Below are 55,859 nucleotides of genomic sequence, written 5' to 3'. Positions count from 1 at the left end.
GGGTCCCCCGCATGACGGCGAGCACCTCCAGCGCGGTCAGATGAGGTTCCAGCCGGTCGGCCACCATCGCCTCGAAGTACGCCCAGTACGCCGCCAGGTCCTCGGGCATCTCCCGCTCCGGCACCCGCAGGATCGCGCCGAGCCGCCGCGCCTCTTCGTACAGCGTGCGTTCCTGCTCCCGCGTGTACGGCGTGCCGAAGTAGCGGTTGAGCGTGATGAAACGCTCGAACAGCGACAGGTGCACCCAGGCCCACGCCTCGCCGTTGAGCGCGTGATAGGCCCTGCCCTGCTCGTCCACGCCGCTGATCGGCCTGTGCAGTTCGCGTAGCCGCACCCCCTCGGCATCCCCGGCCGCTCCGCCGTACACCCATTTCTGGATCGAGGAGAGTGTGCGGTTGAGCCGCCCCCACGGATCCTGCTGGTAGGTGGAGTGCTCGGCGACGGCCGCGCCGACGGCGGGGTGCATGGTCTGGATGACCAGCGCGCTCCCTGCCACCAGCAGGTTGCGGTATTCGCCGGCCGACTCCCAGTGCATCGAGCCTGGGCCGAACGGTTCAACGTCCATGACGACGCCTCCCGGGTGATACAACTTCGTCTCTTTTGTATCACCCGGGAGGCGCGGAAGTAACCCTTCACTTATCCGGCAGTAAAAACGATCTTGCCGAACAGCTCGCCCTCGTGCATGGCGGCGAACCCGTCGCGCGCCTCGGTCAGCGGCATCGTCCGGTCGATGGCCGGCCGCACCCCCGTCTGCTCCAGGAAGACGGCCAGGCGCTGCAGCTGGTCACGGGTGCCCATCGTGGAGCCGACGACCGAGAGCTGGAGGAAGAAGACCCGGGTGAGGTCGGCCGGCGGCACCGCGCCGCTGGTGGCACCGGACACCACGACGCGCCCGCCGGGCTTGAGCGACTTGAGCGAGTGGTCCCAGGTGGCCTGGCCGACCGTCTCCATGACCGCATCGACCCGCTCGGGCAGCCGCGCGCCCGTCTCGAAGACCTGGTCGGCGCCGAGCTTGAGCGCCCGTTCGCGCTTGCCCGCCGACCGGCTGGTCGCCCAGACCCGGTAGCCGCCCGCCCGGCCGAGCGCGATCAACGCGGTCGCGACCCCGCCACCGGCGCCCTGGACGAGCACGGTCGCGCCAGGCTGCAGACCGGCCTTGTCGAACAGCATCCGGTAGGCGGTCAGCCAGGCCGTGGGCAGGCAGGCGGCCTGCTCGAAGGTCAGCGCGGCCGGCTTGGGCACCAGGTTGCGGCGCGGCACGGCGACCCGCTCGGCGAACGTGCCGTCATGCGTCTCGGACAGCAGCGTGCGCTTGGGATCGAGCGTCTCGTCGGCGCCGCTGCCGATCACCGAGTGCACGATGACCTCGTTGCCGTCCTCGTCGACGCCCGCGGCGTCGCAGCCGAGCACGATGGGCAGCCGGTCCTGCCTGATGCCGACACCCTTGAGGGTCCAGAGGTCGTGGTGGTTGAGTGCGGCCGCCCGCACCGAGACGGTCGTCCAGCCGTCAGGGACCTGCGGCTCCGGGTGCTCGCCGAGCGTCAGCCCGGCGAGAGGGTTGTCGGGATCGGTCTGTGTGGCGGTTACGGCGAACATGGCCGCACCTTACTTCAGCGTGATCCGGATCCCCTTGACGGCCTGCTGCACGAACGACGGCGAGCCCGCGGCGGTGATCCGCACGTCGCCCCGGCACACGCTCTGGGACGGCCGGCCGCGCCACTCCAACCGGGTCGGCGCCTTCGCCGCCTTGGCGCAGCCGGGCGTCGGGGTGAACAGCACCGTGTCGCCGATGACACCGCCGAACCAGAGCTGCGGCCCGACCGGATCGCCCCGCACGGTCTCGCCGGGCTTGGCCAGCCGGACCGACCCGTCGCCTGTCAGCACGAGGTAGCCGTCCTTGGTGAGCCTGCCGCGCAACCCCTCGGCCGTGGCCATCCGCTGCTCGAAGGTCAGCCCGTCCGGCTGGTCATAGAGCGCCAGCCGCCATTTTCCGAAGGAGAACAGCAACACCTGCCCGTACGAACCGCTGCCCGGCTGGCGCGGCCACAACCAGACGTTGGAGGTGAGCTCCCTGATCGGCTCGCCCCCCTTGGACACCTCGACCTCGCCGCCGTAGGGCGCCAGAAGCCGGCGGTACTGTCCGTCGATCCAGGCTCCCTGGAACGGGCGGGCCCCCAGCTCGTCGAGCGCGAGCCGGGCGGGGTAGCGGATCTCGGCCCGGACACCGTGCGGGAAGACCACCTGGATGATCTCGTCATGGCCCCTGGGCTGGGACTTCGCGTAGAGAACGTTGGGGGTGCCGTTGCGCACCGTACGCAGCGACTGGATGGGGTCGGGCACGGCCTCCAGCCCCGTGTCCGGCCGAGGGGCGGGATCGCGGCTGGCGAGCAGGCCGGCGACCGGGATCGCCAGGAGCGCCAGCAGAACCACGAACCCGAGCCACCTGCGGCGGCCGCGCTCGCCCACCTCGATGACATCGAACTGATCGGCCACGACGATCCTTGCCGAGTGTGCCTGGCGCTTGCGCCCTGGCCTTCAGTTCAGTTGAGCGGCGACCGGCAGCGCAACCCCTCGAACCGGGTGAAGTCCTTGTCACAGGTCACGAATTCACAACCGTGCTCGATGGCCAGCGCGGCCAGGTAGGCATCGGGCACCAGGTTGCCCGTGTCCCCGATTTGACGGCAGAGACGCGTGAAGATCTCCCAGTGCCGCGGACCAGGAGCGATGATGACGGCGTGCGGCTGATGGCGGACGGTGTCGGAGAACTCTCTCGCGGTTTCGAAGGTGGTCGCCCCTGGGATGCGGCGATTGGTCACGATGCGCATGAAGCCGTTGATGACGAAGTCGCTCACGGCGTAGGCCTCGTCACCGTGGATCAGCTCCTTGAGCGTGGAGTGGCAGGGCTCGTGGTGCTCCATGTCTCGCCTCTGGGCATTGACGAGCACGTTGACGTCAAGCATCCGCATGCTGCGGCCCCCCGAGGTAACGCTCGAGGTCCTCGAGCTCGAGAATCGCCTCGATCTCGGCCCACGTCAGCTTGGGCCCGGTCTCGGCACCGGAGACGGGAAGACTGACGTGGGGACGCTCGGCCGCATCGGCGGAGCGGTTGAGTAGTTGCCGCAAGGCATCCTCCATCACTGAGGTGAGACTGCGTCCATTGCGTGCCGCGTACGCCTTCGCCTCGTTGAGGAGTGCTTCGTCGATCCGCACCGTGGTCCTCCGCATGGCACCAGCATCCGCGCCTGACATAAAAATGTCAACAACGGATAGTAGTCACTCGCTCACGACTTTGCACATTCTTTCGACCTACCAGTGCGCCACATTGACCTTGCCGTCGGAGGTCAGCGTCACCGGCTGCCCGACCAGCTCGCGGGACTCGGCGTCGGCCAGCAGATCGGGCTGCGACACGAGGGCATGGGCCCGGCCGCCGCCCGGCAGGTCCACGATGACGATCCCCTTCTCGGCCGCGCCGTCGCGCCCGTGCGCCACCGTGTATCCGGCGACGACGGCCGGACCGTCGTACAAGGGGACGATCTTCACCGGTTCGGCCGTGTGGACGGGCGCCGGGTCACCCAGAACCCCGCCGGGCTCACTCGACCAGACGGCGTAGGTGTGCTTGGTCAGGTGCATGCCGACGCCGGTGACCAGGCCGTGGCCCGACTGAGCGCGCAGCAGCCCGGCCATCGTCGCGGTCGAGTGCAGGACGTAGCCGCTGGCCGGCCCGCCCGCGTACGGCAGGCCGCCGGTGACGGTGAGCCCGCGCGAGTCCATCGGGTCGAGCTTGATCGCGTCGCAGGCCTGGCGGAGCGCGATCGCGAAGCAGCTGTAGACGTCGAGCGCGTTCAGGTCGTCGAGCCCGAGCCCGGCCCGCTCGAAGGCGGCCTCGGCGGCCCGCGCGATGGCCCGCGACGAGCCGAGGGCGGGCCGCGCCGCCACCTCCCAGGTGTCCTCCGCGTACGCCCAGCCGCGCAGGTAGACCCGCTGGTCGGCCGGGACGCCGAGCCGGTCGGCCAACTCGGCGCTGACCAGGACGACGGCCGCCGCCTGGTCGACCTCCAGGACCGCCACGGTGTCACGGGTGTACGGCCAGCCGACGAACCGGCTGCCGGTCACCAGCTCCTCCGGGGTGCGCACGGTCCGCCGCCACGCGTAGGGGTTGGCGGCGGCCACCTCCGTCATGGGCGCCATCATCCGCCCCCGGTCGGCCATCTCCTCGGCCACCGTCAAGCCCAGCGCGGCCCGCCGGGCCGTCTCCATGATCGCGTAGGTGTGCACCGGGAGGAACAGCTCGTGGGCCAGCTCGGCCGGGTGCGGAGGGCGTTCCCAGCCGTAGGGCGGCTTGGGGTCGGCCGGATGGCTCCACGGCACGCGCTCGCCGGCCTTCCGGTAGAAGCGGCGGGTGGCCAGCGCCTCGGCCCCGGCGACCAGGGCCGAGTCGAGCTCGCCGGCCGCGATCCTGGCCGCGGCCTCGCCGATGAGCAGCTGCGGCGCCGTGCCGCTGACGCGGGAGTAGGCCCGGTGGCGCGGGGCGGCGCCGAGCCGCTGGGCGAGCCGGTCGACCGGGGAGTCGTACTGCCAGGAGTCGGTGTAGACGAGCTGGATCGAGTCGAGGCGCTCGGCGGGCAGCCGCGCGTCGCGGGCCGCCTGGCGGGCGACGTCCTCCCACAGGTCGAGTGGCTCGGGACCGGGCTGGTCGCGGACGGTGCGCTGGGCCGCGCCGACGAGGCAGGGGGTGCGTGGGTCCATGCCGCCATCTAACCAGAACAAGATTCGGTTGATAAGTAGTGGCGACTGATAATCAGTGTTACCCATGGTGCCTGATGCGCCTGGATCCGCAGAGTTGCCATTGATGCGAGATGGCACTTAAGGCCGCCCTGACCTGCTGAAATGCCTTTCATGAATACATGCGAATCAGTTATCTCTATAACGGAACGGAACCGGGCCATGCTTTTTCACGTCGTTTCCTGGCTACCGCCTTGCGCCATTCATTAACGTTCTGATCGTTTTCCTGGCCCACCGGGGCGCCGTACCCCGCTCTGGGCCGCCGAGAACCGAGAGGAGCTCCATGTATTCCCGAGCAAGGCGCATCGCGGCTCCGTTCGCCGGCCTGCTGGCCGTCGGACTGGCCGCCGGCACGGTCAGCGCGACCGCGCACGCGACGGCACCCTCAGACGTCGTCTCCAAGAACGCGGCGACGCCCGCCGCCCAGGCCGTGCAGTTCTGGACCCCCGACCGGATCAAGCAGGCCACCGACTACGACCACGCCCTCGACGCGACCTCCAGGGGCGTCAAGGGCACCAACTCCACCCCCGACGGCCCGCCCGGCTCCGTCCCCCCGATGGGCGAGGAGAAGACCAAGACCGTCAAGAGCAAGCAGGTCAACCTGCCCAACACGGTCGGCCGCGTGTTCTTCACGCTGCCGGGGGCCAACCCGAGGGACCCGAAGAGCTGGAGGTACTGCTCGGCGAGCTCCGTCCAGGGCAAGTACCGCAACCTGGTGGCCACCTCGGGCCACTGTGTCTACGACATCAAGACGAACCGCTTCTACGACAACTGGATCTTCATCCCGTCCTACTGGGACGGCAAGAACGTCTGGGACGGCAAGGCCCCCTACGGCATCTACGCCGCCAAGACATTCAACGCGCACGACGACTTCGTGGTGAAGGAGGACTACGACTTCGACTACGCCTTCGTCAACGTCTACAACGGCATCAAGGTCAAGTGGACGAAGGTCGGCGACACGTGGCGCCCGGTGAAGCAGAACGTCGGCCGCCTCGGTGACAACGTCGGCGGCCAGGGCTTCACCTGGAACCGCAGCACCAAGGCGAACGTCTTCTCCTTCGGCTACCCGGCCGGCGAGCACCCCGACGGCGACAAGCCGTTCACGGGCCGCACGATGAAGTGGTGCTACGGCAAGACGACGGCGATGCCCGCCGCGCCGAAGTACAACCTGCAGGAGCACGTCGGCTTCAGGTGCGCCTTCACGGCCGGGGCCAGTGGTGGACCGTTCCTCTACAACTACAAGAACGCCACGCGCACCGGCTACCTGATCGGCGTCAACAGCGTGGCGTGGGACACCGACGGCAACGACCGGTACGACCACATCTCGTCGCCGTACTTCAACGGCGACACGTACAAGGTCTACAAGGCCGCCGCCAACCGGTGGACGGGCAACATGCCGTAACCCGCTCCTCCTCCCGGGTCCCGGCTCTGCCGTAGGGCCGGGACCCCTGGCACGAGGAAGACGGAGCGCCCAATAATGATCAAGAAAGGTGGCTGAATGCCCTACGGGAATGGCCGCCGAGTGCCCGCCGACAGCAGTCTGACCTGCGGCGATGGCGGTTACCTAAGACCGGCGGGAGCTAACCGGATGGATGCCTTCACGCCGTCCTTATGGGACGGAAGTCACTCTTGATCCGATAACAAAACCCTATCCCGGCTGCAATACAGTGTGACGATCTGCAAAAATCCAGCCTTACACCCCAAAGAAAGGCATTTGATGATCCCCCGGGCCAGGCACCTGGTAGCGGTCGCGCTCTGCGCGCTGCTCGTGCTGCCCGCCTTCGGGGGGAGTGCCTCGGCGGCCAGCCAGGTCTACTCGGTCGCTCTGGCCAAGACCGCGGCCGACGTGCAGCGGGTGGCCGCCTACTGGAAGCCCGACCGGCTCAAGGCGGCCGACAGTTACAGCCCGGCGACGCCGGGATCGCAGTCCACCTCCTCCTCAGGCTCCTCAGGCTCCGCGGGCGGCGCCGGCGGCCAGACCTTCGCGATCAAGAAGTCCAGGACGGCGCTCACCGTGCCCGCCGTCGTGCCGCGCCAGGCCGCGGCCGCCCGGACCATGGGCAAGGTCTTCTTCCGGTTCGGCGCCAAGGAGTACTGGTGCTCCGCCAGCGCGGTCGCGGCCAAGAACCGCAGCGTCGTGGCCACGGCCGCGCACTGCGCCTACGACTCCCGGCAGGCCAAGGCCGCCGAATACTGGATCTTCGTCCCCAACCCGGGCCCCAACGGCGAGACGCCCGACGGGATCTACGTCGGCGCCGCGATCAGCATGCACGAGCACTGGCCGGGCAAGGGCGACTACGACTACGACTACGCGTTCGTGACCGTGCACCGGGGCTTCACCTGGGCGACGAAGAGCGGCCGGCTGGCCATGCAGGACGTGGGCAGGCTCCAGGACAAGGTCGGCGGCCAGGGCCTCGCCCTCTCCAAGGGGGTCGGCAACCGGATCACCGCCTTCGGCTACCCGGCGGGCCCCCAGCCCGACGGCAGCCGCCCGTTCAACGGCCGGACCCTGCAGTCGTGCACCGGCGGCACCCGCTGGACCGTCGCCCCCAGCCTCGACCTGCAGTACGGCGTGCAGCTCCAGCCGTGCAACTTCAGCGCGGGGGCCAGCGGCGGCGCCTGGCTGATCGGCTACCAGGCCGCCAGGGGCATCGGCAGTCTCAGCGGGGTCAACAGCCTGACCTGGAACCGCGACGCCAAGGGCGCCTACGACGCGGTCTCCTCACCCAACTTCACGGCGGCCACGGGCGAGGTCTACAAGCACGCCGCCTCCCTCACCACCCCGGGAAATGTGACGTAAGTTACACGCAGCGTCGTGCCGTCTTCCATGATCAGCACCGATCACATCTCGGGCCGATCACGACCGCGTTTCCGGCGACCGGCGCGCTCCCGGCGAAATTCACGAGATCACAGACCTGCCTGTAGGTTCCGGCTGACCATTCGCTGACCATGAACGTCACCTCAGCACTAGGCGAAGCCTGGAGTTACCTTGAAGCGCATCACCCTCCCGGCCGGTGGCGCCGTCCTCGCGACCGGCCTGCTGGCGACCGGTCTCGCGGGCGTCGTGCAGGCGCGCGACGACGTCACCACCGACCCGATGGCCCGCGGCACCGCGCAGGCCTCCTCGGTCGCGACATTCTGGGCCGCGTCCAACGGCGCCGCCCTCCGCGCCGCCTCGGCCTACACGTGGGACGCCAAGGACGTACGGAAGGTCGTCTCCAAGGGCGGCGTCAGCCCCGACGGCAGTCCAGGCAGCGCCCCGCCGATCGGTGACGAGCGCAAGCCCGTCGCCAAGGTGCAGAACGTCAACCTGCCGAAGACCATCGGCAAGGTCTTCTTCGTCGACGGCTCCGGCAGGCAGCGCTGGTGCTCGGCCACGTCCATCCAGTCGCACTACCGCAACCTGGTCGCCACCGCCGCCCACTGCGTGTACGACACCGACAGCGACCGGGACGTCCTGGCCAACTGGATCTTCGTGCCCGGCTACTACCAGGGCAAGGCCCCGTGGGGCATCTACGTCGGCAAGCAGGCGTTCACCCACCACGACTTCGACGTGTACGAGGACTACGACCGCGACTACGCGTTCGTCACCGTCTACAACGGCATCGCCTTCGACGGCGCCAAGCAGGTGGGCCGCGAGGAGTACCAACGCTTCAGCGGCCCGAAGCGCAGCTGGGGCAAGCGCTACTACATCCTGCCCGCCAGGGACGTGGGCCGCCTCGGCGACAACGTCGGCGGCCAGGGCGTGGCCTGGAACCAGCCCACGGGCAGGTACGTCCGCACCTTCGGCTACCCGGCCGCTCCCCAGCCCGACGGCAGCAAGCCGTACAGCGGCGTGACGCCGAAGTGGTGCTACGGCAGGACCACCGGCAAGGCCGTGGGCGCGCCGTGGCTGAAGATCCAGGAGCACGTCGCCCTCAAGTGCGCCGTGACCCCTGGCTACGGCGGCGGCCCCTGGCTGAGCGACTACAACAACAACAGGCGCCTCGGCTACGTCAACGGCGTCACCAGCACCTTCGCCGACCAGGACGGCAACGACCGGATCGACCTCATCACCTCGCCGTACTTCGACGGCGAGACGGCCGCGATCTACAAGGCGGCCAGGAACGTGTGGTCCGGCAAGGTCGTCGGCCCCAACGGGGAGCTGTACAAGTAGGAGCGAGCACGACGTGAGCGCAGGGGGTCCGGCTTCGGCAGGGCCCCCTTTTTCGCGCGCCTGTTTGGGTACGGCATCACGCGGTAAGGGCTGCGAACCCCTTCCGGAACGGCAGTTTCAAGATCGATAGCGCCGAGAGGCGAAGTTAGACGGATCGAGAACCTGTTTTGGTTCCTGTGATCTAAGTCACATTCAGCTGTTCGCTCTGGGTAGCCCGCCGGCTACGTCACCTTTGCGCCCTCGACCGCACTCCCGACCTGCCCAGCGGAAACGCAGCGGAACGATCACCGTCCGCGAAGATCTCTGACTGATAACGGAATGGTCACGGCGGTTGGGGCTCCATGCGGATCTCGCAAACCGGCTTTTACCTGCAAAGATCGCCGCGCTATGTTCCTTGCTATCCCTTTACTGACGCATGGGGCGCAAGTTGCGACCCACGACAGACCAAGGAGCAGTTCCCTTGAAGCGCATCCTCATCCCCGCCGGTGGCGCCATCCTGGCTACCGGCCTTCTGGCTGCCGGCCTGGCCGGCACCGCCACGGCCGCCAGCGACGTCGCCTCCGACCCGATGGCGAAGAGCGCGGCCGACGCCAAGGCCATCGCCCAGTTCTGGGCCGACTCCAACGGTGCGGCCCTCAAGGCTGCCAAGCAGTCCAACATCTGGGACAACAAGGACGTCGCCAAGCTCAAGAGCAAGGGCGGCTACAGCGCCGACACCAAGCCGGGCTCGGCCTCGCCGATCGGCCAGGAGAAGAAGGCGTCCACCAAGGTCCAGAACGTCAACATGCCGAAGACCATCGGCAAGGTGTTCTTCGTCAACGGCAAGGGCGAGAAGCGGTGGTGCTCCGCCACTTCGATCCAGTCGAAGTACCGCAACCTGGTCGCCACCGCCGCCCACTGTGTGTACGACACGCAGTCCAACGCCGACACCATGAGCAAGTGGGTCTTCGTGCCCGGCTACTACCAGGGCAAGACCCCCTGGGGCATCTACGTCGGTAAGCAGGCCTTCACGCACTACGACTTCGACGTGTACGAGGACTACGACCGCGACTACGCGTTCGTCACCGTCTACAACGGCATCCACCTGGGCGGCGGCAAGGCCAAGCAGGTCTCCAAGTCCGAGTTCGAGAAGTACCAGGGCGTCAAGGAAGCCAAGGACGTCGAGATCACCCGGGCCGAGTTCCGCAAGTGCAAGCTCGACCCGACGTCGATCCAGGCGTGCTGGGCCAAGCGCGGCACCAACGCGGAGCCGACCGGCCCCGACTTCCCGGGCGCCGAGGTCACCAAGGTCGAGGTGTCCGCCGAGAAGTACAAGGCGGCCAGGGTCGGCAAGGGCAACGGGTTCAAGTTCGGCGAGCCGGTCACCGAGATCGTGACGCACTCCGACGCCGCCAAGTACCTGAAGCTGCAGAAGGAGAACCCCGCCAAGTACCCGGCGACCGTCAAGCAGGACGCCCGCGGCAACTGGACGATCACCCACTACTACACGCAGCAGTGGTACAAGCCGGGCACCGCCACCAAGTTCTTCAAGACCGTCTTCTACATCGTCGAGGGCTACGCCAAGGACGCGGGCCGGCTCGGTGACAACGTCGGCGGTCAGGGCGTGGCCTGGAACCAGCCCACGGGCAAGTACGTCCGCGTGTTCGGCTACCCGGCCGCTCCGCACCCCGACGGCCACAAGAACTACACCGGCATCACGCCGAAGTGGTGCTACGGCAAGACCACGAAGAAGCTGGTCGGTTCGGCCGCCAAGAAGATCGAGGAGCACATCGCGCTCAAGTGCGCGATGACCGAGGGCGCCGACGGTGGCCCCTGGCTGTACAAGTACAGCAACTCCAAGCGGCTCGGTTACGTGAACGGTGTCACCAGCACCTTCAACGACCAGGACGGCAACGACCGGGTCGACTACATCTCCTCGCCGTACTTCGACGGTGAGACCGCGGCGATCTACAAGGCCGCCCAGAACGTGTGGTCCGGCAAGATCCTCTGAGTCAAGATCCTCTAGGTGACGCACAGCGATCGGCCTGAGCCGATCGGGTGAGCGTTTCGCGCGAAGGGCCCGGCATCGCCGGGCCCTTCGTCGTGTCCGGGAACGCGCCCGGCGGAATGTGAGGCGTTTGGACGCACGCCGCCCGGATCCGGTGCCATCAAGCAGGTGTGATCTGCATCACATCATGACGCCCGACGCCCGACGGGCACCGCTGTCGTCACGGCAGTCACACTGACAACTTCCTTATGTTGATCTGCGAAAACGGGCGCGTCAGGCAGTTCCGGCAAGTCACCAGCAATGGCTACTTAAACATCACGGAACCATAACGCCCCACGAGCCGCCGCTTTTCCTTCCAAACCAGCTACCGAACCCCAAGATCCACCCTGTAAGTTCCTGGCTATCCCTTTACTGACGCATGGGACGCAAGAAGCGTTCCACGACAGACCAAGGAGTTACCTTGAAGCGCATCCTCCTCCCCGCCGGTGGTGCCATTCTGGCCACCGGTCTCCTGGCCGCCGGCCTCGCCGGTACGGCTCAGGCCCAGAGCGACGTCGCCAGCGACCCGCTCGCCAAGACGGCCGCTCAGGCTGCTGAGACGCTGGACTTCTGGTCCAAGTCGAACTACGCCGCCCTGAAGCAGGCTGTCGCCTTCAACCCCGACGCCCTCGAGGTCAAGAAGATCAAGAGCGGCGGCGGGTATAGCTCCGACACCAAGCCGGGTGCTGTTCTCCCGATCGGTGAGGAGAAGAAGGTCACCGTCAAGACCCAGAACGTGAACCTGCCGAAGACCATCGGCAAGGTCTTCTTCGAGGGCCGTGACGGCAAGCTGTACTGGTGCTCCGGCACCTCCATCCAGTCGCAGTACCGCAACCTGGTCGCCACGGCCGGTCACTGCGTCTACGACATCGCCGGCAACGACGAGGTCGTGTCGCGCTGGGTGTTCGTCCCGGGCTACTACCAGGGCAAGGCTCCTTGGGGCCTCTACATCGGCAAGCAGGCGTTCACGCACTACGACTTCGATGTGTACGAGGACTTCGACCGCGACTACGCGTTCGTCACCGTGTACAACGGCATCGGCGGCACGCTGAACAAGCCGAAGCAGGTCACCAAGGCCGAGTTCGAGGCGTACAAGGGCGAGAAGTTCGCCAAGGACGTCGAGGTCTCCCGCGAGGAGTACCGCAAGGGCCGTCTCGACCCGAAGACCACCGACTCCTACTGGCGTCAGAAGGGCTCGAAGGCTGAGCTTGCTGGCCCTGACTACCCGGGCGCCGAGGTCACCAAGTACGAGGTGACCGAGAAGCAGTACAAGGCGGCTCCGGTTGGCAAGGCCAACGGCGCCAAGTTCGGCGAGCCTGTCGTCGAGCACGTGACGTACAAGGAAGCCCTCGCATACAAGGGCCCGGGTACCGTCAAGCTGGACCAGAACACCAACTCCACCATCACCCACTACTACGTGCAGATGTGGTACAAGCCGGGCGCGGACAAGAAGTTCTTCCGCACCGACTTCTTCACCGTCGTGCACGAGGTCAAGGACGTCGGTCGCCTGGGCGACAACGTCGGCGGCCAGGGTGTCGCGTGGAACCAGCCGACCGGTAAGTACGTCCGTACCTTCGGCTACCCCGCGGGCCCGCACCCCGACGGCAACAAGCCCTACACCGGCGTTACGCCGAAGTGGTGCTACGGCAAGACCCAGAGCAAGGTGCTGCAGGTCCCGGCCCGCAAGGTCGAGGAGCACCAGAGCTTCCGTTGCGCCGTGACCGCCGGTTACGACGGTGGCCCGTGGCTGTACAAGTACAGCAACGCCAAGCGTCTCGGCTACGTCACCGGTGTCACCAGCCTCATCGTGGACACCGACGGCAACAGCCGTTACGACACCATCACCTCGGCGCTGTTCGACGGTGAGACCTCCGCGATCTACAAGGCCGCTGCGGCCTCGTGGTCCGGCAAGCTCATCCCGTAGTTCGCTGCGGACCGAACGACGGCCTAGGTCGAAGTTCACCTGCTTCACCCGAAGGGCCCGGCTTCTGCCGGGCCCTTCGGCCGTTATTGGAGTGGAATTCCAAAAAGCCTTACCCGCGTGATCACTACGCCGATAGGGTCTTTACGCCAGACTTGTCCCCCTTGTGGAGTCCTCCCGTGAAGCGCCTGCTCATCCCCCTCGCCGCACTCGGCCTGAGCGCCGCCACCCTTTCCCTCCCCGCCGCCGCGGCCCCCACCTGGGTCAGCGACCCGCTGGCCCCCAAGGCCGCCGACGCCTACAGCAACGCCTCCTTCTGGCTCGACGCCAACGGCGCGGCGCTGAAGAAGGCGACCCAGTACCGTCTGGACGCCAAGGACGTGCCCAAGCTGGTCCGTCCGCAGACGCAGACCGCCGACGGCAAGCCGGGCATGACCGCCCCCACCGGCGACAAGCCCGTCGCCACCAGAACCAAGAACGTCAACCTGCCGAAGACCATCGGTAAGGTCTTCTTCCTCGACCGCAAGGGCGACTACCGCTACTGCTCGGCGACCTCCATCCAGTCCACTCACCGCAACCTGGTCGCCACCGCCGGCCACTGCGTCTACGAGCACGGTGAGGACGTCTTCGCCAAGTGGGTGTTCGTCCCCGGCTACCACCAGGGCAAGGCCCCCTACGGCGTCTACGCGGGCGCCTACGCCTTCACCGCCTACGATCTCGACACCTACGACGACTACGACGGCGACTTCGCCTTCGTCGCGGTGCACAACGGCTTCCGCCTCGCGGGCGAGAAGAAGGTGACGTTCCGCGAGTTCAAGGCGTGGCAGGGCGACAAGTGGGTCAAGCCGCACGAGATCACCGCCGCCGAGTACGCCAAGTGCGAGCTGGACCTGGGTGGCTGCTGGTCCGAGGGCAAGGACACGCCCGCCGACAAGGTCGGCCCCGACTACCCCGGCGCGGTCCTGGAGAAGGAGGAGGTCGACGCCAAGACGTACAAGGACGCCAAGGTCGGCAAGGGCAACGGCTTCAAGCTGGGCGAGCCGGTCACCGTGCCGGTCACGAAGGCCGAGCACGACGCGTACAAGGGTCTCGGCACCAAGGCCGTGGACAAGCGCGGCAACCACACGATCACCACGTACTACGTCCAGAAGTGGGTCAAGCCCGGCACGTCCCGCAAGTACTACCTGCCGGAGTACGTCATCGGCCTGGCCAAGGACGCCGGGCGGCTCGGTGACGTGGTCGGCGGCCAGGGCATCGCCTGGAACCAGCCGATGAACCAGCAGGTCATGGCCTTCGGCTACCCGTCGGCGCCGCACCCCGACGGTGACCGCCCCTTCACCGGCACCACGGCCAAGTGGTGCTCGGGCAAGACCGGCACCAAGACGTACCAGGTCAACACGTTCAAGGTCGAGACGCACCAGGTGCTCAAGTGCTCGATGACCGGCGGCGCCGACGGCGGCCCCTGGTTGCTCAAGTACGACAACAACAAGCGCACCGGCTACGTCAACGGTGTGACGAGCCTGTTCCACGACCAGGACGGCAACGACCGGATCGACTTCATCAGCTCCGCGTACTTCGACGGCGAGGTCGCCGACGTCTACAACAAGGCGAACTACACGGCGACCAAGAGCGTGGTCGGCCCCAACGGCGAACTGCCCAGCTGAGCCGGCTTCGGTTGAAGCCCGCCCTCCCCGGGGGCGGGCTTCGTCATGCCAGGGCGAGCTCCCGGGTGCGCTGCTGCAGCGCCACCACCGCCGGCTCCCGTTTGTACGGCTCCAGCCGCCTGCGCAGGTCGGCCGCGTAGGACCGCGACCTGGCCGACTGGAGCTCGCCGGCCAGGCTGAACGCGGTCGAGGCGACCTTGCACGCCTCGTCGAGCTCGCCGCACTGCAGCAGCCCGGCCGCCAGCAGCGACAGGTTGAACATCCGGCCCCGCACGAAGCGCCCGTCCATGTCGAGCGAACGACGCGCCTGGCGCACCACCCTCGGGCCGTCGCCGAGGTCGCGGAAGCAGTGGGCGAACTTGGCCGCCAGGTAGGCCTCGTCGAAGTAGCTCAGCCAGGGCGGCTCCTGACCGGCCACCCGCCGGTCGAAGGTCGTCTCGGCCAGGTGGAGGCTGGCCGCGCAGGAACGGGCGTCACCGAGCCCGGCGTGCGCGTGCGCCTCCAGCACCTGGCTGGACGACAGCAGCGTCGGGATGCCCGCCTGGCGGGCCGAGGCCTGGGCCGCCCGGGCGAGATCGAGCGCGTGGCCCGGCTGGCCCAGGTAGACGGCCTGGTGGGCCATGCCCGCCAGGATCTCGCCGCCCAGGGCGTGGTCGTCGGCTCCCCTGGCCAGGCGCAGCGCCTGGATCAGGTAGCGCTGGGCCAGGCCGTGTTGCTCCAGGTCGTAAGCCATCCACCCGGCCAGCCTGGTCAGCTCGGCGGCGGCCGCGGCTAACTCCTTGCCGGTCGCGTCGTCGTACGAGCCGTCCTTGAGGAGCGGCGAGACGGCGGAGTCGAGGTATCTGATCACCGACGAGCGGACCCGGCCGCCGCCGAACCGGTTGTCGAGCTCGCCGAACGAGCGGGTCACCTCGTGGATCGCGGCGATGTCGGCCCTGCCCACCCGCCGCGAGCCGCCACTGGCGACCCGGCTCTCCGCGGGCGCCGTCAGCCAGCGCACCGCGCCTACGGAACCCGCTCCTATCGCGAAGGTCGAGTCGATCAGGAATCTGCGTCTCTCGACATCGGCCCGCCACAGTGCAGTCACGGTCGCGATCCCCTCCTGCCACGTGTGCGTGAAGTGTTGCCCGAGATCGAGGGGCGTGATGATGGCCGGCATGCCCAGGTCCTCGGCGGACACCGGCCTGCCGAGTCTGAGCGCGAAAATCTCGGTGAGGAGGGACGGCACGGGGCCTCTCGGCCGCTGGCCCGCGATCCACCGCAGCACGGAACTGTGGTCGTACTTCAGCCCGGGTGTGCCGCGCGCGGCCCCCAGATCATTGAGACGTCTGGCCAGACCCTTGTGGGAGAAGCCCGCCTCCGCGATGAGCTGCTGTAGCAGTCGGTTGGATTCGCGTACCATCGCTTTCCTCGTCACAGGAGCCGGCGCCCGCATCCATACAGAGAGTTCCTGTTATAGCACGCTGAGTAAAGGAATCTTTGCCGCTTGCTTAAACTCAGCCGAACTCTCGCGGAAACGGGGCACCGGCTCCTGCGCGAGGAGAAGGCACGCGGGTGACGGGGCTACCGGCGGGCCACCCCGTCCTTCCTGGCCTGCTCGGCCACGGCGGCGATCACGGCGGGGGCGACCCGCTCGTCGAACGGGCTGGGGATGACGTAGTCGGCCGAGAGGTCGTCGCCCACGACCGCGGCGAGCGCGCCCGCGGCGGCGACCTTCATGTTCTCGGTGATCGCGGTCGCCCGCACGTCGAGCGCGCCGCGGAAGACGCCGGGGAAGGCCAGCACGTTGTTGATCTGGTTGGGGAAGTCGGACCGCCCGGTCGCCACGACCCTGGCGTGCCTGGCGGCCACGGACGGCTCGATCTCGGGCATCGGGTTGGACAGCGCGAACACGATCGCGTCGGCGGCCATGGAGGCGATGGCCGCCTCCGGCACGGTCGAGCCCGACAGGCCCACGAACACGTCGGCGCCGGCCAGGGCCTCCTCGGTGGAGCCCATGTGACCGGCCTTGTTGGTGTCGCGGGCCAGTGCCTCCTTGACGGGGTTGAGGCCCTCCCTGCCGCTGTAGATCATGCCCTTGGAGTCGGCCACCGCGATGTCGCCGATGCCGGCCTCCAGCAGGATCCGGGCCACGGCCACGCCCGACGCGCCGGCGCCGGCCACGACCACGCGCAGGTCGCCGAGGGAGCGGCCGGTGAGGCGGGCGGCGTTGGTCAGGGCGGCGAGCACCACGATGGCGGTGCCGTGCTGGTCGTCGTGGAAGACCGGGATGTCGAGCAGCTCGCGCAGGCGGTCCTCGACCTCGAAGCAGCGCGGCGCGCTGATGTCCTCCAGGTTGATGCCGCCGAACGAGGGGGCGAGCCGGACGACGGTCTCCACGAGGGCGTCGACGTCGGTGCAGTCGAGGCAGATCGGGACCGCGTCGACGCCGCCGAACTCCTTGAACAGCAGCGCCTTGCCCTCCATCACGGGCATCGCCGCGGCGGGGCCGATGTCGCCGAGGCCGAGCACGGCGGTGCCGTCGGAGACCACGGCGACCACGTTGGAGACCCAGGTGTAGTCGTCGACCAGCGACGGCGTGTCGGCGATGGCGCTGCACACGCGGGCGACGCCCGGCGTGTAGGCGAGCGACAGGTCGCCGGCGTCGCGGACGGGAATGGTGGAGCGGATCTCGATCTTGCCGCCGCGGTGCAACGCGAAGGCTGGATCGGCGTCGAGCGACGCGGCGGACGCGGAAGCGGGTGTGGTAGTCACAGAGAGACCCCAGTAGTCATCGGACGGACGAGAGACCTTCGTCAGACGGCGCGAGAGGCCTGGCTTCGGTAGCCGCCAGGATGCCCTCCCGATCGTCTCGTGAGGGGGTACGGGGGTCACCCGTTGGTCCATAGTGCCACATGGTGAGACGGCGGGCGGTCTCGGGTCCGACGCCGTTCTGTTCAAGCATTGTTGTTTCCTCGTGGACCGACCGATGCTAAAGGGCACTTAAACTGCACAAATACCAACTTTCGCGCCATATCACTACGAGGAGGCCCCTAGATGGCCCTCTGGACCAAGAGTCGCCGCGCTTCTGCCTTCGGCGCGCTCGCCTTGTCCACCGTCTTCGCCTTGTCCGCCTGTGGCAGCTCGGGAGACTCGACCACCGCCTCCACCGGCGCCAGCGCCTCCGCGGCCGGCGGCGCCCAGCTCGTCAACCCCGGCAAGCTGACCACCTGCACCAACGTTCCCTATGAGCCGTTCCAGTTCAAGGACGAGAGCGGCAAGGTCGTCGGGTTCGACGTCGACATCGTCGACCTGGCCGCCAAGAAGCTCGGCGTGACGCAGGAGATCGTCGACATCGACTTCGCCGTGATCAAGAGCGGCGCCGCGATGGCGGCGAAGAAGTGCGACGTCGCCGCCGCGGGCATGACGATCACCGAGGAGCGCAAGGCGAACATCGACTTCTCCGTCCCCTACTTCGACGCCACGCAGGCCCTGCTGGCCAAGAAGGGCACCGGCGCCAAGTCGCTCGATGACGTCAAGTCGATGAACCTCAAGCTCGGCGCGCAGGCCAGCACCACCGGCCTCGACTACGTCAAGAAGAACGGCTTCGACCCCACCGAGTACGCCGACTCCCCCAAGGAGCTGCTGGCCCTGCAGGCCGGCCAGGCCGACGTGATCGTCCAGGACCTCCCCGTGGTGCTCACCTGGCTGAAGAAGCCGGAGATCGCCGAGAAGTTCGAGCTGATCGCCAGCCTCGACACCGGCGAGCAGTACGGCGTGGGCCTGAAGAAGGGCGCCGACCCGGTCCTGCTCAAGACCATCAACGAGACGATCGAGGCGGCCAAGGCCGATGGCACCTACGAGCAGATCTTCGTGAAGTGGTTCGGCAAGAAGCCCGGTGAGCTGGGCTGATCCAGTGGCGGACCAGTCGGTGACGGCTGAGCCTGGCAAGGCCCGGCTCAGCCCTCGCAAGAAGCAGCGGATCAGCCGGGGCGTCCAGTACGCCCTGCTGGTCGCCATCGTCGTCGGCGTCGTCCTGTACGCGGACTGGCCGAGCCTGGCGCAGAACTTCACCAAGCTCGACGTGGCCGAGAAGGCTCTCCCCGAGCTCTTCACGATCGCGCTGCGCAACACGATGATCTACGCGGTCGGCGGGTTCGTCCTGTCCTTCGTGTTCGGGTTGCTGCTCGCGCTGATGCGGCTCTCGACCGTCGGGCCGTACCGCTGGATCTCCACGATCTACATCGAGATCTTCCGTGGCCTGCCCGCGCTGCTGATCTTCTTGATGATCACCTTCCTGCCGCTGGCGCTGCCCGGCTTCGAGGTACCGGGCGGCACCTTCGGCCAGGGCATCCTGGGGCTCGGTCTGATCGGCTCCGCCTACCAGGCGGAGGTCTTCCGGGCCGGCCTGCAGGCGGTCCCCAAGGGCCAGACCGAGGCGGCCAGGTCGCTGGGCATGTCGGCGTTCAGGGCCCAGCTCACCGTGGTGATCCCCCAGGCGATCCGGATCGTGATCCCGCCGACCACCAACCAGTTCGTCTCCCTGCTCAAGGACTCGTCGCTGGTGTTCTTCCTCGGCGTCTCCGGCCAGTACGTCGAGCTGGCCAAGTTCGGCAACGACCTGGCCTCCCAGTACGCGAACGCCACGCCCATCCTGGTGGCGGGCGTGACGTACCTCATCGTCACGATTCCGCTGGGCTACCTCGCGTCCCGGCTGGAACATCGCAAGGGGACCCGCCGATGACCCACGCCATCGAGATCAAGGACCTGCACAAGCACTTCGGCGACAACGAGGTGCTCAAGGGCATCGACGTCACGGTCGAGCCCGGGCAGGTGGTGTGCGTGATCGGGCCCTCGGGCTCGGGCAAGTCCACCCTGCTGCGCTGCGTCAACCTGCTGGAGCAGCCGACCCGGGGCCAGGTGCGGGTGCAGGGCGTCGACGTCACCGACCCCGACGTGGACATCGACGCCGTCAGGCGCCACATCGGCATGGTGTTCCAGCAGTTCAACCTGTTCCCCCACATGACCGCGCTGCAGAACGTGATGATCGCCCAGCAACGGGTGCTCAGGCGCGGCAAGAGGGCGGCGGAGGTCGTCGCCCGGGAGAACCTCGACAAGGTGGGCGTCATCGACAAGTGCGACGCCTTCCCCGCGCAGTTGTCCGGCGGGCAGCAGCAGCGGGTGGCCATCGCCAGGGCGCTGGCCATGAACCCCGACCTGATGCTGTTCGACGAGCCCACCTCGGCGCTCGACCCCGAGCTGGTCGGCGACGTGCTCGCGGTCATGCGCAAGCTCGCCGAGGAGGGCATGACCATGCTCGTGGTCACCCACGAGATGGGCTTCGCCCGCGAGGTGGCCGACCGGGTCGTGTTCATGGACGGCGGTGTGATCGTCGAGGACGGGCCGCCCGCCCAGGTCATCGGCGACCCTCGGCACGAGCGCACCCGCTCGTTCCTCAGCCGCGTGCTGCACCCCGAGGACTGAGGCTCCGGGGCGTCCCCGAGCGGACGCCCCGGCCGCTTTTCCGGGGCGCCCCCAGCGGGCGCCCCAGGCGGCTTTCCGGCCCGACGTGTAATACTCCGGTATGGACCTGACCTCTTACGCCGAGTGGGCGGTCCACCTGGTCAACGATCCCGAGCCGCCGCCCCACCTCGTAGAGCTGCGCGACGCGCTGGCGAAGGTCTTCGCCGCCGGCTCCGAGGCCGAGGTCGCGGCCCTGCTCAACAGGCTGCTCGCGCGCTATCCGGTGCGCCCCCGCCTGTCGGCCCACGACGGGCAGCGCTGGCACCTGCACCTGGCCGAGGACTCCGCCGCCAGCGCCGTGATGGGGCTGGCCGCGATGGTCGCCGAGCTGGGCGCCGACCGGCTCGGCCGGTGCCAGGATTCCCGGTGCCCGCGGGTCTTCCTCGACACCTCCTCCAACCGCTCGCGCCGTTACTGCTCGGCGCGCTGCGCCAGCCGGGCCAACGTGGCGGCCTACCGAGCCCGCCGCCGCGGCGGCCAGTAACGCAGCACCACCCGGCCCACGATGTCGTCGACCGGGCCGAAGTCCCAGCTGTCGCGGCGGCCGCCGGCCCGCTGGTTGTCGCTCTCCAGCCACCAGCCCTCCTTCTCGCGCCACGCGGCCCGCTTGACGATCAGCCGGCCGGGCTCGCCCGGCAGTCTGGCCACGACCACGTCGCCCGCGCGGACGGGCGCGCCTCGCCGTACGAGAAGCCAGTCGCCGGGAAGCAGCGCGGGGCGCATGGAATCTCCCTCGACACGCACCCTCATGGGCCGTGACCCCCTCCGCGTCAGGCCTTCGGAGCCGAGTAAGGTCGGTTAGTGGACCAAGCTGACTCAGCATCAAGGAAGGACTTTCCGATGCTCGCACGACTGCTACGACCCAAGCATGTCGCTTCCGCTCACTGCGACCTGCCCTGCGGTGTCTACGACCCCGCCCAGGCCCGGATCGAGGCCGAGTCGGTCAAGGCGATCATGGAGAAGTACGCAGGCAACGAGGACCCGGTCTTCCGCGCTCGCGCGCTGACCATCAAGGAGGAGCGGGCCGAGCTGGTCAAGCACCACCTGTGGGTGCTCTGGACCGACTACTTCAAGCCGCCGCACCTTGAGCAGTACCCCCAGCTCCACCAGCTGTTCTGGGACGCGACGAAGCTCGCGGGAGCGGCCGGCGCCAAGGGCACCGTCGACGTCGCCAAGGCCGACGAGCTGCTGGGCAAGATCGACGACATCTCCAAGATCTTCTGGGAGACCAAGGCCGCCTAAAACGGCATATAAGGCTCTGTGTGGTTACCAGGCCACACAGAGCCTTTTCCGTTGATGGCGAGTCTGAATCGTCCAAGCACCTCTCGGGGGCGGTAAGTTGCAGTCAGCGCCGTATACGCGAGGAGGAACGTGACCGAGGAAACGGAGATGCGAGTTGAGGGCGAGGCCGGCATCCGCGACGTAGTGAGCATCAGGCTCCCGGCCGCGAGTGCCTACCTGTCCGTGCTTCGCACGGCCACGGCCGGGCTCGCGGCGCGACTCGACTTCACGCTCGACGAGATCGAGGATCTGCGGATCGCGGTCGACGAGGCGTGCGCCATGCTCCTGAGCGAAGCCGTGCCCGGCACCGACCTGACCGCCGAGTTCGAGCTGACCGGGCAGGAGATGCAGGTCAGGGTCGAGGTCGCGACGGCGGGCACCTCCGCCCCCAAGCGTGACGACTTCGCCTGGATGGTGCTCACGGCTCTGGCCGACGATGTCGACGCGGTGACCGACTCCCCCGACCGCATGGCGATCGTCCTGCGTAAGCGCCGAGGCGCGGCGAGGCCGGCGTGACGGAAAGGACTGGAGCCATGGCCACCAGCGAACACGCCGTGCCCGACCGGGTGCGCGCTCGCAGGCTCTTCGCCGAGCTGGCCGAGCTGGGTCCCGAGGAGCCGCGCCGCCAGCGCATCAGGGACGAGCTGGTCGAGCTTCACCTTCCCCTGGTCGAATACCTGGCCCGCCGTTTCCGCAACCGGGGTGAGTGGCTCGACGACCTCACCCAGGTCGCCACCATCGGGCTGATCAAGTCGATCGACCGGTTCGACCTCAACCGCGGCGTGGAGTTCTCCACCTACGCCACACCGACCATCGTCGGCGAGATCAAGCGGCACTTCCGCGACAAGGGCTGGGCGGTTCGCGTGCCGCGCCGCCTGCAGGAGCTCAAGCTCTCGCTGACCAAGGCGATCAGCGAGCTCTCGCAGCGTGAGGGCCGGGCGCCGACGGTGGCCGAGTTGGCCGCCTACCTGAAGATGACTGAGGAGGAGGTGCTCGAGGGTCTTGAGTCGGCCAACGCCTACTCGACCGTCTCGCTCGACGCCCCCGACTCCGGCGACGACGACGCGCCCGCCGTGTCCGACTCTCTCGGCATCGTGGACGAGTCGCTGGAGGGCGTCGAGTATCGCGAGTCGCTCAAGCCGCTGCTCGAACGCCTGCCGCCGCGCGAGAAGCGCATCCTGCTGCTGCGGTTCTTCGGCAACATGACCCAGTCGCAGATCGCCACCGAGCTGGGCATCTCGCAGATGCACGTGTCGCGGCTGCTCGCCCGCACGCTGGCCCAGCTACGCGAGGGTCTGACCGCCGAAGACTAGTCCTCGCCGTAGAGAGCGTGGGTGGTGGGAGGGGCCAGCAGGGCGACGAGGCCGATCAGGGCCGCGACGATCACCGGGATCCCGAGGAGCAGCTGGTCGGCCTGGATCAGCGTCCACGCGACCGGGAGCAGGAAGATCTGCGCCAGCACGCCGGGCGACCTCCCCCACCGCTCCATTCTGAGCAGCCCGCCCCAGGCGACCCAGAGCAGACCCGCGCCGATCAGCATTCCGAAAGCCGCCTCGGCGAGCGCGGCCGTGAGGTTCTCCGCGTCGCCGCGCGCCGTCTCCACCCCGACGAACAACCCGAGCCCCAGGGCGACCAGCCCTTCCAGGGCGACGACGATGGCGGCGACAACCAAGCTCAGCGGACGCTTCGACACACCGAAACCCTATCCGCCCGGCCCCATGCCTCGTCCGACGCCCAGTCCCCCTATTGCCCACAAATGGGATCTTTGCGACAAGACAGACATCGATCAGCGGATACGCTGACGTCATGCGCGCGATGCTCCTGGTCAACCCCAAGGCCACGACCACGAATGCACGGACCCGTGACGTGCTCATCCGAGCCCTCGGCGCGGCCGTCGAGCTGACCGTCGAGCAGACCGGCTACCGGGGTCACGCCGCGACCCTGGCGAGCACCGCGCGGGCCAAGGGCTACGACGTGGTGGCCGTGCTCGGCGGTGACGGCACGATCAACGAGGCCGTCAACGGCCTGCTCAACCCGGTCGACGAGACCGCCGTCGCGCCCGCGGCCGACCCCAGCGCGGGGCGTCCCGCGGTGATCGTCATCCCCGGCGGCAGCGCCAACGTGTTCGCCCGCGCGCTCGGCCTGCCCAACGACCCGGTCGAGGCCACCGGAGCGGTGCTGGAGGCACTGCGCGAGAACCGTCGCAGGACCGTGGGTTTGGGCCAGGCCCTCTGGAACGACCAGAGCCGCTACTTCACCTTCTGCGCCGGGATGGGATACGACGCCGAGGTCATCCGCGCGGTCGAGGGGCTGCGCGGCTCCGGGCACAAGGCGACTCCCACGCGCTACGTGAACACCGCGTTGCGGCACTATCTCGCGACCGACAAGCGGCAGCCGGCGATGACCCTGACCGGCCCCGGCATCCCGGCCGTCGAGGGCGTGTTCATGGCGATCGTCTCCAACACCTCCCCGTGGACCTACCTCGGGAGCAAGCCGATCCATCCCACCCCGTGGGCGAGCTTCGAGACCGGCCTCGACCTACTGGGGCTCCAGCGCATGGGCCCCATAGCCTTGCTGCCTCTCATCCGGCAGATTCTCACGGAGCGTGACTCGCTTCCGTCGGGGAAACACCTCGTTCAACTGCACGACGAGTCCGAGTTCACCCTCACCGCGCGGCGTCCGGTGGCCTTCGAACTGGACGGAGACTACCTGGGTGAACGCGAGTCCGTAACGTTCCGGTCTACCCCGAACGCGTTACAAGTTCTGGTCTAGCCCGTTACATTCGGTCATTGTGTGACGCATCCGACATCCATCACCGACAAAACTTCGTGTCAACCCTCTTGCGTGCACTCTCCGTGGCTGAAAAGCTCAAGACTGACGTCGGAACGTAGGACCTTTGACAAACCCCAAGGTCGTTCCGGGGTCAGCGACCACAGGCCCGATCTTCACCAGGATCCGGGTCGTTGTTCGCGCGAGTTAGTGAATCTCTTCACAAAGTAGTAGCCGCACGGGGCCGACCCAAGGCCCCATCTACTAAGGAGTGGACGCATGGACTGGCGCCACCGAGCTGCCTGCCGTGACGTGGACCCCGAGCTGTTCTTCCCGATCGGCAACACCGGTCCGGCCCTCATGCAGATCGAGGAGGCCAAGCAGGTCTGCAGGTCCTGCCCGGCCGTCGAGTCCTGCCTGAAGTGGGCCCTGGAGTCCGGCCAGGACGCCGGCGTCTGGGGCGGGCTCAGCGAAGACGAGCGTCGTGCGCTCAAGCGCCGCACCGCGCGTGCTCGCACCCGAGCCTCCGCCTGACCGCCCCGCCCACAGCCGACCGGCCCTCCCCTGGCCGACCGGCGCGCCCCCACCCAAGCCGACCTGACCGAGCCGCCCCGCCCAGCGCGACAGCTTTCCCGCCGGGACCACGCCGCATCCGCCCTTGGATGCGACGTACAGGCTCACGCACAGCGCCGACCTCCACCCGCGAACCCGGCGTACGGACTCCGAGAGGGCGCCGCATCCCGCACGGGTGCGGCGCCCTCATCGATGGCGGGGCAAGGACCGCGCGTCGGGTCACGCGGCGGGAAGCGGGATCGAGAGGGTGACCTCCGTGCCGCCGCCCTCGCGCGGCGAGACCGCGAGCTTGCCCGACAGCTCCCCCTCGACCAGCGTGCGTACGATCTGCAGCCCCAGACTGGTGGAGCTGTCGAGGTCGAACCCCTCCGGCAGCCCCTGACCGTCGTCCCAGACGAGCACGTTGAGCCGGTCGGAGGACGGCTCGACCACCACCTGGAGCCGCTTCGGGCAGCCGTGCTGGAGGGCGTTCTGCAGCAGCTCGGTGAGCGCCATCGCCAGCGGCGTGGCGATCAGCGACGGCAGCACCCCGAACCCGCCGACCCGCCGCGGCATGACCGCCGCCTCCGGCGACGACACCTCGCCGGCCATCGCGATCACCCGATCCGCGATGTCGTCGAAGTCGACGAACTCCTCCGGCGCGTGGGACAGCGTCTCGTGCACGATCGCGATCGAGCCGACCCTGCGCACCGCCTCCTCCAGCGCCTCGCGTCCCTCGGGCACCTGAAGCCTCCTGGCCTGCAGCCTGAGCAGCGCCGCCACGGTCTGGAGGTTGTTCTTGACCCGGTGGTGGATCTCGCGGATCGTCGCGTCCTTGGTCATCAGCTCACGCTCGCGGCGGCGCAGCTCGGTCACGTCGCGGATGAGCACCAGCGCGCCGATGCGCCCGCCGCCGACGATCAGCGGGATCGCCCGCAGCTGCACGATCGTGCCGCCGGACTCGACCTCGGTCTCCTTGGCCGCCCGCCCGCTGGCCACGATCATGAGGTCCTCGTTGATCGGCTCGTCGGAGTAGCAGAGCGTCGCGGTCACCTTGCCCAGCTCGGCGCCCACCAGGTCGGCGTGCAACCCGAGCCGCCGGTAGGCCGACAGCGCGTTGGGCGAGGCGTACGTCACCCGGCCGCCCCGGTCGAGCCGGAGCAGCCCGTCGCCCACGCGGGGCGAGCGGACCAGGATCGGCTCGTCGCCGGAGAACGGGAAGCGCCCCTCGGCGACCATCTGCGCCAGGTCGGAGGCGCTCTGCAGGTAGGTGAGCTCCAGGCGCGACGGTGTCCGGGCCGAGGACAGGTTGGTGGAGCGCTGGATCACCGCGAGGAAGCGGCCCTCGCCGCTCGGAAGCGCACGGCGCACCGGGATGGTCTCCTCGCGCACCGGCACGCCGGTCGACCAGTCGGGGTCGCCCTCGCGGCAGATGCGCCGCTCGTTCCAGGCAGTGTCGAGCAGCGGGCGTTCGCCCTGGGCGGAGACGGTGCCGACGATGTCGTCGTGGTAGACGGTGGGACCGGTCGTCGGGCGCATCTGCGCGATCGCGATCCAGCCGCCCTCATGCCGCCGCCCCAGGTCGTCGAGGGACTCCTCCCCCGGTGGCACCAGCGGCGCCCACAGGACGAGGTCGGCGAACGACAGGTCGGCGAGCAGCTGCCAGTCGGAGACCAGGGAGTGGAGCCAGTCGAGGTCAGCCGCGTCGAGCGCGGTGTGACGGACGACGAGGTCGCTGAGAGTCGGCACGAGTGCATCATGCGTGCTTCTCACGGCAGGAACCAAACCGGCGGCTGGTTGAATGCGGGCATGGATCCCCTGGCAGGCCGCACGGAAGTCCGGTCCGGCGGGCCGAGCCGCCCGCGCCGCAGGGCGTACGCGTACGTGCGATCAACCGGCCTGTTTCGGGAATCTCACATTGTGAGAACCGTCACACCGCCCGCTTCGCCCGCATCGCCCGGATCCCCGTGCCGGGCCACCGGAGGTGTTCGAACCTTGGCCGATCCCGGCAGGTCACCGGCCGTCGAGCCGGGCCCGACGCCCGCCTCGGTTTCCGGGGCCGGCACCGCAGTGGATATCCTGCACCATCAGCCTGAGCTGCCCGGACACGCGCGTGCCAGGGTGGGTCCGCGGTCCCCTGTGGCCGGCGGACCCGGCCCACGGACGCGCGCGCCGGTGGGCGCGGTCGCCTCCGCGGCGCCCGGCCCGCCCGAGGCCGCACTCTCGGCCGACGCCATCTGTGCGCGGCCGGGAGCGCGCGTGGGACACCCCCGCCCTCCCTCGGTCCCGGCAGACCGCTCTTGCTTGCGGTTGACCGCTCGGGCCAATCTGAGTTCCGATGATCTCGCGGTGATCAGACACGCCCTCACCGCCGTGGCAGAAGTGAAGGTGAGAGCGTGACGGACGACGGCCCTCGCGTACCGAAGTACTACGACGTGAAGCGCAGCCTGCTGGAGCTCACCAAGAGCCTGTCCCCCGGCACCGCTCTGCCCCCCGAGCGGGCGCTGGCCGTGAAGTTCGAGACCTCCCGCACCACCGTCCGGCAGGCGCTGACCGAGCTGGTCGTCGAGGGGCGGCTGCTGCGCATCCAGGGCAAGGGCACGTTCGTGGCCCAGCCGAAGGTGGCGCAGGTGCTGCAGCTGACCTCCTACATCGGCGACCTGCGCACCGCCGGTCTCGAACCCGACACCAAGATCCTGGAGATCGGCTACATCACCGCCGACGAGGCGCTGGCCCGGCGACTGGCCATCAACCCCGGCGGCCGGGTGCTGCGCATCCACCGGCTGCGGCTGGCCAACGGCGAGCCCGTCTCCATCGACACCACCCACCTGTCCGCGCGCCGCTTCCCCAGGCTGCGCCGGGAGCTGGAGGTGCACTCCTCGCTGTACGAGACGCTGCACAACGCCTACAACGTGCGGCTCACGGACGCCGAGGAGATCATCGAGACCGTGCTCGCCACCCCCTACGACGCCAAGGCCCTGGGCGTCGACGTCGGCCTGCCCATGCTGCTGCTCACCCGCCACGCCTTCGACGCCGACGGCCACCCCGTCGAATGGGCCCAGTCCCTCTACCGCGGCGACCGCTACAAGTTCGTCACCCGGCTGCGCCGGCCGTGACCCCGGGCCGGGACACCGGTGTCTAGGCTGGTCAGGTGAGCGTTCTCATCGTCACCGGCACTGACACCGGGGTCGGCAAGACGGTCGTGACCGCCGCCGTGGCGGCGCTGGCCCGCCAGCGGGGTTCCAGCGTGGCCGTGGTCAAGCCGGCGCAGACCGGGGTGCCGGCCGGCCGGCCCGGTGACGTCGACGAGGTGATCCGGCTGTCCGGGGTGACGACCACCTTCGAGCTGGCCCGCCACCCGGCGGCGCTGTCGCCCGCCGCGGCGGCCAGGGCGACGGGCGCGCCGCCCGTGTCGCTGTCCCGGGCGGCCGAGCTGGTCGCGGAGCTGGCCGAGAGCAACCGGCTGGTGCTGGTCGAGGGCACCGGCGGGCTGCTGGTGCGCTTCGACGAGGACGGGGCGACCGTGGCCGATCTGGCCCGGTCGATCGGCGCGCAGCTGCTGGTCGTCGTCCGGGCCGGGGCGGGCACTCTCAACCACACCGCGCTCACCCTGGAGGCGATGGCCAACCGCGGGCTCGACCTGGCCGGAGTCGTGATCGGGTCGTGGCCCGCCGAGCCGGGCCCGGCCGAGCGGAGCAACGTGGCCGATCTGGAGATGCTGGCCGCGCGTCCGCTGGCGGGCGCGCTGGCCGCGGGCTCAGGGGCGCTGGACGCGGCCGAGTTCGCCGCCGAGGCGCGCAGAGGGCTGGCCGCCACCTTGGGAGGCGCGTTCGACCCCGCCGACTTCAGAAGGACGCTCAGGCTCGCGCGCTGACGTCGCCGCCCACCCGGGTCAGCAGGCCGCCCTGGGGAGGCGGCAGACCTTGACCGTCATCTTCTCCGCCTGGGCGATCAGTCCGCGGAACTTCCTGATGGGCAGGCTCCTGGTCGGGACGGCCGACTCGCCGACGACGTAGACCGCGGCCCCTCTGCGCACCGCCACGGCGTGCTCGCCGTTCTCGAAGAAGAGGCCGCCCGCCCGCAGCCCCTCGTCGCCCACGGCGACCGGCTTGGTGAAGTAACGGTAGCGGTGATAGCCCTTGCCCACGTCCGCGCAGCGCGCCAGCTCGGCCCGCAGCCCGCGCATCGCCTGCTTCGCCTGCCGCACGTTCTTGTAGACGACGAACTGCTCGTACTTCATCCGGTCCTCGGAGCTGTAGGTGACCGTCCGCGCCGCGATCCGGCCGGTGTCCCACGCCTTCTTGCGGAAGCAGGGGTTGAGCTGGATCTGCCGCTTGGTGGAGTCGCTCGTCCGGTACGTCTCCCACGCCTTGGCCGGGGGGTGCGACTCCATGAACAGCAGGCCCTTCGGCAGCCCGCTCCCGCCGCCCAGCATCGCGGCCGCCGTGACCACGGCCAGTCCCATCTGGAACATCAGAACCTCCCCATAGTGGCAACAACAGGTGAGATGTCCGGTGCTGCGGATTCGTTCAGATATATCGGGACTTGTTGGCGCGATGGGGTGATGATGCAGGCATGGCAAAGGCGATCGAACAACCCGTACCCGGCATCATGGTGGGCCACGGCCTCCTCGCCCGCCGCAACGGCGTGGCCCAGCCGGTCGAACGGATCGTGCACGACGGCGACACGATCAACATCGCCGCCGACGGAAACTTCGGCGTCCGGCTGCTCGGCGTCGACGCGCCCGAGGTGAGCTTCGAACTGCCCCGCAACCCTGACTTCCCCGACTTCCCCAAGGGCTTCACCGCCATCGGGCATCCCGCCTGGACGACGTTCCTGACGGACCCGTTCGCCAAGGGCTTTCCGGAACTCACGCTGCGCACCGCCCTGCACGGTCACCTGGCGTCCAGGCTCGGCCCGGCGGCGGCGGCCAACCACGCCGCGCACGCGGCGCCCGCCACCCAGGCGCTCAGGGACATGATCAGCGGCGACCTCACCGAGCAGGGGCACACCGAGAGCACGTTCAAGCTGAGGCTGGCCTTCGCGCACGAGGTCCTCGACAGGTACGGCCGGCTGCTCTGCTACGTCAACCGCGAGCAACGGGACAAGCCCCGGCCCGACCCCTACAACGAGCGGCTGCTCGCGGCCGGCCACGTGCTGCCGTACTTCATCTGGCCCAACGTCGACCCGTTCGTCCGCCAGGAGGGACGGGTGGCAGACGCGGTGCCGGCGCCCGGCGGCGCCCGCCGGATCGCCGAGGCCGGGGCACTCGGGCGGGCCAGGCACGCGGTGCGACGGGCCCGCGAGAGCGGCCTCGGCCTGTGGACCCCCGCGAACCCGCTCGCCCTGCTGCCGTTCGAGCTGCGCTTCCTGGCGCAACGCCGGGCGCCCGACCGCTACGTGCTCGACCTGTCCGACGACGGCAGGGAGCTGCTGCACCCCCAGAGCTACTTCCGGGTCCCCAACCCGGAGGACCGGCTGTACGTCAACGCCGAGCACGCCCCGCTGTTTCGCGAGCGGGGATGGTCGGTGCCGCCGCTGTGAGGGTGGGGCTAGCCCCACCCGGCAGCCGCACACCAAGCCCATGTCGCGGATCACCCGCCGCTCAATACGGTTGAGACATGAAAGTCCCCCGTCCGTGGTCGGCACGGGCCTGGCAGGACACCGCGCACGTGATGACCGGTCCCCTGGTCGCCGCGGTCCTCGCCGGCCTGACCCTCATGCTGGCCGTGGCTCCGCCCATGCTGCGCCGCGGCGTGCCGTGGTTCACCCGGGTGCAACGCTCCCGGTTCGCGGCCTTCCTCGGCGCCCGCATCCCGCCGCTGCCGTCACCGGCCTCCTGGCGCAGCCCGAGCACCTGGCGGCAGATCGGCTACCACCTGCTCTGCCCCGTGGTGAGCGGTCTGGGCGCGCTGCTCGTGGCCGGCGCGTGGGGCGGATCCGTGGTGGGCCTGACGGGGTTCGCGCAGCCCGCGTTGCAGCCGCGGCCACTGGAGTTCACCTTCGACCTCAGAAATCCGGTCGTGGCCGCCGTCTACTTCCTGATCGGGGCGACGCTGCTGCTGCTGGCGCCCATCCTGGCCCGGGCCATGGCCTCGTTCGACCTGGCGGTGGCGCGCGCGATGCTCGAACCCAGCCGTGACGAGCTGGGCCGGCGCATCGAGACGCTGACCGAGAGCCGCGCCGGGATGGTCGACGCGGCCGACGCCGAGCGCCGCCGCATCGAGCGCGACCTGCACGACGGCGCCCAGCAGCGGCTCGTCTCGCTGGCGATGAACCTGGGGCTGGCCCGCGCCACGCTGACCGACCTGCCCGAGCCCGCCCGCGTGGCCATCGAGCAGGCGCACGAGGAGGCCAAGCAGGCGCTGAAGGAGCTGCGCGACTTCGTCCGCGGCCTGCACCCGGCGGTCCTCAACGACCAGGGCCTGGACGCGGCGCTCTCCGGCATCGCGGCGCGCGCCCCCCTTCCGGTACGCCTGCGCGTCGACATCGAGCGCCGCACCTCGCCCACGATCGAGGCGGTGGCGTTCTTCACCGTGTCCGAGGCGCTCACCAACATCGCCAAGCACGCCGCGGCGACCCGGGCCGAGGTGACCGTACGACGCGAGGGCGACCGGTTACGGCTGCTCGTCCACGATGACGGCCGCGGCGGGGCCACGCTCGCGAGCGGCACCGGGCTGCGCGGCCTGTCCCAGCGGATCCGCTCGGTGGACGGCACCCTGCGGCTGACCAGCCCGTTCGGCGGGCCGACGACGATCGAGGTGGACCTGCCGTGCGAGTAGTTCTTGCCGAGGATTCCGTGCTGCTGCGCGAGGGGCTGATCAGGCTGCTCGACGCGGCCGGCATGCGGGTGGTGGCGGCCGTGGCCGACGCCGAGGGGCTGCTGCGCGCCACCGAGGAGCACCAGCCCGAGCTGGTCGTCACCGACGTGCGGATGCCGCCCACCCACACCGACGAGGGGCTGCGGGCCGCGCTGGTGCTGCGCCGCCAGCGCCCCGGCCTGGCCGTGCTGGTCCTGTCGCAGTACGTGGAGGAACGCTACGCGGCCCAGCTGCTCGCCTCGGCGACCGGCGGCGGCGTCGGCTACCTGCTCAAGGACCGGGTGGCCGACGTGGCCGAGTTCATGGACGCGCTGCGCCGGGTGGCGGCGGGCGGCACCGCGCTCGACCCGGAGGTGGTCGCCCAGCTGCTGCTGCGCGGCCACAGCGACCCGCTGGACCGGCTGACACCTCGGGAGGGCGAGGTGCTCAAGCTGATGGCCGAGGGCCGCTCCAACGCCGGCATCGGCCAGGAGCTGGTCCTCAGCGAGGGAGCCGTCGGCAAGCACATCGGCAACATCTTCACCAAGCTCGACCTGCCCCCGGCCGAGGGCGACCACCGGCGGGTGCTGGCCGTGCTGCGTTTCCTCAAGGTCAGGAGCTCGGCATGAGGAAGGTCTGGCTGGTGCTGGGAGCCGTGACGACGGCGTTCACCCTGATGGCGTTCACCATCGGCATGTGGCACGGGTTCGCCAAGGCCAAGCCACCGCAGGAGTCGACCCGCCGGTCCATTCCCTTCGCCCTGTCCAAGCTCCGGCTCGACGCCGAGCGGGGCAACGTGAGCCTGCAGGTCCTGCCGGGCGAGGCGGGCGAGCTCGTGCTCGAACGCTCGCTGCGCTGGTCGGCCGAGAAGCCCGCGGTCTCCGAGGACTGGGACGGACGCACCCTGAAGCTGAGCGCGGTCTGCCCCGGCTCCGACCGGTTCGATCCGCCGCTCTGCGAGGCCGACTACACCCTGTACATGCCCCCCGAGACGGACCTCGAGGCCACGACCGTCAACGGCCGGCTCGACCTGACCGAGCTCCGGGGCGACATCCGGGCGACCTCGGCCTCCGGCCTGGTGCGCGTCACCGGCGCGCGGGGCGACCTCCGGATCCGCAGCGGCACGGGCGACGTCCACGCCGACGGGCTGACCGGCGACCACGTCGACGTGGAGGTGGGCTCGGCCACGGTGCTGCTGTCGTTCCACGCCTCGCCGTCCGACCTGCGGGCGGTCGCCAGGGCCGCGGGCGACGTGCACGTCATCGTGCCGCCTGAGCTCACCTACGACGTGACGACCGACGCCCTGCAGGTCGACGCCGACGTGCTGACCGACAAGGAGTCGCCGAGGAAGATCACCGCGTCGACACCGGACGGGGACATCTTCCTCTGCTGCCGATGAGCTGCCGATGAGCTGCCGATGGATGGCGGGTGGACCGCCGGTGGGCCGCCGAAGAGCCGGCGGAGCTTGGCGGGCTGTTTACCCGCGTGACGGGTTGGTAGGTTCCCCGCATGGAGTCTGCGAAGCACGCCGGTGACGCCGCCGTCGCCGTGTCCAAGGCCTATGGCGTCGAAACCATGTTCACCCTTTCCGGAGGTCACGTCTTCCCGCTCTACGACGGGGCCGTGCACGAGGAGATGCGCATCCTCGACGTACGCCACGAGCAGAGCGCGGTGTTCGCCGCCGAGGCCACGGCCCGGCTGACCAGGAAACCCGGTCTGGCCGTCCTGACCGCCGGGCCCGGCATCACCAACGGGGTCAGCGGTGTCGCGACGGCCCACTTCAACGGCTCCCCGGTGGTGGTCATGGGCGGCCGCGCGCCGCAGTCCCGCTGGGGCAGCGGCGCCCTGCAGGAGATGGACCACCCGCCGCTGCTCGCCCCGATCACCAAGCTGGCGTTCACCTCCAGCGGCGCCGAGTCGATCAGCCAGGACGTCGAGTCGGCCTTCCGCACGGCCGTGGCGCCGCATCGGGGTCCGGTCTTCCTCGACTTCTACATGGACCACCTGTTCGCCCCGTCGGCCGTACACGAGGTCCAGACGCAGTCGCCGTCGCCCCTGGAGCCCGACACCGACGCGCTGCGCGACATCGCCCGGCTGATCGCCGAGGCCGAGCGGCCGGTGCTCGTCTACGGCTCCGACGTGTGGATGGACCGCGCCGAGGAGGCCGCCCGCGACTTCGCGGAGAGCCTTCGGCTGCCGGTCATCCCCAACGGCCAGGGCCGCGGTATCCTGCCCGCCGGCCATGAGCTGCTCGTCACCCGCGCCCGCGGCGTCGCCTTCGCCCAGGCCGACCTGGTCATCGTGGTGGGCACCCCGCTCGACTTCCGCCTCGGCTACGGCTGGTTCGGCGGCAAGGAGGGCGCCCCGCTGGCCAAGGTGGTGCACCTGGCCGACGCGCCGTCGCAGCTGGCCACGCACATGCAGCCGGTCGCCTCCGCCGCCGGCGACCTGTCCGTGGTGCTCTGGAGCCTCGGCACCGCCTGCGGTGAGGCCGGCGTGAAGCCGGCGCGGTACGCCGACTGGGTGAGCAGGCTGGCCGAGACGGCCGCCGCCGCCATCGCCGGCGACGCCGAGCTGCTGGCCTCCGACAGCGACCCGATCCACCCGATGCGCATCTACGGCGAGCTGGGCAAGGTGCTCGCCGAGGACGCCGTGGTCATCGGCGACGGCGGCGACTTCGTCTCCTACGCGGGCAAGTACGTCGAGCCCAGGCAACCGGGCAACTGGCTCGACCCGGGCCCCTACGGCTGCCTTGGCACCGGCCTCGGCTACTCGATCGCGGCCCGCCTGGCCAGGCCGTCGTCACAGGTGGTGCTGCTGCTGGGCGACGGCGCGGCGGGATTCTCGCTGATGGACGTCGACACGCTGGTGCGCCACCGACTTCCCGTCGTCATGATCTGCGGCAACAACGGCATCTGGGGGCTGGAGAAGCACCCGATGCAGATGTTGTACGGCTACGACGTGGCCGCCGACCTGCAGCCGCAGTGCCGCTACGACCAGGTGGTGACGGCGCTCGGCGGCGGTGGCGAGCTGGTCACCAAGCCGTCGGAGATCGGGCCGGCGCTCCGCCGCGCGTTCGACTCCGGGATCCCCTACCTGGTCAACATCGCCACCGACCCGCAGATCGCCTACCCCCGCACCACCACGGGCGTCTGACGAGGCTACTGCTGCTTCCCGGCCGTCTGGGTGACGGTCGGGGTGGGGGTGGCCGAGGGGCACGCCCCAGCGGGGATGAGGACCAGCTTGACCTTCTGCTTGATGTCCAGCTTCGTCCCCCCGTTGGGGAACGACTGCCCGACCTTGAGGCACTCGAGAGGCACCTCGCCCCGCGTCTGGTCGTCGATCTGGATCTTGAAGCCGGCGGCGCTGATGAGCCTCTGCGCCTCGGGGTAGGGCATCTCCACCACGCGCGGCACCTCCCTCTTCACGACCGGCTTGGGACTCGGTGACGGGGACGGCGACGCGTCGGTGGACGGCGTGGGCGTGCGCGTGGGGGTTGGAGTACGGGTCGGCTCCTGGGTCTGTTCGGGGCCGGGCTCGGGCTCCTGCCGGATGGTGGGCACCTGCTTGGACGGCTTGATCGTGGGAGTGTGCTTGGTCCGCGACGTGGTGGGCGTCTTGATCTTCCCGGTCGCGCCGACGTCGGACGTGGTCATCGTCGGAGCCGGCTCCTCACCCGCGGGCATGCCCGTCAGGGCCACCGCGCCCGCGCCCAGGCCGAGCACCACCGCGGCGGCGATCCCGGCGACCAGCCCGCCCCTGCGGGAGCCCTTGGCCGCACGCCTGCCGCCCTGCCTGGGCCCGGCCACCGTGGCGTGGTCGGAGGGGGTCTGGTGAGCACCGGTCTGGTAGGCCGCCATCGGCGGCGCCATCGTGGCTCCGGTGGACGGCGGCAACGCGGCGGGCACCTCGCCTGCGGCGATCTGGCGAGCCACCTCGCTCATCGTCTTGGCCGTCGGGTAGCGCCGTGCCGGGTCCTTCGACAGCGCGCACTCGACCAGCGCGCGCACCGGCGGCGGCACCTCGGCCGGCAGGGGTGGCGGCGCCTCGCGGATGTGCTTGAGCGCGATCGTGACCGCGCTGTCACCGTCGAACGGCCGCTGGCCCACGAGGCATTCGTACGCGACCACGCCGAGCGCGTAGATGTCGACGGCGGGTGTCACCGGCGCGCCCTCGGCCTGCTCCGGCGCGCAGTAGGCGGCGGTGCCGAGCACCATGCCCGCGTCGGTGAGCTTGTTGGCCAGGTCGGAACGGGCGATGCCGAAGTCGGTCAGCACCAGCGTGCCGTCACGCTGGACTAACAGGTTGCCCGGCTTCACGTCGCGGTGCACGATCCCCCGATCGTGGACCGCCTGCAGCGCCGAGGCCGCCTGCGCGATCAGCTCCATCGCGGGCTGCGGAGGGATCCTGCCCAGGCGGGCCAGGAGCCTGTCGAGCGGCTCACCGTCGACGAACTTCATCACCAGGTAGACGGTGTCGCCGCTCACCCCGTAGTCGTAGACGTCCACCACACCCGGATGGTTGATCGTCGCCATCGCCCGCGCCTCAGCCTGGAAGCGCGCCACGAAACCGGGATCATCCATGCGGCCCGGGAGCAGCACTTTGACGGCGACGGTGCGGGCCAGGACGATGTCCTCGCCTCTCCACACCTCACCCATGCCGCCGGCGCCGATGCGGGTATCCAGGCGATACCGCCCCGCCAGCGTCGTCCCTTGGGCCACCATGACTCCCCCGTTACCCCCCTACCTCTCCAACCCCTGAGAACCTCAAGAATCTCAAGAAAGCGGACTTGTGTCGCGGCAAGGTCACGCAGAGATCACGGAACTCCGAGAGTGTACGACCCCACCCGTCTCACATGCCACTCAAATGCCACAAGCCGTACAAACTCTATCCTGCGGCCTTCTGCCGACACTTGTCCCCGTTTCCGGAAGATCAGGGCTCACCCTTCCCACGTCACACCCCGCACCCCACGGACCCTGCCTCCCGTCAGCGCTCACAATGATCACAGTAGGCTGGCCACATGAATCTCGCTCCGGGTCTCCGCTCCCAGCTGCTCATCGTGGTCAAGAGTGAGGACACGGCTCGCGAGGTCGGCAGCGGCGACGTGCCGGTGCTCGCCACTCCGCGGCTGCTGGCGATCGCCGAGATGGCCACGGTCCAGGCCCTGCGCCCGCACCTGGCCCCCGGCGAGACCTCGGTCGGCAACCGGGCGGAGCTCCAGCACCTGGCCCCGAGCCCCATCGGCACGCACGTCGAGTTCACCACCGAGCTCACCGAGAGCGACGGCAAGCGGCTGGTCTTCACCTTCGAAGCCCGTGACCGGCGCCGGGTCGTCGGCCGCGGCACGATCGAGCGCGTCGTCGTCGACCGGGCCGCCTTCATCGAACGCGCTACTCGATGACGGCGATGAGATCGCCTTCCTGGATCACGTCGCCCTCTTTCACCTTGAGCTGAGCGACCACCCCGTCGTCCTCCGTGAGGACCGGGATCTCCATCTTCATCGACTCAAGGATGACCAGCGTGTCACCGTCGGAGACGGTGTCCCCCTCCTGGACGACAACCTTCCAGACATTGGCCACCATCTCGGCTCGCACCTCAGCCACCGCGACTCCCCTCTTCCGTGAACTGATGTTCAGTGAATCAACAATGCCATGTCGCTACGTGCGCATCCGCCCGACCAAGCCGGTGTCATAGTCGCCCGAGCCGAACTCCGGGTGGTCCAGCAGCTCGGCGCAGAAGGGCAGATTGTTCTTAGGCCCCTCGACGACGAACTCCTCGACCGCCCTCCGCGCCCTGTCCAGCGCCTCGGCCCTGGTGGCCGCATGGACGCAGAGCTTGGCCATGAGCGGATCGTAGAACGGCGTGACCATATCGCCCTCGGCGTAGCCGGAGTCAACACGGACCCCCTCACCGGCGGGCTCCCGCCAGGCGGTGATCTTGCCGGGGCCGGGGAAGAAACGCTTGGGATCCTCGGCATAGACGCGGAACTCGATGGCGTGGCCGCTCGTGGCGGGCCGCACGTCGGGGCTCTCCCCGGCCGCGACCCAAAGCTGCAGCGCGACCAGGTCGAGCCCGGTGACGAGCTCGGTGACCGGGTGCTCCACCTGAAGCCGGGTGTTCATCTCAAGGAACACGAAGTCCTGCCGGTCGGTGTCGACCAGGCACTCCACGGTGCCCGCGCCCAGGTAGCCGACCGTCTCACCGGCCCGCACCGCCGCGGCCAGCATGCTCGCGCGCAGCTCCGGCGTGATGCCGGGCGACGGCGACTCCTCGACCACCTTCTGGTGGCGGCGCTGCACGGAGCAGTCGCGCTCACCGAGCGCCACGACCCGGCCGTCCGGAAGGCCGAGGATCTGCACCTCGACGTGACGGGCCCGCTCGATGAAGCGCTCCAGCAGGATCGCCGGGCCGACCGGCCCGTCGCCGGTCGCCGCCCCCGCGAACCTGGCCGCCGCCCTCGACGCCTGCTCGTACGCCTTGACCAGGCCGGCCTCGTCATGGGCGACGCTCATCCCGATGCCGCCACCGCCACCCGCGGTCTTGACCATGACCGGGAACCCGATCTCGTAGGCGGCCTTGACCGCCAGCTCGAGATCGGTGACGGGCTCGCGGGTGCCGGCGGCCACCGGCACCCCCGCGTCCTCCATCAGGTTGCGGGCGTTGATCTTGTCGCCCATCCGGGCGATGGCCTCGGGTGCCGGGCCGATCCACACCAGCCCGGCATCGATCACCGCCCGGGCGAACGCGGCGTTCTCGGCGAGGAACCCGTAGCCCGGGTGGATCGACTTCGCCCCGGTGGCGCGGGCGGCCTCGAGCACCTTGCCGGCGTCGAGGTAGCTCTGCGCCGGGTCGGCCGGACCGAGGAGCACCGCCTCGTCGGCTTCGCGGACGAAGGGCAGGCCGGTGTCGGCCTCGGAATGGACGGCGATGGCGCGCAGCCCCATCTGCTTGACCGTACGGATGATCCGCCGTGCGATCTCACCTCGGTTGGCGATCAGGACGGGTCCGAGCGTCTCAATAGGCACGCCGCCAACACTACGGCCGCGAGGGGTCTCCCCCCTTTCCTCCTAAACCACCGATCCGGAGAGCGCGATCTGTAGGAATCCCACAATTGTGAGCCGCGAGAAACGCGGTAGCGGCCTCCGCTTCTAGCGGATTCGCCCTACGTCAGGGGCGATGAGCCGCGGCGTACCGGTCGGCCACGCGGGCCAGCGCCTCGATCGCCGCGGGGTCGTAGGCCGTGCCCGCCGCGAGCCGCAGCCGCTCGAGCGCGGCGCCCGCCCGGTCACGGTCGGTCGAGCCGCCGACGAGGTCGTCGTAGGCGTTGGCGACCTTGATGATACGGCTCGACAGCGGCGGGTCGGCGGCGACCGGATCGCACTGCCGCCGGACCAGATCGGCCACCCGGTCGAGGACCCCCGTCTGCTTGATCACCGCGGCGCCCAGCTCGGCGATGCGCCGGGCCTGGTCGGGATCCGTGAGCACGGTGGCCCCCCCGGGGATGGGGTCGCGCAGCGACAACTGGCCGATGTCGTGCATCAGCGCCGCGTACTCGAGCTCCAGGAGCTCCGGCTCGGCCATGCCCAGCTCCCTGCCGACCGCCACCGCCAGGCGGCTCACCCTGCGTGAGTGGCCCGGCTCGACATAGCCGCCGACCTCGGTGACGCGCGACAGCGCGCGTACGGTCTGCAGGTAGGTCGCGCGGATGCCGGCGTACTTGCGGAAGGCCACCTGCGTGACCAGCAGCGGGGCGGCGAAGACCAGGAGTGCCACCAGGTCCATGCTGTGCGTGGCGAGCGCGAGCAGCACCCCCGACGCGCCCACGGCGGCGCCGAGCGGGAACGCCATGTTGATCTCGTCGCGGAACGCCACCCTGAAGGCGGTGCGCACCTGCTCGGCCCTCAGCATGGCCGCGATCAGCACGTCGACGAAGAGCGAGAGCGCGATCAGGACGATCATCACGGCGAGCGCCGGCCACCAGTTCTCGTCCGGCGGCTGGGTGTGCAGGTAGAGCGGATCGGCCAGCGGCCGGAAGGCGAACGCGAGCAGCGCCCCGGTCAGCAGCCTGCGGGCCATCGCGTCGAGACGCGGCGGGCGGCCGACGGCCAGATGGGGCAGCGCGCCCGCGATCATCCCGACCGCGATCACGGCCACCACCTGGAGCGCCGGGTGTTGCAGCCGCTCCTGGCTGAGGTCGAGCAGCAGCGTGTAGCCGAGGGCGGCCGCGGCCCCGATGGGCGCGACCTCCCTGTTGCCCGGCATGGTCAGCCTGGCCAGCTCGCCGACCGCGATCAGCGCGCCGAACCCGATCGCGATCTCGGGATGGTCCAGCCCGACGGCGGCCGTGTGCGCGACGCCCGCCACGGCCACCAGCCCGGCGGCGCAGATCAGCAGCAGTTGCCCCGAGTCGAGCCCCTGGAAGGCGCGGGTCACGGCCCGCTCACCACTTCGATCGGCATGGTCGGGTCGTCGTGGTCCTTGGTGGGCTTGTCGTCGGCCTCGGGAGGCGGCAGGTCGACCCGGCGGGGCGGCTGCCACGGCCGGCGTTCGAGCGCCCGGACGAAGGCCGTCACCATGACCGGGTCGAAGTGGGTGCCCGCGCACTTGTGCAGCTCCTCGACGGCCACCTCGACGGGCCGCGCGCCCCGGTAGGAGCGGTCGGAGGTCATCGAGTCGAACGCGTCGGCCACCGCGATCACCTTGGCGAACTCGGGGATCTCGTCACCGGCCAGGCCCATCGGGTAGCCCGTGCCGTCGTGGCGCTCGTGGTGGTGCATGATCCCGGCGTAGGCCTCGTCGAGGAAGTCGATGCCGCGCACGATCTCCAGGCCGCGCATCGGGTGCAGCTGGATCGCGGCGAACTCCTCCTCGGTGAGCGGCCCGTCCTTCTGCAGCACCTTGGTCGGCACGCCGAGCTTGCCCACGTCGTGCAGCATGCCCGCGTAGCCGATGGCGCGCAGCCGCTCCAGGCCCATGCCGATCTCCTGCGCGATCATGGTCGAGGCCGCCGACACCCGGGTGCAGTGGCCCCTGGTGTAGTAGTCCTTCGTCTCCACCGCCTGGCACAGCGCGGCGATCGTGGCGTCGTACGAGCGCTGCTGGGCGTGGTATTGACCGAACGCCCAGCGCGCCACGAACAGCGGCAGCAGCACCAGCACGGCGGAGATCGACTGGACGGTCGCCCAGAGCCCCGCCACCAGCAGCCCGAACGTGCCGTAGCCGAGGTAGGAGAGCAGGAACTGCACCATGCCACGCATCGGCACCTCGACCCGCCCCTCGCTGGTCGCGAGGCGGATCATGGTGAGCGTGAGCACGATGTTGAGCGGCACGAACACGGTGGTCGCCGCGACGTAGGGGCCGATCAGATCCTCGAAGGCGTTGACCTTGGGCACCCCCGACTCGCCGCCCAGCCCCGCGTAGACCAGCCCGGCCGCGTAACCGCAGATCGCGAACTGCGCCCCGTTGAAGAGCCGCTTGATCAGCGGCAGGCCCGGCCGCACGCTCAGAGTCGCCGTGAACCCCACCACCGCCGCGCCCTCGGGACCGATCAGCACCACGGCGGCCAGCGCGGCCGAGAAGCTGACCGACACCGCGAACTGCTCCACGTTGAGCAGCGTCGGCATCGACTCGCAGACCAGGAACAGCAGAGCGAGCACCAGCAGGGTGCCCAGCTCGGCCGTGGTCACCGGACGTGCCGAACCGAACAGGCTGTGCCAGAGGAGGGCCGTGGCCGTGCCGATGACGACGACCAGATAGACCCTCGCAGGCCACGGCAGATCACGCATTGCGGCCCCCTACGGCTGGCTCAGGTCCACGACACCCCTGGTGGGAAGACCGTCTCGCCGCCCCCGGCCAGCACCAGCACGACGGGGACGACCAGCACCATGAACGTGAACAGCCGCGCGATCATGATCTTTGACATCCGCTTGCCTCCGGGTCGAGTCCTGGAGGTCACGCTACAGAAGACGGCCTTGTCACACCGGCGGAGTCACGAATCGCAAGCAAAGCGTAATCAACCCACTACCTGCGGCGACTCCTGGCCCACTCGACGGTGTTCTTCAGCCCGGTGGACAGATCGGTGCGCGGCTCCCAGCCGAGCCCCTCGTAGGCGGGCACCGGATCGACGGCCATGGCGGGCAGGTCGCCCGGCCGGGGCTGGGCGAAACCCGGCTTGTCGAGGGCGCCGGCCGCGTCGGCGATCAGCGAGTGCAGCCTGCGGTCGGGCGTCTGGATGCCGGTGCCGAGGTTGAACCTGCGGCCGTCGCCCACCGTGCCGCACGCCTTGACGAAGCCGTCGACCACGTCGTCGACGTAGACGTAGTCGCGCGTCTGGGTGCCGTCGCCGTAGAGGACCGTGGGGGTGCCGCCGAGCAGGCCGTCGGTGAAGATGGCCACGACCCCGGCCTCGCCGTCGGGCGACTGGCGGGGGCCGTACACGTTGGAGAGCACGAGCGTGGTGTATTCGATGCCGTGCAGCGCGCGGAACGTCGCGAGGTAGGTCTCGCCGCTCAGCTTGGAGGCGGCGTAGGGCGAGCGGGGGTCGGTGGGCGCGTCGCCCGGCACCGGGATCGTGGCCGGCCGGCCGTAGACCGCGACCGACGAGGCGAAGACCACCTTGCGCGTGCCGCCCTCATGGGCCGCGGTGAGCACCGACGCGGTGCCCTCGACGTTGACGCGGGCGTCGTGCACCGGGTCCGCGACGCTCTTGCGGACGCTGATCTGCGCGGCGAGATGGCAGATGACCTCGGGCCGCACCTCGGCGGTGAGCCGGATCATCGCCGGGTCGAGGACGTCGAGCACCTCGAGCCGGAACCGGTCATGGGTCAGCGCCGTGGCGAGGTTGCCCTGGGCGCCGGACGAGAGGTCGTCGACTGCCACCACCTCATGGCCTTCGGCCAGCAGGCGGTCGACGAGATTGGACCCGATGAACCCGGCACCACCGGTGACAAGGACGCGCATGGGGGAGATCCTAGTCGGAGAGCTCGGCCCTCACCTGCGCGATGCGGGCCAGCACCTTGGAACGCAGATCGCCCGGCACGGGGTCGCACCCGCAGTGCTTGGCCACCAACTGCTTGACCACTTTGTCGAGGTCGTGTTCCTTCAGGCAGGGGTCGCACTCGTCGAGATGCACACGGATGTCGCTCACGTCGCCCTCGGCGAGCTCGCCGTCGATGTAGGCGTAGACCTTGTCCAGCACTTCGCGACAGTCGGTGTCGTGCGGCTTGCCACAACTCATTTGGATCCCTCCGTCGGGACCAGGCCACGCTCGCGAGCATAGTCCTCAAGGTGTGCCCGCAACTGCCTTCGTCCACGGTGCAGCCTTGACATCACGGTGCCGATCGGAGTGCCCATGATGTCGGCGATCTCTTTGTACGGGAACCCCTCGACGTCGGCCAGGTAGACCGCGATCCGGAAGTCCTCGGGAAGCGCCGCCAGCGCCTCCTTGATGTCACCGTCGGGGAGATGTTCCAGCGCCTCGACCTCGGCCGACTTCAGGCCGCTCGACGTGTGCGACTCGGCCCGCGCCAGCTGCCAGTCCTCGATCTCCTCGGTGCCCGACTGCTTGGGCTCGCGCTGCTTCTTGCGGTAGCTGTTGATGAAGGTGTTGGTCAGGATCCGGTAGAGCCAGGCCTTGAGGTTGGTGCCTTCCTGGAACTGGTGGAACGACGCGAACGCCTTGGCGAAGGTCTCCTGCAGCAGGTCCTCCGCGTCCGCTGGATTCCGGGTCATCCGGAGCGCGGCCGAGTAGAGCTGCTCGAGGAAAGGCATGGCTTCGCGCTCGAACCGCTCACTCCGCTGTTCCAGAGTCTCCGCGCCTGTCGCGGGCACCGGGCCCACCCCCCTAAGATCACCGGTGGCCGACTGTGGCGGTACACCGTATTCAGGGGAGAATACCCGCTTGTCAGTGACCGGCCGGTCATTGGGGAGGGGATCGAGCAATGTGAGCATGCTCGTCGCAACACGCCCGCGCCATTGTCTGTTCCCGCAAGATAGAAGGTGACGAACGACCCGGTGCGGGGAAAACCATACGTACCGGCTGGTAGCCATTTCCCGGAACCCAGGAGTCGCGTGTGCTGCCCATTCCGGCCGAGGAACTGAACGGCTCAGGGACGCTCGGACCGTACTGGAACTTCTACCGCGCGGTCGCCGCCGAGCAGTTGAGCCGCTGGCTACCCGGCGAGCCCTCCGTGGTGCTCGACCTGTCCGGTGGACGCGGGCGGTGGTCCGGCCAGGCCGCCCGGGCCGGGCACCGGGTGATCGAGTTGCTCGACTTCCGGCGCACGGCCGACGCCCAGGCGCGGTTGCGCGAGGCCGGCCGGGTGCGCCACGTACGCGCCGACGACCTGTCGTTCCTGCCCGACGAGAGCGTCGACGCGGTGGTCGCCGAGGAACGCGCGATGTCGATCGAGCTGATGTCCGAGTCGGTGATGAGCGACGTGGCGCGCGTGCTGCGACCGGGCGGCCGTACCCTCGTCTGCGTCGACTCGCTGGTGCTGGGCATGGCGATCCTGGCCGAGCAGGGCCAGTGGCAGCACCTCCGGCAGACGGGCGAGGTCATGCTGGTGCCCTGGCCCGACGGCGGCATCACCCGCTGCTTCAGCAGCGGCCAGCTGCGCGAGCTGCTGATGGGCGCGGGGCTCGAGGTCGAGTGGGTACGCCCGCGCACGGTGCTGTCACCCTCGACGGTCGATCACGTGCTCAGCTCCGACAGCAGAGCGCTCACCTGGCTGGTGCGCACCGAGCTCGAGGCGCACCCCGACGACGACGACACGGTCGGCATCCATCTCGTCGCGAGCGCGCGCAAGTCCTAACGCCGGCGTTCGCGCCTGCCCTGGCACTGCACGCACCGCGCGGCCTCGGGACGTGCTTCGAGCCTGCCTTCCGGCACCGGCTTGCCACAGTCCACGCAGCTGCCGTAGGAGCCCTCGTCGAGCCGTTTGAGGGCGTCGACCACCGCGCGCCGCTGCGTGGTGGCGACGGTCAGCATGGCCTGGGCGCGGTCGGCGTCGGTCAGGTCTGAACCCGCGTCGGCCGCGGAATACTCGCGGACCGCGGCGGGGTCGCCCTGCAGCACCCCGATCGACCGGTCCAGGTCGGCGAGCATCTTCTCCAGCCGTTCACGAGCGGACGTGTCATCCACGACTCCGCACCTCCGGGTAAAGGAATGCGAACCGCGACGGAACTCCCCGGTGGCACCGCCCGGCGCGAGAGAGGGCAATGTTCATGCGCGGTGACTCCGAGTGCACGGATGCACCGCTTTCCTCACCGGATGCCCACTTGGCACAGCTTTTAACCTTCAGAAAAGGCCGCTTCCCTCCTCGGAAGCAATGGGTTTGATGAGCTCCGGCCCGTTGTTGCGGACGTTGTTGACGTCCGTGGAGACCGGGACGGCGGTCAGCCGCCCGGGATCGGCCGGCACCAGCAGCTCCGAGGCCTCCTCGGTGTCGGTCAGCTTGGGGTCGAGCCACTCGGCCCAGCGCTCGCGCTCGATCATCATCGGCATCCGGTCGTGGATGCGCCCCAGGTCGTCCTCGGCGTCGGTGGTGATGACGGTGCAGGTCACCAGCCACTTCAGCGGGTCGTCGTCGGCACGCGACGGGTCCTTCCAGAACTCGTACAGGCCCGCCATCGCGAGCACCCCGCCGTCGGCGGGATGGATGAAGTACGGCTGCTTCTTCTTCCCCTGCTTGCCCGAGTTCTTCCCCTGCTTGCCCGAACCCTCCGCGGCCACCGGCATCCACTCGAAGTAGCCGTCGGCGGGCAGGAGGCACCTGCGCTTGGCGAACGCCTGCCGGTAGGCCGGCTTCTCGGCCACCGTCTCGATCCTGGCGTTGATCATGCGTGACCCGATCGACGGGTCCTTCGCCCAGGCCGGGACGAGGCCCCACTTCACGATCCGCAGCTGCCGCACCGCCCGCTCGGCCTCCTTGGGCACGCGGCTGAGGACGGCGTAGACGTTCTTGGTCGGCGCGACGTTGTAGTCGGGACCCAGCTCCTTGTCGGGGTCGCCGTCGAGCTCGACCTGGAACTCCTCCAGCAGATCGTGCTTCTTGCGCGCCGAGGCGTATCTACCGCACATGACCCCACACTGCCACGTACGGCTTTCGCCCGCGTGCCCGCCACAACCGGCCGATGCCGTTTTCCGCGGGCCGTTGGGTTCCCACAGGTCGCGAGTTTTCCACAGGTCGTGAGGCCGACGGGGTGCTCGTCCACAGGCTGGGGCCGGGCGTACCGGCTGCCAGTAGGCTTTGACCATGGCTTCAGCACCGCACTGGCCCGCGCCGACCGCGAGCGCTCCCGTCGTCGCGTCCGTCCGTCTGCCCGGCTCCAAGTCGGTGACCAACCGCGCCCTGGTGCTCGCCGCGCTGGCCGACGGCCCCGGCACCGTGCGCCAGGCGCTGCGCAGCCGCGACGCCGACCTGATGGTGGCGGCCCTGCGCGCCTTGGGCGCGACGCTGGAGGCCACGTCCGAGACGGCCGCGGCCGTCGACTGGCGGGTGACCCCCGGCCCTGTCCGAGGCGGCGCGAGCATCGACGCGGGCCTGGCGGGCACGGTCATGCGGTTCGTCCCTCCGGTGGCCGCGCTGGCCGACGGGCCGGTGTCGTTCGACGGCGACCCCCACGCCCGCAAGCGCCCGATGGGCCCCATCCTCGACGCGCTGCGCACCCTGGGCGCCCACATCGACAACGACGCCCTGCCGTTCACCATCCGCGGCCCGCTCACGGGGGGCGAGGTCACGATCGACGCCTCGGGCTCGTCCCAGTTCGTCTCCGGCCTGCTGTTGACCGCTCCGCGCTTCGCCAAGGGCGTCACGATCCGCCACGTGGGGCCGCCGGTGCCGTCCCAGCCGCACATCGAGATGACCGTCCAGATGCTCAGGGCGGCCGGCGTGACGGTCGACGACGGCGACCGCGACGTGTGGCGCGTCGAGCCCGGCCCCATCGCGGCCATGGACCTGACCGTCGAGCCCGACCTGTCCAACGCCGCGCCGTTCCTAGCCGCGGCCATGGTCACCGGCGGCACCGTCACGATCCCCGGCTGGCCGCACCAGACCACCCAGCCCGGCGACACCCTGCGCGACCTGCTGGCCCGCATGGGCGCCACGGTCCACCTGTCCGACGGCTCCGAGCCTGCCGCCGGGCGGTCCACGGGTTCCGGCCCGCTCACGGTCACCGGCACGGGCCCGGTTCACGGGATCGACGCCGACCTGCGCGAGGTGGGTGAGCTGACTCCGACCATCGCCGCGCTGGCCGCCCTCGCTGATTCGCCCAGCCGCATCCGCGGCGTGGGCCACCTGCGCGGCCACGAGACCGACCGCCTCGCCGCGCTGGTCACCGAGATCAACCGGCTGGGCGGCGACGCCGAGGAGACCGGCGACGGGCTGATCATCCGCCCGCGTCCCCTGCACAGCGGCGTCTTCCACAGCTACGACGACCACCGCATGGCCACGGCCGGCGCGGTCATCGGCCTGAGGGTCCCCGGCGTCGAGGTGCCCGACATCGCGACCACGGCCAAGACGCTGCCGGAGTTCGTCCAGATGTGGACGGCCATGCTGGAGGCTCGATGAGACGGCCGGCGGTGCGGGGGCCGGCGGTGCGGGGGCCGGTGAGACGGGTACGTGTGGGGTCGGAGGGCACGGGCATGTCCGGCCCCACGAGTGAGGCAAGCGATCGCATGGGAGTAGGCCGCTGAGAAAGCGGGAGTATGACGAGGACGACGTAAGGGTCAGGCCAAGCAAGGGATCACGGCCCCGGACCCGCATCCGTCCTGCGCACGAGGACGCCGTCCAGGGGTTCGTGGTGGCCGTCGACCGCGGCCGCTACACCACGCTGGTCGAGCCGGAGCGGCCGAAGGGGTCGGCGCAGAAGCGCAGGCAGCCGCAGCGGCGGCTGGTCGTCGCGATGAAGGCGCGCGAGCTGGGCCGCAAGGGCATCGTGGTCGGCGACCGGGTGGCCCTCGTGGGTGACGTGTCCGGTGAGCCCGACACCCTGGCCAGGGTCGTACGGGTGGAGCCGCGCACCTCCATGCTGCGCCGCTCGGCCGACGACACCGACGACACCGACGGCATCGAGCGCCCGGTCGTGGCCAACGCCGACCAGCTCGTCATCGTCACCGCGCTGGCCGACCCGCCACCCCGGCCACGCATGATCGACCGCATCCTGGTGGCCGCGTTCGACGCCGAGATCGACGCGCTGCTCTGCCTCACGAAGTCCGACCTGGCCCAGGCCGACGACCTGGTGGCCCTGTACGAACCGCTCGGGGTCTCCCACGTGACCGTGCACAAGGGCGGCTCGCTCGACGAGCTCCGGGAGCACCTTCAGGGGCGCATCAGCGTGCTGGTCGGCCACTCGGGCGTGGGCAAGTCCACCTTGGTCAACGTCCTCGTCCCCGACGCCAACCGGGCCGTGTCCCAGGTCAACGCGGTGACGGGCCGCGGCCGGCACACCTCCACCTCGGCGGTGGCGCTGGAGCTGCCGGAGGGCGGCTGGATCATCGACACACCCGGCGTGCGCAGCTTCGGTCTGGCCCACGTCTCGGTCGAGACCGTGCTGGCCGGCTTCCCCGACCTGGTCGAAGGCACGGTCGACTGCCCGAAGGGCTGCACCCATCTGGGCGACGGCTGCGCCCTCGACGCCTGGGTGGCGGCCGGTCACGCCGACCGGGTCCGCCTCGAGTCGCTGCGCCGCCTGCTGTCCAGCCGCGACGGCAGCCCCGACGATTCCTGATCTCTGAACATTCCGGCCCGGCGAGGGCCATCTCAGGGCCGTCCGGACACACTCGCGCCGCGCGGCTGGGGCGGCTCACCAGAAAAGGGGTGATGCCACACTGATGCCCGGCACACCCGGCACGGTAGCGTGGCTGACCGTGCAGGGTTACTCCGATGATCTACGCCTCGCGCATGTCATGGCGGACGCCGCCGATGACCTGACCTTGCGACGGTTCAAGGCGGTCGACCTCAAGGTCGAGACCAAGCCCGATCTGACCCCGGTCAGCGACGCCGATCGCGCGGCCGAGGAGGCGATCCGCGGCACCCTCCGGCGGGCCCGGCCGCGTGACGCGGTCGTCGGCGAGGAGTTCGGCCGCACCGGCTGGGGTGCCAGGTCATGGATCATCGACCCGATCGACGGCACCAAGAACTACGTGCGCGGCGTGCCCGTGTGGGCGACGCTGATCGCGCTGATGGAGCACGGCAAGGTCGTCGTCGGCCTGGTGTCGGCCCCGGCTCTCGGGCGACGCTGGTGGGCGGCCACCGGGGGCGGCGCGTGGACCGGCAAGAGCCTGACCAAGGCGACCCGGATGCGCGTGTCGTCGGTCGGCGAGCTGGGCGACGCGTCGTTCTCCTACTCCAGCTTCGGCGGCTGGGAGAAGACCGGCAAACTCGACCACTTCCTCGACCTGAGCCGCGCCTGCTGGCGCACCAGGGCCTATGGCGACTTCTGGTCGCACATGATGGTCGCCGAGGGCTCGGTGGACGTGTCGGCGGAGCCGGAGCTGTCGCCGTGGGACATGGCGGCGCTCACGGTGATCGTGGAGGAGGCCGGCGGCGTCTGGACCGACGTCGCCGGGGTGCCGAGCCTCGAAGGTGGCAGCCTGGTCTGCACCAACGGCCTCCTGCACGACGAGGTGCTCAGCCGCCTGAACGGCACCGCTCGCTAGCGACGGCCCCGCCCCGCCGGGTCAGCAGCCCGGCCCGCGCCTGGATGGCGGCCGTGACGGCGTCCAGCTCGCGCTCGTCGGCGATCGTCATGTTGTCCTCGTAGGTGACGCCGGGCGGCGGGGCGTCGTGGCCCAACGGATCGGCGTCCCAGAAGTTGCCCAGGTAGACGACGTTCTCCAGCGGCGGGCTGACCTGCAGGACGGCCGTGTTGTCGGCGCCTGCGACGACGTTCGACTCGACTGTGACCCAGGCGGCGCCGTAGTCGGTGTAGAGGGCGAAGTTGTAGGGCGTACGCGTGTCCTTGATCACGTTGCCCTCGACGACGGCGCCGTTCTCGTACGAGTCGCCCTGGATTCCCGACAGGTAGACGCCTCCCCCGTCGGCCAGCACGCTCATGCTGCCCGAGACGACGTTGCGCAGCACGCGGGTGCCCGCGCCCGGCCCGGCCGTGATCCCGCAGTGCGGCACGTCGGTGATCTGGTTGTGCGCGACCGTCACGTCGCGCGTGCTCAGCAGGGCGATGCCGGGCGAGCCGGAGTAGTCGAGCCCGGCCCGGTGGATCCGGTTGTCCTCGACGAGCACGCCGTGGCTGCCGGTGACCGCGATGGCGGAGGCGGACAGGGTCTCGAAGTCGCACCCGCGCACGACGGCGTCGCCGCCGCCCGACAGACCGAGTGCCGTCGCGCCCAGCCGGACGAACCGGCAACCCTCGATCTCCACGCCGGACGTGCCGTCGAAGACGACGCAGGCGGGGATCGTGACCGCTTCGAGGGGAATCGTCACCGAGGCACCCTCCCCCAACGTCACCACGTCGATCGCACCGCCGTCGTGGTAGCCACTCCCGTGGTAGTGCAGGAACCCTTCCGGACGGCTCGGCCGCAGCCAGGTGGCGTCGGCGAAGACCAGCCCCCTGAAGGAGACGCCGCGCGTGCCGGTGGCACGCACCAGCGTCTCCAGCACCGGAGCGACCACCCGCGTCCGCTCCGGACGCTGTCCGGGCAGGGGCAGGTAGCGCAGGACGTGGCGGCCGGGGCGCGAACGGTCCAGGACGAACGTGCCGGGCTCGGTGAGGAAGCTCGCGTCGTTCTCCACGCGGGTGGGCAGGCCGGGGCCACGCGACGTCTGCCCCTCCCAGGTGGAGTTGTAGAGGTCGGCGGCCCAGCCGAAGGCGGGCTGGGCCATGGTGATCACGGTCTCCCGGTCGTCGCCGGACACGGCGGCCACCCCGCAGCGCGCCTCGGTCCACGGGTAGACGCCGCGGTGGACGAACTCGACGTCGCCGGGGCTGCGCCAGTCTCTCGGAGCGGCGCTGTCGGTGACGTAACCGGTCTCGGTCATGGTGGCCGTGCCGGGCAGGCCGTCGATGGCGGCCCGCTCGGCCCGGCGCCCGTCGACGTAGAGCTGGCGCGTGTCCAGTGGGCCGACGTCGGCCACCCAGACGCCGCCGTCCTCCCGCCAACCGGTGATCTCGCGGCCGCCGCTGAGCACGACCTCCTCCTGCTCGGGAGTACCGTACCCGCGTGCCTGGAAGCTGGTCCGGCCGGAGTCGGCCGCGGCGAACTCCAGCGGGGCCGTCAGCGGGTACGTGCCGCCGCCCAGGTGCACGACGACCTCGCCGGCCACCTCGCGCGCCGCCGACCGGGCCCGGCCGAGACTCGCGAACGGACGCTCCTGCGTGCCCGGCCACGCGTCGTCACCGGAAGGCGAAACATGGAAATGGAACACGAAAGCCCCCTGCACCTTTGCTGTTTATGGCGTACACGTAGTAGCACAGCATAAACACACAGGGAGTGTCCATGAGAGGCAGAGCCGAAGACCCCGACCACGGCGTCGAGCTGCTGTGGCGAGGCGCCGGCACGGAGCCGAGGCCGGGTCTGAGCCTGGCGCGGATCGTGCGCGCCGCCGTCGACGTGGCCGACGCCGAGGGCCTGGCCGGGTTGTCGATGCGCAAGGTCGCCGATCGGCTCGGCTTCACCACCATGTCGCTCTACCGCCACGTCCCAGGCCGTGACCAGCTCGTCGACCTCATGCGGGACGCCGTCATGGCCGAGCACCCCCTGTCGCCTCCGGCGGCAGCCGCACCCGGCCCGGGTGTGTGGCGGGCGACGCTGGAGGCCTACGCGCGGGAGTCGTGGGAGCTGCGCAGGCGGCACCCCTGGCTGGCGGAGGTGCGCGGCAGCCGGCATCTGCCCGGCCCGAACGGCGTCGCGCACTACGAACACATGCTGAGCGCGGTCCGGCACACCGGTCTGACCCCCGCCGAGGTGATCGCCGCCGTGGGGCTGGTCGGCCGCTTCCTCGACGCCGAGGCCCTGCTGCTGGTCGAGACCGCCCGGCAGGAGCGCGAGAGCGGCGTCAGCGAGGAGGAGTGGTGGGGCTCTCGCGACTCACTCTTCGAACGCCTCGATCGCTACCCGACGCTCACCTACCTCTGGGAGGCCGGCGGCTACGACCACCCCGAGGACTCCTTCGAGTTCGGCCTGGCACGGATCCTCGACGGCATCGAGTTGCTCATTCAGAGGCGTGACGAAATGCGTGACGAAACCTGCATGATCTGCGGCAGGCCGGTAGAGGCCCCGGCCTCCGGACGCCCCCGTAAATACTGCTCACACGCCTGCCGCCAACGCGCCTACCGGCAACGCGGCCCCGCCTGACCACACCATCCGGCCGTGCCCACACCTGGGTTCAGAACGCGCTCGGCTACAACGCCAGCACCCGCTCGACCGCCGCCATCAGCCCACTCCGGTACGCCTCCCCGTACAGGACCACGTGGACGAGCAGCGGATGAAGCTGGTGCAGCGGGACCCGGCCCCGCCAGCCATCGGCGAGGGGACTCTCCTCCCGATAGGCGCCGAAGACCCGATCCTGGTACGCCACGCCGAACAGCGCCAGCATGGCCAGATCCGTCTCCCGGTGACCGCCGTGCGCCGCGGGGTCGATCAGCACCCCCGAGCCGGCCGACCAGAGCACGTTGCCGCTCCACAGGTCGCCGTGGATGCGAGCGGGAGGCTCCGGCGGCCCGGCGACCTCTCCGAACCGGTCCACGGCCTGCTCGATCAGCCGTACATCACCCGAGGACAGTCGCGCCTGGCGTACGAAGGGGAGAACTCGCTGGGCCGCGTAGAACTCCGGCCAGTCGTCCGCGGGCGTGTTGTCCATCGGCAGCTCGGCGATGAAGCCGGGCCAGGGCGCGCCGAAGGCGGGCGCCCCCGCGCGGTGCAACCGGGCGAGGTCGCGGCCGAACCGCTCGGCGGCCTCCGGCGTGGGACGCTCGGCCTCCACCCACGACAGCACGAGCCGGTCGCCTGCCACGTCGATCACCTCCGGCACGGCGATCGCCTCGCCCAGCCAGCGCAGCCCTGCGGCCTCGGAGGCGAACAGCTCGGACGCGCCCCCGGTCTTGGCGAACACCTCACGCCCGTCCTCCGTCACGCCCCGGCTCAGCCGCCAGCCGTGCGACGAGCCGAGGTCCTCAGTCGATCTCATCGGCGATGTGCTTGACGATGCCCTCGGACGCGGCCCGGACCAGCTCAAGCACCTCCTCGAAGCCCTCGGTCCCGCCGTAGTAGGGATCGGGGACCTCGGCGCCCTCCGGCGCGTTGGGGTCGAACGACCGGAAGAGCCGCACTTCGCTGCCGAGCGGAGCCATCCTCCGCAAAAACGCCAAGTTGTCCCGATCCATGGCCAGCACCAGGTCATAGCGATCGAACCAGTCCTCGGTGAACTGCCGCGCCCGGTGAGCGGAGCCGTCGTAGCCATGGTCGGTCAGGGTCCGCAGCGCCCGCTCGTCCATCGGATCACCCGCGTGCCATCCCCCGGTGCCCGCGCTGTCGACCATCACCCGCTTGGCCAGCCCTTGCTCGGTCAGCGTGTGGCGCAACACCGCCTCGGCCATCGGCGAGCGGCAGATGTTGCCCATGCACACGAGGCATACGCGATAGGTCATACCTTCCATCATGAGGGCCAGCGGGTGCCGCCGGCGCCCCCACCCACCCCGATCGTCGACCGGCCGGCCCGGGCGGCCCCGAGGTCACGTCGAGCAGTGCCGGAACGACTTCATGATCCGTGTGATGACCCCCTCAACGGTCGCGATGCCCTGGTCGACGTCGGTGCTGCCCTCGCTGAGCACGGCGACGGCGTAGTCGTGGCCCCGTCCCTGGATCAGCCCGACGGTGACGACGGCCCAGCGCTTGGTCGACACGCGCTTCAGCCAGCCGTTCTTCAGCGCGACGTCGTCACCCGCGCAGGCGGCGGCGCTCACCCCCCAGTCCTGGCCGTCGACGACGTCGCCCATCAGCCGCAGAACCTGGGCGCGTTCCTTGGCCGGAAGCGGGCTGTCGTCCGACACCAGCGCCCGCATCAGGCGGATCTGGTCGTCGGCGGAGGTGCGGGTGATGCCCCAGCAGTAGAGGTCGACGCACCTGCCGTCGACTCCCCGCGTGTGGCGCAGGCCGTACTTCCTGCCTGCCTTGGTGAAGCCGGAAGCGGCGCCGATGCGGAGCCAGAGGCGGTCGGCGGCGTGGTTGTCGCTGTGACGGATCATGAGCTCGGCGTCGCGCCTGATAGCGGAGGAGAGTTCGCGCCACGAGGTTCTGAGGAGGAGGGCCATCAGGATCAGGACCTTGGCGGAGCTGGCGGTGATCAGAAGCTCATCGCGGTGATAGCGGAAGATCCGGCCGGTGGAGAGATCCTTCACCGTGGCGCTGACCCGGAGCGGCCGGCCGGACAGGAAACCGTCGAGGCGCTTGGCGATCTTCCTGGCGGAGACAGGCGGGTTCTGCGCGGCCCGCGCCTCCTTGACCATCTCCCTGCCGTGCTCCTGGAGCCTTGCCGGGGCCCTCGCCTGGACGGGCGCCCGAGACTGTGCCACGGGCGCCCGCCCGGCCAGCGGCCAGGCCGCTATGGACAGCAGAAGGGCGAGCGCCAGAAGCCGACATATCGCCTTCCCTGCGATCACTCATGAATTATCACGACGAAGGGCAAGGCCCGCTAGGCGGGTACGGCGAGCAATCTCGCGATCGAGTCGTCGTCACAGGTGTCCCAGAAACCGCCTACGACATCCTCCAGATGCTGGAGCGAGTCGGCCTGGAACAACACATCCTGATATTTCGTGATGTCGTAGTGAGTGGTGCCCATCGCCTGGATGTCCAAAGGCCGGATGTCCATGCCTCTGAACTCCTCGATCTCTCCGTACGAGGACAGAATCCCCGCCCCGTACGCCTTGAGCTCCGTCCCTTCCCGCATCACCCCGAACTCCAGCGTGAACCAGAACACCTTGGACACGAACTCCAGCGCCTCCGCACTCTCCACCCTGCGCGCGGCCGCCCCGGCCAGCCGGTAGAGCGCCGCGTAGCGGTCACTGGCCAGCGCGTTGGCGTGCCCGATGACCTCGTGGATGACGTCCGGCTCCGGGGTGTAGAAGGGCACTGAATGATGGCGGATGTACTGAGTCGAGTGGAAGTATCCGTCGGCCAGGACGCCGTAGAACTCCCGCAACGGCACCAGCCCGGCGGCCGGCAGATAGCGGAACCCGGTCAGCGGCTCCAGCAGCTGGCTGACCTCCTCCAACTGCGGGATCCGTGCCTCCGGCAGCCCCAGCCTCGCGGTGCCGGCGAGATACTCGGCCGTGGCATACCGGCTGTGCTTGATCGCCAGCTCCCTGGTGACCAGCGCCCAGATCTCGTGCTCCTGCTCGGTGTACGTAGCGACGGGGATCGGAGTCCCCCTGCGATGGTTCACCGCCAGCCCGGCGATCGCGTTGCGCCGTGCCCGGTAGACCGGATCGGCGAAACCTGGATGCGACGACGCCAGCTCGACCACGACCGAGCCGTCATCCTGCGCCGCGATCGGGGCGAAATACTGTGCTTCCTCGAACATGTCCTAGATAACAGCAACTCCGGAGATTCCTGGCAAGAGCGCCCAGTTTTACTGCGCGATACGCTGGATTCAGTACGGAGTTGATCGACTTTTATGGTCAAATCGCATAGTCGAGGAGGAGTCGTGGACCAGCTGGACGCCCGGTTGCTCGTGACCATGCGAGCGCATCCCCGGATAGGTCTCACCGAACTCGCCCGGGTGCTGGGCGTCGCGCGTGGCACCGTACAGGCTCGCGTCGAGAAGCTGACCGCCCGGGGAGTGATCGAGGACTTCGGCCCCACGGTCTCGCCCGCGCACGCCGGCTACCCGATCCTGGCGTTCGTCTGGCTGCAGATCGCTCAGGGACGGCTGGTCGAGGCGGTGCAGGCGCTGGACGCCGTGCCGCAGATCCTCGAGGTGCACGGGACCAGCGGTCAGCACGACCTGTTCTGCCGCGTGGTCGCCCGGAGCACCGATCACCTGCAGGACATCATCGCCCACATCCTGGCATCGCCGGCCGTACAACGGACCGACACGACGATCTCGCTGTCCACTCAGATCCCGTATCGCATCGAACCGCTCCTGCAGGCGCCCTGAAATGCGAGAAGGGCCCCACCCAACGGTGGAGCCCTTCTCAAACAATTGTCCGGCGGTGACCTACTCTCCCACACCCTCCCGAGTGCAGTACCATCGGCGCTGGGAAGCTTAACTTCCGGGTTCGGAATGTAACCGGGTGTTTCCTTCCCGCCATAACCGCCGTAACCCTATGAAACACACAAACAACACACGCTGTTTGCAGTCTCAGAATTGCCTAGTGGACGCGAGCAACACACCTGCGAACTTCGCGCGCGGCGCTGTTCCGGACCCGGCGAAGAGTAACGGAACGCAGC

56 protein-coding genes and 1 rRNA gene (1 of these 57 running past the window's edge) are annotated in these 55,859 nt (G+C 69.6%); 29 read left to right on the top strand and 28 right to left on the bottom strand.

Annotated elements, in window-relative coordinates; translation table 11 throughout:
- From IEY82_RS07095 to IEY82_RS07070, 6 genes are all read right to left on the bottom strand, one after another.
- Nucleotides 1–565, bottom strand: the 5' portion of a protein-coding gene (locus IEY82_RS07095; RefSeq protein WP_189123203.1) for an oxygenase MpaB family protein. 293 nt of this gene lie to the left of the window's left edge; the window shows 565 of its 858 coding nt (coding positions 1–565); its start codon is at nucleotides 563–565; its stop codon lies off the left edge, out of view.
- 71 nt (nucleotides 566–636) lie between these two features.
- Nucleotides 637–1,596, bottom strand: a complete 960-nt coding sequence (locus IEY82_RS07090) for a zinc-binding dehydrogenase (RefSeq protein WP_189123202.1) — start codon at nucleotides 1,594–1,596, stop codon at nucleotides 637–639.
- 9 nt (nucleotides 1,597–1,605) lie between these two features.
- Complete coding sequence (locus IEY82_RS07085) at nucleotides 1,606–2,493, bottom strand: hypothetical protein (RefSeq protein ID WP_189123201.1); 888 nt, start codon at nucleotides 2,491–2,493, stop codon at nucleotides 1,606–1,608.
- 47 nt (nucleotides 2,494–2,540) lie between these two features.
- Complete coding sequence (locus tag IEY82_RS07080) at nucleotides 2,541–2,966, bottom strand: type II toxin-antitoxin system VapC family toxin (protein WP_189123200.1); 426 nt, start codon at nucleotides 2,964–2,966, stop codon at nucleotides 2,541–2,543.
- Nucleotides 2,953–3,210 carry a hypothetical protein gene (locus IEY82_RS07075; protein WP_189123199.1) on the bottom strand — a complete coding sequence of 86 codons (258 nt, stop codon included), beginning with the start codon at nucleotides 3,208–3,210 and terminating at the stop codon, nucleotides 2,953–2,955. The genes IEY82_RS07080 and IEY82_RS07075 overlap by 14 nt, the downstream gene beginning before the upstream one ends.
- A gap of 96 nt (nucleotides 3,211–3,306) precedes the next feature.
- The gene (locus IEY82_RS07070) at nucleotides 3,307–4,767 is read right to left on the bottom strand and encodes a TLP1 C-terminal extension domain-containing protein (RefSeq protein WP_225262360.1); all 1,461 of its coding nucleotides are present in this window, start codon (nucleotides 4,765–4,767) and stop codon (nucleotides 3,307–3,309) included.
- 298 nt (nucleotides 4,768–5,065) lie between these two features.
- Between IEY82_RS07070 and IEY82_RS07065 the strand changes: the two genes are divergently transcribed.
- The 6 genes from IEY82_RS07065 to IEY82_RS07040 all read left to right on the top strand — a co-directional run bounded on the left by IEY82_RS07065 (nucleotide 5,066) and on the right by IEY82_RS07040 (nucleotide 14,549).
- A complete protein-coding gene (locus IEY82_RS07065) occupies nucleotides 5,066–6,184 on the top strand; it encodes a trypsin-like serine peptidase (RefSeq protein WP_189123198.1) in 1,119 nt (372 codons plus the stop codon).
- A gap of 315 nt (nucleotides 6,185–6,499) precedes the next feature.
- Nucleotides 6,500–7,582, top strand: a complete 1,083-nt coding sequence (locus tag IEY82_RS07060; RefSeq protein WP_225262489.1) for a trypsin-like serine peptidase — start codon at nucleotides 6,500–6,502, stop codon at nucleotides 7,580–7,582.
- Between the two features lie 189 nt (nucleotides 7,583–7,771).
- Nucleotides 7,772–8,938: a trypsin-like serine peptidase gene (locus IEY82_RS07055; RefSeq protein ID WP_189123196.1), complete on the top strand. Its 1,167-nt coding sequence runs from the start codon at nucleotides 7,772–7,774 to the stop codon at nucleotides 8,936–8,938.
- Nucleotides 8,939–9,398: 460 nt separating this feature from the next.
- Nucleotides 9,399–10,928, top strand: coding sequence for a trypsin-like serine peptidase (locus IEY82_RS07050; protein ID WP_189123195.1), 1,530 nt, complete (start codon nucleotides 9,399–9,401; stop codon nucleotides 10,926–10,928).
- Between the two features lie 457 nt (nucleotides 10,929–11,385).
- Nucleotides 11,386–12,888, top strand: a complete 1,503-nt coding sequence (locus tag IEY82_RS07045; protein ID WP_189123194.1) for a trypsin-like serine peptidase — start codon at nucleotides 11,386–11,388, stop codon at nucleotides 12,886–12,888.
- 176 nt (nucleotides 12,889–13,064) lie between these two features.
- Nucleotides 13,065–14,549: a trypsin-like serine peptidase gene (locus IEY82_RS07040; RefSeq protein WP_189123193.1), complete on the top strand. Its 1,485-nt coding sequence runs from the start codon at nucleotides 13,065–13,067 to the stop codon at nucleotides 14,547–14,549.
- 43 nt (nucleotides 14,550–14,592) lie between these two features.
- Here the strand turns inward: IEY82_RS07040 and IEY82_RS07035 are convergent, their stop codons facing one another.
- Both IEY82_RS07035 and IEY82_RS07030 read right to left on the bottom strand, forming a co-directional pair.
- Nucleotides 14,593–15,951 carry an NsdA family TPR-like regulatory protein gene (locus IEY82_RS07035; RefSeq protein WP_189123192.1) on the bottom strand — a complete coding sequence of 453 codons (1,359 nt, stop codon included), beginning with the start codon at nucleotides 15,949–15,951 and terminating at the stop codon, nucleotides 14,593–14,595.
- Between the two features lie 161 nt (nucleotides 15,952–16,112).
- Complete coding sequence (locus IEY82_RS07030) at nucleotides 16,113–17,303, bottom strand: NAD(P)-dependent malic enzyme (RefSeq protein WP_225262359.1); 1,191 nt, start codon at nucleotides 17,301–17,303, stop codon at nucleotides 16,113–16,115.
- 282 nt (nucleotides 17,304–17,585) lie between these two features.
- Between IEY82_RS07030 and IEY82_RS07025 the strand changes: the two genes are divergently transcribed.
- From IEY82_RS07025 to IEY82_RS07010, 4 genes are all read left to right on the top strand, one after another.
- On the top strand, nucleotides 17,586–18,440 hold the full coding sequence (locus IEY82_RS07025) for an ABC transporter substrate-binding protein (protein WP_189123190.1): 855 nt from the start codon (nucleotides 17,586–17,588) through the stop codon (nucleotides 18,438–18,440).
- Nucleotides 18,441–18,459: 19 nt separating this feature from the next.
- Nucleotides 18,460–19,272 carry an amino acid ABC transporter permease gene (locus IEY82_RS07020; protein WP_225262358.1) on the top strand — a complete coding sequence of 271 codons (813 nt, stop codon included), beginning with the start codon at nucleotides 18,460–18,462 and terminating at the stop codon, nucleotides 19,270–19,272.
- A complete protein-coding gene (locus IEY82_RS07015; protein ID WP_189123189.1) occupies nucleotides 19,269–20,012 on the top strand; it encodes an amino acid ABC transporter ATP-binding protein in 744 nt (247 codons plus the stop codon). Before IEY82_RS07020 ends, IEY82_RS07015 begins: the two co-directional genes overlap by 4 nt.
- A 100-nt stretch (nucleotides 20,013–20,112) precedes the next feature.
- Nucleotides 20,113–20,535 carry a CGNR zinc finger domain-containing protein gene (locus IEY82_RS07010; protein WP_189123188.1) on the top strand — a complete coding sequence of 141 codons (423 nt, stop codon included), beginning with the start codon at nucleotides 20,113–20,115 and terminating at the stop codon, nucleotides 20,533–20,535.
- On the opposite strand, the gene IEY82_RS07005 is transcribed toward IEY82_RS07010, so the two are convergent.
- Nucleotides 20,505–20,825 carry a S24 family peptidase gene (locus IEY82_RS07005; protein WP_225262487.1) on the bottom strand — a complete coding sequence of 107 codons (321 nt, stop codon included), beginning with the start codon at nucleotides 20,823–20,825 and terminating at the stop codon, nucleotides 20,505–20,507. The genes IEY82_RS07010 and IEY82_RS07005 overlap by 31 nt on opposite strands.
- 66 nt (nucleotides 20,826–20,891) lie before the next feature.
- Here IEY82_RS07005 and sodN point away from each other — a divergent pair, with 66 nt between their 5' ends.
- The 3 genes from sodN to IEY82_RS06990 all read left to right on the top strand — a co-directional run bounded on the left by sodN (nucleotide 20,892) and on the right by IEY82_RS06990 (nucleotide 22,645).
- A complete protein-coding gene (gene sodN, locus IEY82_RS07000; RefSeq protein ID WP_189123186.1) occupies nucleotides 20,892–21,293 on the top strand; it encodes a superoxide dismutase, Ni in 402 nt (133 codons plus the stop codon).
- A gap of 129 nt (nucleotides 21,294–21,422) precedes the next feature.
- On the top strand, nucleotides 21,423–21,848 hold the full coding sequence (locus tag IEY82_RS06995; protein ID WP_372459688.1) for an ATP-binding protein: 426 nt from the start codon (nucleotides 21,423–21,425) through the stop codon (nucleotides 21,846–21,848).
- Between the two features lie 17 nt (nucleotides 21,849–21,865).
- Entirely contained in the window at nucleotides 21,866–22,645 is a 780-nt protein-coding gene (locus IEY82_RS06990) for an RNA polymerase sigma factor SigF (protein WP_189123185.1), read from the top strand.
- Here IEY82_RS06990 and IEY82_RS06985 read toward each other — a convergent pair.
- The gene (locus tag IEY82_RS06985) at nucleotides 22,642–23,025 is read right to left on the bottom strand and encodes a hypothetical protein (RefSeq protein WP_189123184.1); all 384 of its coding nucleotides are present in this window, start codon (nucleotides 23,023–23,025) and stop codon (nucleotides 22,642–22,644) included. The genes IEY82_RS06990 and IEY82_RS06985 overlap by 4 nt on opposite strands.
- 113 nt (nucleotides 23,026–23,138) lie before the next feature.
- On the opposite strand from IEY82_RS06985, the gene IEY82_RS06980 reads away from it, so the two are divergent.
- Nucleotides 23,139–24,104, top strand: a complete 966-nt coding sequence (locus tag IEY82_RS06980; RefSeq protein ID WP_189123183.1) for a diacylglycerol/lipid kinase family protein — start codon at nucleotides 23,139–23,141, stop codon at nucleotides 24,102–24,104.
- A 276-nt stretch (nucleotides 24,105–24,380) separates the two neighbouring features.
- Entirely contained in the window at nucleotides 24,381–24,635 is a 255-nt protein-coding gene (locus IEY82_RS06975; protein WP_189123182.1) for a WhiB family transcriptional regulator, read from the top strand.
- A 258-nt stretch (nucleotides 24,636–24,893) separates the two neighbouring features.
- On the opposite strand, the gene IEY82_RS06970 is transcribed toward IEY82_RS06975, so the two are convergent.
- Entirely contained in the window at nucleotides 24,894–26,402 is a 1,509-nt protein-coding gene (locus tag IEY82_RS06970) for a PAS domain-containing sensor histidine kinase (protein WP_189123181.1), read from the bottom strand.
- Between the two features lie 647 nt (nucleotides 26,403–27,049).
- Here IEY82_RS06970 and IEY82_RS06965 point away from each other — a divergent pair.
- On the top strand, nucleotides 27,050–27,769 hold the full coding sequence (locus tag IEY82_RS06965; RefSeq protein ID WP_189123180.1) for a GntR family transcriptional regulator: 720 nt from the start codon (nucleotides 27,050–27,052) through the stop codon (nucleotides 27,767–27,769).
- 35 nt (nucleotides 27,770–27,804) lie between these two features.
- Nucleotides 27,805–28,527: a dethiobiotin synthase gene (gene bioD, locus IEY82_RS06960; protein WP_189123179.1), complete on the top strand. Its 723-nt coding sequence runs from the start codon at nucleotides 27,805–27,807 to the stop codon at nucleotides 28,525–28,527.
- An 18-nt stretch (nucleotides 28,528–28,545) separates the two neighbouring features.
- Here the strand turns inward: bioD and IEY82_RS06955 are convergent, their stop codons facing one another.
- Entirely contained in the window at nucleotides 28,546–29,127 is a 582-nt protein-coding gene (locus IEY82_RS06955) for a hypothetical protein (RefSeq protein ID WP_189123178.1), read from the bottom strand.
- 101 nt (nucleotides 29,128–29,228) lie between these two features.
- Here IEY82_RS06955 and IEY82_RS06950 point away from each other — a divergent pair, with 101 nt between their 5' ends.
- From IEY82_RS06950 to IEY82_RS06930, 5 genes are all read left to right on the top strand, one after another.
- On the top strand, nucleotides 29,229–30,197 hold the full coding sequence (locus IEY82_RS06950; protein WP_189123177.1) for a thermonuclease family protein: 969 nt from the start codon (nucleotides 29,229–29,231) through the stop codon (nucleotides 30,195–30,197).
- Nucleotides 30,198–30,274: 77 nt separating this feature from the next.
- Entirely contained in the window at nucleotides 30,275–31,435 is a 1,161-nt protein-coding gene (locus IEY82_RS06945; RefSeq protein ID WP_189123176.1) for a sensor histidine kinase, read from the top strand.
- Nucleotides 31,426–32,082 carry a response regulator gene (locus IEY82_RS06940; protein WP_189123175.1) on the top strand — a complete coding sequence of 219 codons (657 nt, stop codon included), beginning with the start codon at nucleotides 31,426–31,428 and terminating at the stop codon, nucleotides 32,080–32,082. The genes IEY82_RS06945 and IEY82_RS06940 overlap by 10 nt, the downstream gene beginning before the upstream one ends.
- A complete protein-coding gene (locus IEY82_RS06935; protein WP_189123174.1) occupies nucleotides 32,079–32,852 on the top strand; it encodes a DUF4097 family beta strand repeat-containing protein in 774 nt (257 codons plus the stop codon). Before IEY82_RS06940 ends, IEY82_RS06935 begins: the two co-directional genes overlap by 4 nt.
- A gap of 110 nt (nucleotides 32,853–32,962) precedes the next feature.
- A complete protein-coding gene (locus tag IEY82_RS06930) occupies nucleotides 32,963–34,609 on the top strand; it encodes an acetolactate synthase (RefSeq protein WP_189123173.1) in 1,647 nt (548 codons plus the stop codon).
- Between the two features lie 5 nt (nucleotides 34,610–34,614).
- Here the strand turns inward: IEY82_RS06930 and IEY82_RS06925 are convergent, their stop codons facing one another.
- Nucleotides 34,615–36,177: a protein kinase domain-containing protein gene (locus IEY82_RS06925; RefSeq protein WP_189123172.1), complete on the bottom strand. Its 1,563-nt coding sequence runs from the start codon at nucleotides 36,175–36,177 to the stop codon at nucleotides 34,615–34,617.
- 296 nt (nucleotides 36,178–36,473) lie between these two features.
- Here IEY82_RS06925 and IEY82_RS06920 point away from each other — a divergent pair, with 296 nt between their 5' ends.
- Nucleotides 36,474–36,854: a thioesterase family protein gene (locus tag IEY82_RS06920; RefSeq protein WP_189123171.1), complete on the top strand. Its 381-nt coding sequence runs from the start codon at nucleotides 36,474–36,476 to the stop codon at nucleotides 36,852–36,854.
- Here the strand turns inward: IEY82_RS06920 and IEY82_RS06915 are convergent.
- The 7 genes from IEY82_RS06915 to IEY82_RS06885 all read right to left on the bottom strand — a co-directional run bounded on the left by IEY82_RS06915 (nucleotide 36,844) and on the right by IEY82_RS06885 (nucleotide 43,291).
- On the bottom strand, nucleotides 36,844–37,056 hold the full coding sequence (locus IEY82_RS06915; protein ID WP_189123170.1) for a biotin/lipoyl-binding carrier protein: 213 nt from the start codon (nucleotides 37,054–37,056) through the stop codon (nucleotides 36,844–36,846). The two genes, IEY82_RS06920 and IEY82_RS06915, sit on opposite strands and share 11 nt — an antisense overlap.
- 54 nt (nucleotides 37,057–37,110) lie before the next feature.
- Entirely contained in the window at nucleotides 37,111–38,478 is a 1,368-nt protein-coding gene (locus tag IEY82_RS06910) for an acetyl-CoA carboxylase biotin carboxylase subunit (RefSeq protein WP_189123169.1), read from the bottom strand.
- A 142-nt stretch (nucleotides 38,479–38,620) separates the two neighbouring features.
- Complete coding sequence (locus IEY82_RS06905) at nucleotides 38,621–39,886, bottom strand: HD-GYP domain-containing protein (RefSeq protein WP_189123168.1); 1,266 nt, start codon at nucleotides 39,884–39,886, stop codon at nucleotides 38,621–38,623.
- Nucleotides 39,883–41,238, bottom strand: coding sequence for an HD-GYP domain-containing protein (locus IEY82_RS06900; protein WP_189123167.1), 1,356 nt, complete (start codon nucleotides 41,236–41,238; stop codon nucleotides 39,883–39,885). Before IEY82_RS06900 ends, IEY82_RS06905 begins: the two co-directional genes overlap by 4 nt.
- A gap of 235 nt (nucleotides 41,239–41,473) precedes the next feature.
- Nucleotides 41,474–42,412, bottom strand: a complete 939-nt coding sequence (locus IEY82_RS06895; protein WP_189123166.1) for an NAD-dependent epimerase/dehydratase family protein — start codon at nucleotides 42,410–42,412, stop codon at nucleotides 41,474–41,476.
- Nucleotides 42,413–42,422: 10 nt separating this feature from the next.
- The gene (gene rsrA, locus IEY82_RS06890; RefSeq protein WP_189123165.1) at nucleotides 42,423–42,689 is read right to left on the bottom strand and encodes a mycothiol system anti-sigma-R factor; all 267 of its coding nucleotides are present in this window, start codon (nucleotides 42,687–42,689) and stop codon (nucleotides 42,423–42,425) included.
- Nucleotides 42,686–43,291: a sigma-70 family RNA polymerase sigma factor gene (locus IEY82_RS06885; protein ID WP_189123164.1), complete on the bottom strand. Its 606-nt coding sequence runs from the start codon at nucleotides 43,289–43,291 to the stop codon at nucleotides 42,686–42,688. The genes rsrA and IEY82_RS06885 overlap by 4 nt, the downstream gene beginning before the upstream one ends.
- 233 nt (nucleotides 43,292–43,524) lie before the next feature.
- Here IEY82_RS06885 and IEY82_RS06880 point away from each other — a divergent pair, with 233 nt between their 5' ends.
- Nucleotides 43,525–44,265, top strand: a complete 741-nt coding sequence (locus tag IEY82_RS06880) for a class I SAM-dependent methyltransferase (RefSeq protein WP_189123163.1) — start codon at nucleotides 43,525–43,527, stop codon at nucleotides 44,263–44,265.
- Here IEY82_RS06880 and IEY82_RS06875 read toward each other — a convergent pair.
- Together IEY82_RS06875 and IEY82_RS06870 are read right to left on the bottom strand one after the other, a co-directional pair.
- The gene (locus IEY82_RS06875; protein ID WP_189123162.1) at nucleotides 44,262–44,594 is read right to left on the bottom strand and encodes a TraR/DksA family transcriptional regulator; all 333 of its coding nucleotides are present in this window, start codon (nucleotides 44,592–44,594) and stop codon (nucleotides 44,262–44,264) included. The genes IEY82_RS06880 and IEY82_RS06875 overlap by 4 nt on opposite strands.
- 156 nt (nucleotides 44,595–44,750) lie before the next feature.
- Complete coding sequence (locus IEY82_RS06870) at nucleotides 44,751–45,533, bottom strand: SOS response-associated peptidase (protein WP_189123161.1); 783 nt, start codon at nucleotides 45,531–45,533, stop codon at nucleotides 44,751–44,753.
- A gap of 175 nt (nucleotides 45,534–45,708) precedes the next feature.
- On the opposite strand from IEY82_RS06870, the gene aroA reads away from it, so the two are divergent.
- From aroA to hisN, 3 genes are all read left to right on the top strand, one after another.
- A complete protein-coding gene (gene aroA / locus IEY82_RS06865) occupies nucleotides 45,709–47,022 on the top strand; it encodes a 3-phosphoshikimate 1-carboxyvinyltransferase (RefSeq protein ID WP_189123160.1) in 1,314 nt (437 codons plus the stop codon).
- A 121-nt stretch (nucleotides 47,023–47,143) separates the two neighbouring features.
- Nucleotides 47,144–48,181, top strand: a complete 1,038-nt coding sequence (rsgA, locus tag IEY82_RS06860) for a ribosome small subunit-dependent GTPase A (protein ID WP_189123575.1) — start codon at nucleotides 47,144–47,146, stop codon at nucleotides 48,179–48,181.
- 139 nt (nucleotides 48,182–48,320) lie between these two features.
- Nucleotides 48,321–49,112, top strand: coding sequence for a histidinol-phosphatase (gene hisN / locus IEY82_RS06855; RefSeq protein ID WP_189123574.1), 792 nt, complete (start codon nucleotides 48,321–48,323; stop codon nucleotides 49,110–49,112).
- Here the strand turns inward: hisN and IEY82_RS06850 are convergent.
- The gene (locus tag IEY82_RS06850; protein WP_189123159.1) at nucleotides 49,084–50,838 is read right to left on the bottom strand and encodes a right-handed parallel beta-helix repeat-containing protein; all 1,755 of its coding nucleotides are present in this window, start codon (nucleotides 50,836–50,838) and stop codon (nucleotides 49,084–49,086) included. The two genes, hisN and IEY82_RS06850, sit on opposite strands and share 29 nt — an antisense overlap.
- A 71-nt stretch (nucleotides 50,839–50,909) precedes the next feature.
- Between IEY82_RS06850 and IEY82_RS06845 the strand changes: the two genes are divergently transcribed.
- Nucleotides 50,910–51,767 (top strand): TetR/AcrR family transcriptional regulator, encoded by an 858-nt coding sequence (locus IEY82_RS06845; RefSeq protein ID WP_189123158.1) that lies wholly within the window; start codon nucleotides 50,910–50,912, stop codon nucleotides 51,765–51,767.
- A 46-nt stretch (nucleotides 51,768–51,813) separates the two neighbouring features.
- Here the strand turns inward: IEY82_RS06845 and IEY82_RS06840 are convergent, their stop codons facing one another.
- The 4 genes from IEY82_RS06840 to IEY82_RS06825 form a co-directional block, all read right to left on the bottom strand.
- Complete coding sequence (locus IEY82_RS06840; protein ID WP_189123157.1) at nucleotides 51,814–52,599, bottom strand: fructosamine kinase family protein; 786 nt, start codon at nucleotides 52,597–52,599, stop codon at nucleotides 51,814–51,816.
- Complete coding sequence (locus IEY82_RS06835; RefSeq protein WP_189123156.1) at nucleotides 52,586–53,059, bottom strand: low molecular weight protein-tyrosine-phosphatase; 474 nt, start codon at nucleotides 53,057–53,059, stop codon at nucleotides 52,586–52,588. The genes IEY82_RS06840 and IEY82_RS06835 overlap by 14 nt, the downstream gene beginning before the upstream one ends.
- An 84-nt stretch (nucleotides 53,060–53,143) precedes the next feature.
- Nucleotides 53,144–53,983: a serine hydrolase gene (locus tag IEY82_RS06830; RefSeq protein WP_225262357.1), complete on the bottom strand. Its 840-nt coding sequence runs from the start codon at nucleotides 53,981–53,983 to the stop codon at nucleotides 53,144–53,146.
- A 119-nt stretch (nucleotides 53,984–54,102) separates the two neighbouring features.
- Nucleotides 54,103–54,990 (bottom strand): phenylalanine 4-monooxygenase, encoded by an 888-nt coding sequence (locus tag IEY82_RS06825; protein ID WP_189123155.1) that lies wholly within the window; start codon nucleotides 54,988–54,990, stop codon nucleotides 54,103–54,105.
- Nucleotides 54,991–55,113: 123 nt separating this feature from the next.
- Between IEY82_RS06825 and IEY82_RS06820 the strand changes: the two genes are divergently transcribed.
- On the top strand, nucleotides 55,114–55,566 hold the full coding sequence (locus tag IEY82_RS06820; protein ID WP_225262356.1) for an Lrp/AsnC family transcriptional regulator: 453 nt from the start codon (nucleotides 55,114–55,116) through the stop codon (nucleotides 55,564–55,566).
- A 47-nt stretch (nucleotides 55,567–55,613) separates the two neighbouring features.
- Here the strand turns inward: IEY82_RS06820 and rrf are convergent.
- Nucleotides 55,614–55,730, bottom strand: a 5S ribosomal RNA gene (gene rrf, locus IEY82_RS06815).
- Nucleotides 55,731–55,859: the final 129 nt, after the last annotated feature.

This window comes from Nonomuraea cavernae (assembly GCF_014646355.1).
GTDB lineage: Bacteria > Actinomycetota > Actinomycetes > Streptosporangiales > Streptosporangiaceae > Nonomuraea > Nonomuraea cavernae.
This window is presented reverse-complemented; position numbering and strand designations above follow the sequence as displayed.

Bases quoted from the DNA above. Each gene is read 5' to 3' on its own strand.
- IEY82_RS07090 (WP_189123202.1), bottom strand. From the start codon at position 1,596: ATGTTCGCCGTAACCGCCACACAGACCGATCCCGACAACCCTCTCGCC.
- IEY82_RS07080 (WP_189123200.1), bottom strand. From the start codon at position 2,966: ATGCGGATGCTTGACGTCAACGTGCTCGTCAATGCCCAGAGGCGAGAC.
- IEY82_RS07065 (WP_189123198.1), top strand. From the start codon at position 5,066: ATGTATTCCCGAGCAAGGCGCATCGCGGCTCCGTTCGCCGGCCTGCTG.
- IEY82_RS07060 (WP_225262489.1), top strand. From the start codon at position 6,500: ATGATCCCCCGGGCCAGGCACCTGGTAGCGGTCGCGCTCTGCGCGCTG.
- IEY82_RS07035 (WP_189123192.1), bottom strand. From the start codon at position 15,951: ATGGTACGCGAATCCAACCGACTGCTACAGCAGCTCATCGCGGAGGCG.
- IEY82_RS07025 (WP_189123190.1), top strand. From the start codon at position 17,586: ATGGCCCTCTGGACCAAGAGTCGCCGCGCTTCTGCCTTCGGCGCGCTC.
- IEY82_RS07015 (WP_189123189.1), top strand. From the start codon at position 19,269: ATGACCCACGCCATCGAGATCAAGGACCTGCACAAGCACTTCGGCGAC.
- IEY82_RS07010 (WP_189123188.1), top strand. From the start codon at position 20,113: ATGGACCTGACCTCTTACGCCGAGTGGGCGGTCCACCTGGTCAACGAT.
- sodN (WP_189123186.1), top strand. From the start codon at position 20,892: ATGCTCGCACGACTGCTACGACCCAAGCATGTCGCTTCCGCTCACTGC.
- IEY82_RS06990 (WP_189123185.1), top strand. From the start codon at position 21,866: ATGGCCACCAGCGAACACGCCGTGCCCGACCGGGTGCGCGCTCGCAGG.
- IEY82_RS06980 (WP_189123183.1), top strand. From the start codon at position 23,139: ATGCGCGCGATGCTCCTGGTCAACCCCAAGGCCACGACCACGAATGCA.
- IEY82_RS06975 (WP_189123182.1), top strand. From the start codon at position 24,381: ATGGACTGGCGCCACCGAGCTGCCTGCCGTGACGTGGACCCCGAGCTG.
- IEY82_RS06955 (WP_189123178.1), bottom strand. From the start codon at position 29,127: ATGTTCCAGATGGGACTGGCCGTGGTCACGGCGGCCGCGATGCTGGGC.
- IEY82_RS06950 (WP_189123177.1), top strand. From the start codon at position 29,229: ATGGCAAAGGCGATCGAACAACCCGTACCCGGCATCATGGTGGGCCAC.
- IEY82_RS06945 (WP_189123176.1), top strand. From the start codon at position 30,275: ATGAAAGTCCCCCGTCCGTGGTCGGCACGGGCCTGGCAGGACACCGCG.
- IEY82_RS06935 (WP_189123174.1), top strand. From the start codon at position 32,079: ATGAGGAAGGTCTGGCTGGTGCTGGGAGCCGTGACGACGGCGTTCACC.
- IEY82_RS06930 (WP_189123173.1), top strand. From the start codon at position 32,963: ATGGAGTCTGCGAAGCACGCCGGTGACGCCGCCGTCGCCGTGTCCAAG.
- IEY82_RS06925 (WP_189123172.1), bottom strand. From the start codon at position 36,177: ATGGTGGCCCAAGGGACGACGCTGGCGGGGCGGTATCGCCTGGATACC.
- IEY82_RS06920 (WP_189123171.1), top strand. From the start codon at position 36,474: ATGAATCTCGCTCCGGGTCTCCGCTCCCAGCTGCTCATCGTGGTCAAG.
- IEY82_RS06900 (WP_189123167.1), bottom strand. From the start codon at position 41,238: ATGCGTGATCTGCCGTGGCCTGCGAGGGTCTATCTGGTCGTCGTCATC.
- IEY82_RS06895 (WP_189123166.1), bottom strand. From the start codon at position 42,412: ATGCGCGTCCTTGTCACCGGTGGTGCCGGGTTCATCGGGTCCAATCTC.
- rsrA (WP_189123165.1), bottom strand. From the start codon at position 42,689: ATGAGTTGTGGCAAGCCGCACGACACCGACTGTCGCGAAGTGCTGGAC.
- IEY82_RS06870 (WP_189123161.1), bottom strand. From the start codon at position 45,533: ATGTGCGGTAGATACGCCTCGGCGCGCAAGAAGCACGATCTGCTGGAG.
- aroA (WP_189123160.1), top strand. From the start codon at position 45,709: ATGGCTTCAGCACCGCACTGGCCCGCGCCGACCGCGAGCGCTCCCGTC.
- IEY82_RS06845 (WP_189123158.1), top strand. From the start codon at position 50,910: ATGAGAGGCAGAGCCGAAGACCCCGACCACGGCGTCGAGCTGCTGTGG.
- IEY82_RS06840 (WP_189123157.1), bottom strand. From the start codon at position 52,599: ATGAGATCGACTGAGGACCTCGGCTCGTCGCACGGCTGGCGGCTGAGC.
- IEY82_RS06835 (WP_189123156.1), bottom strand. From the start codon at position 53,059: ATGACCTATCGCGTATGCCTCGTGTGCATGGGCAACATCTGCCGCTCG.
- IEY82_RS06825 (WP_189123155.1), bottom strand. From the start codon at position 54,990: ATGTTCGAGGAAGCACAGTATTTCGCCCCGATCGCGGCGCAGGATGAC.